The organism is Parvimonas sp. C2 (genome assembly GCF_035282405.1).
Lineage (GTDB): Bacteria > Bacillota > Clostridia > Tissierellales > Peptoniphilaceae > Parvimonas.
The window spans coordinates 115343-166060 of record NZ_JAYKBP010000003.1; the positions used below are offsets into that span (position 1 = coordinate 115343).

Here is a 50718-nt window from a genome sequence, read left to right on the forward strand (position 1 = left end):
GTTATAAATATACTTGTAAGTGAAAATAAATTATTTGATACATTTAATGAATTACAAAAGATTTGTCAAAATAATTAAAAAATAAGAAATGATTTTAGAATTGTTGATTAATAAATTGGAGGGCTATTATGATTAAATTATTAACTTTAGAAGAAATTGAAAAGTATAAAAAGCAAATTTCAGATATATACAAAGAGGTTTTTAAGGCTGATGATTTTTCTGCTAATTTTTTAATTACCAGAATAGATGACAGTTTGAAAAATAATATAAAAATTGTTGGAGCTTTTGAAAATGAAAAGTTAATTGGATTTGTATATGGCTTTGACTTTTTAAAAGAAAATTGGTGGGCAATGCAAGTAGATTCACAGTTGCCAAGTGGAATTGATTGGTATAAAGGCACTTTTGAGCTTAATGAATTGGCAGTTATTGAAAAATATCAAGGTAGGGGATATGGAAAAAAATTGATGAAATGTCTAATTGAAAATTTTGAAGGGGATAAAATTTTATTATCCACTAAGAAATTTAATAATGATAAAATAATCAATTTTTATCATAAACTAGGATTTAAAGATTTGGTAAATCCATTTGAATACCCAAATGGAGATTATGAAACGTCAATTATATTATGTTTAAATAAATAGTTTTTTAAAATGGTTAGATTAAAGTCTAATCATTTTTTGTGTAATAAAGCAATGCAAATATAGATATTTATTATCAAATATTTGACAACGATTGCCTATAGTGGTAAAATGAAGTGGATAAGAAAAATTTATCAATACATTTTTTTGATTTTTTTCTTGTTGAAAATTTATTTTAGGAGGATTTTTTATGATTACAGATGGATTTCAATTTGTTGCTCTGTTATTTTTTGTTTCAGGTATAGTAATTTACTTGGAAAAGAAGTTTAAAAATGGAATATTTTTTAAATATGTTCCAGCATTGGTTATAATCTATTTTGGTGCTATGATTTTATCAACACTAGGTGTTTGGGATATGAGTGTTGAAGGTGTATCAAAAGCTAGAAGCGTTTTAAAAGATGCGATATTACCATCAATGATATTTTTAATGTTGTTAAGAGCGGACCTTAGAGATATAGCAAAATTAGGTCCTAGAATGATAATTTCATTCTTTACTGCAACATTTACTATAATGATTGGTTTTGTTGTGGCATTTCTTATCTTCAAAGGAAATCTTGCATCTAATGCACCTTTAACTTTTGGAGCTTTAGCAGGAAGTTGGGTTGGCGGAACACAAAATATGGTTGCGGTACAACAAGCAGTAGGACTTGAAGGTTCAGGAATGGGTTATACATTATTGATTGACTCAATAGATTATTCAATATGGATAATGTTCTTATTATTCTTAGTTCCATTTGCAAATAAATTTAATAAGTGGACAAAGGCTGATACTTCAAAAATTGATAATATAAACGAACATCTAACTGCAAAATTTTCAACAATAAGTAAAGAGATAACTTTCCAAGATATATTTTTCTTATTGAGTGTTGCACTTGGAGTTACAGCAGTTACAACAATAATAGGAAATGAAATGGTAAAAGTTCCTGCACTTGCATTTATGGGAGCAACAGGTTGGACTATAATCATAACAACAATCCTAGGAGTTATTTTTGCAATGACACCACTTGCAAGAATTCCAGGATCTCCTGAAGTTTCAAATGTACTATTATATATGCTAATAGGATTAATTGCATCAAATGCAAATTTCTTGGAACTTACTCAAGCTCCGGCATATATTTTAGCAGGTTTTGTAATTCTTGCAATTCATGGAATTTTAATGGCTATAATTGGAAAAGTATTCAAACTTGATTTATTCACTTGTGGTATAGCTTCTCTTTCAAATATAGGTGGAGTAGCTTCTTCACCTGTACTTGCAGCGGCGTATTCACAATCATTGGTACCAATAGCTGTACTAATGGCATTAATCGGAGTTATTACTGGAACATTTTTCGGAATTGGAGTTGCAAAATTCTTAACGATGTTAGCTTAAAAATTTTTTTAATGGAATGGTCTATTTTGTAGACCATTCTTTTTTATGAAAATATACAAATATAAAACTTGTAAAAAAAGTTCTTTTGGTATATACTATTTTGGGAATGTTTTAAAAGGAGTTTTATATATGAAAAAAGCAATACAAATGTCCGAATCCATTGAAGTTGCATTATTTTTAGCGTTAAGTGGTGGACTTATGGATGCATATTCGTACCTTTTAAGAGGACAAGTTTTTGCAAATGCACAAACTGGAAATATGTTGTTATTGGGTGTTCATGCTTCTCAAGGAAATTGGGCAATGTGCTTAAAATATGCTTTTCCAATATCGTTTTTTACTCTTGGAATTTTTTTAGCTGATTTATTTAGAAAAAAAGGGAATTATAAATTACATTGGCGACAAAATGCCGTTATTTTTGAGATATTTTTACTTATTTGTGTGGCTTTTATTCCGGAAAATATGAACGAAACAGCAAATGCAATGACATCTTTTGCCTGTGGGATACAAGTTCAAAGTTTTAAAAAAGTATGTGGAATAGATTTTTCTACAACAATGTGTATTGGAAATTTAAGAGGTGGAACTCACAATCTAGCTGAGTATTTTTATACTAAAAATAAAAAGTTTTTAGAATATAGTTTAATGTATTTTGGAGTTATACTATGTTTTATTATTGGAGCGATTATAGGTAGTAAATTTAGTAATTTTTTAGGAATAAAGACAATTTTAATAAGTGCTATTTCACTTGTTATTTGTGTTTTTATTATGTTTATAGATAGAGAAAAATAAAGGAGGAGATTTTGTTTAATATAGTTTTATTAGAACCCGAGATTCCTTTTAATACGGGAGCTATTGGTAGAACATGTGTCGCAACCGACACTAGATTACATTTGATAAAACCTTTAGGTTTTTCACTTGATGATAAAATGGTAAAGAGATCAGGTCTTGACTATTGGGATAAGTTAAAACTTTTTGTCTATGAAAATATTGAAGATTTTTACGAAAAAAATCCGAATGCAAATATCTATTTTTCAACTACAAAGGCAAAAAGAACCTACGATAAGGTAGAGTATTCTCCAAATGATTACATAATGTTCGGAAAAGAGAGTAAGGGAATACCTGAAGAAATTCTAGTTAAAAATGAAGAACATTGTGTAAGAATACCGATGTGGGGAGAAATTCGTTCTCTTAATCTTTCAAATTCGGTATCAATAGTATTATATGAAGCACTAAGACAACAAGATTTTTCAGAACTTGAAAAGTTTGGGAATTTACATAGATTACATTGGAGTGAATAATGGACGAAGAATTATATGAATTATTAAAACAAAAAAGAAAAATAGAAGCTGTAAAGTACGTTAGAAACAAATACGATATAGATTTTAAAAGAGCAAAAGAAACAGTTGATAATTTAACTGAAAAAGTGGAATATTTTGAAGGAAAAAATCTTGGCTTATTTGAAGAAGATTTTTCTGACAATAAAAATTTAGATACTTCTGAAATATCTGATGACAATTTATATGCTTTGATAAAAGAAAATAGAAAAATTGAGGCTGTAAAATATGTAAAGGATAAGTATAATTTTGATTTAAAAACATCTAAGAAAATAGTTGATAGTTTAGATATAAATAATCTAATGGCATTTACAGAAAAAAATATTGTTTCTGCATCAAAAACTGATTTTTCTAAATATGGAAGTGGTTATAGTAACGAAAGTTATTCCTATGAAATGATTGATGGAAAACAACATTACTATGCATATAGTAAAGACGGAGAAAAAAGAGAAGTCAATAGGTTCTCCATTCCTAGTGAAATATTGAAATATTTTGATAAAGCTGCAGAAAAAAAGGCAGATGAAAATGAAGATAAAGAATATAGGAAAAAAAATATCTTTTGGGGAATTTTGTTGGTAGCATTAATAGTTGGAATTTATTTCTACTTTAATTAAAATTTGACATTTTAAAGAAATCGAATTTTTTACTGTTGGGATAAATTAAAACTGTTTGTCTATGAAAATATAGAAGATTTTTCAAAACTAGAAAAATTGAAATCTACATATTATATTGGAGTGAACAATGGACGAAGAATTGTATGATTTATTAAAACAGAAAAGAAAAGAAGAAGCTATAAAATATATCAGAAATAAATATGATATGGATTTTAAAAGTGCAAAAGAAACAATTGATAAGATGACAAAAACCTTGGAATTTTTTGACGGTAAAAATCATGGTTTATCAAAAACTGATTTTTCCGATATGTTTAAAAATTCAATAATATCCAGGATATATGATAATGATTTATATGCACTGATAAGAGAAAATAGAAAAATAGAAGCTGTAAAATATGTAAAAGACAAATATAATTTTGATTTAGAAAAGGCAAAAGCTATGGTTGATACTTTAGAGCCGGAGATGTTTACAGAAAAAAGCATTATTTCCACATCAAATTCTAATTCATCTAATTTTGAAAGTGGTTATAGTATTGGAAACTATTCCTATAAAATGATTGATGGAGAACAACTTTACTATACTTATAAAGACGGAGAAAAAAAAGAAGTAAATAGGGTTTCAATTCCAAAAGATATACTTAAAGATTTTGAAGAATCTGCAGATGAATACGAAGATAAAAGAATAAAAAGAAAAAATATTCTTTTAGGAATACTTTTAGTGATTATAATAACTGGAATACTTATTTACTTTAATTAAAATTTGACACTTTAATTTGTTTGTGTTAAAATTTAAATGATGTAGAGATATATCAAAAATTAATAAAAAATTCAGGAGGAAGGAATGTTAATTAGATAACTATTATGAAACAGAAATTTAATAGCTTTTTAGAGCTTAGTTTTTTGTTGCCATTTTAGTTATGCATTCCTTTTTGTGTTCTTTTTAGAACTCCTTTTTGAGTTGCAAAATGAATGTTGAAATGGCAATAAGTGAATTGCCATTTTTTTGTGGCTTAATTTAGGAGGATATATGCTTAGTATAAAAAATTTAACGATATATTTAGTGAATGATTTAAGAACTGTAATTGAAAATTTTAGTTTTTCTTTAGAAAACAAAATGAAAGTTTGTATAATTGGAGAAGAGGGAAACGGAAAATCCAGCATTTTAAAGGCTATAGTTGATGATGAGGGCATAAAAAAATATGCTGAAATAAGTGGAGAGATAAATAAGAAAAATGAAGTTATAGGCTATTTACCGCAGATTTTGGAAGCAAAGATTTTAAATTTTTCAACAAAGGAATATTTTGAAAATAAAATTAAAGAGGAATTTTTTGACTACAATTTATTTTACAAATTATTAAAAGAGTTAAATTTTGATGAAAATTTAATAAATGAAAAGCAAAGGATAAGTGAATTATCAGGTGGAGAAAGAATCAAATTTATTTTACTTTGTGAACTAATGAAAGAGCCGACTTGTCTTTTATTGGATGAGCCTAGTAATGATTTGGATATAAATTCTATTGAATGGCTTAAGAATTTTATAAAGAATATTGATATTCCAATAATATTTATTTCTCACGATGAGGATTTAATTGAAAATTGTGCAAATGTAATTATTCATATTGAACAGCTTATGAGAAAACAAAAGCCAAAGATTTCAATTGAAAAGTTGGATTATGAAAATTATGTTGAGAATAGAGGAAATACTATTGAAAGACAGGAAAGAATTGCAAAAAAACAAAGAGAAGAATTTGATAGGAAGGTAAAGAGATATCAAAAAGTTTATGAGAGAGTACAACATGAGATAAGGAGTACTAAAGACGATTTAATAGGAAGAAATCTTAAAGATAAAATGCATACTGTAAAGTCTATCGGGAGAAGACTTGAAAAAGAAAAGGAGAATTTACTTGATTTTCCCGATTATGAAGAATCTATTTTTGTAAAATTTGATGAAGCTGTTAATTATTCTTCAAAAAAGGAAATTTTAGATTTGAATTTGCAAAAACTTGTCATCGGCTCTAAAATTTTGAGTGAAAATATAGAATTAAAGGTATTTGGTACTGATAAAATCTGTATAATCGGAGAAAATGGAATAGGAAAGACAACTCTTTTAAAGATAATTTTGGAAAATATAAAGAAAAATGTAAAGATTGCTTATATGCCACAGAATTATGATGATAAGATGAATGTTGATATGAGTATTATAGATTATTTGAGTAAGACTTACAAAAAGGAAGAGACTACAAAGATTAGAACATTTTTAGGGTCAATGAAGTTTACTGCAGATGAGATGTTTCATAATTTAAAATCACTTTCCGGAGGACAAAAGGCGAAAATTTACTTTTTAAAAATGATTTTAGAAAATCCCGAAGTTTTAATTTTAGATGAGCCTACTAGAAATTTATCTCCTTTTTCGTCAGTTGAAATTAGAAAATTATTAAAATCATATAAAGGAGCAATAATTTCAGTTTCTCACGATAAAAAATATATTTATGAAGTTTGTGATAAAGTATATATACTTAATAAAAATGGACTTGAACTTGTAATTTAAAAGGGAGAAGGCATATAAGCAAAATTTTTAATATAAATCACACAAAAGAATTACGTAGATAAAGATAATAAAAAAACTATTTGACAAAAAAAAATATTTACGGTATACTAAAACTGTGATTAGAAATATTTAATATTTATATTATTTTAGGAGCGTGTTATGGTAGAAAAGAAGTATGTCATTGACAAATATACAGAGTTTAGATTTGTTAATAAAGATACTACGATAATAAAAACCTGTAAAGGAAGGTTTATTTTAAAGGGAGAAAATATTTCTTATGGGGTTCAGGATATATCAGAGTCATTCAATTCTCCAAAAAGCTTGACAGATATTTTAAAATTGAAGAATAAAAAATATTCAGAAGATTCGCTGAAAGATTTATTGGAATACTTTGTAGATAAGAGAGTGGTAATAGACTGTGAATATTTACATGAAGTCACAAGTTATGATAGAGATTTCTATGAAAAGGTAAGATATTATGAATTGTATGGAAGAAATTTTAAAGAAATAGTTGACATTGTTAATTCTAAAAAAATTGGAATAATAGGAAATAAGGAATTTGTTGATTGCCTATTAAATGAATTTATTCAGGCACAATTATTTATAAATTTTAATATCTTACATACAGATTCAAATGAGGTAATAAAAAAAGAAAATTTGAATATAGAAAATTATGTGAATACTTTAGAAAACGATTTAGAAAAATTTATAAAATGTAGCGATTTTGTTGTAGTTTCAAGCGACTACAATGACCATTATTTATTTAATGAAGTTAATAGTGCATGCATTAACTTTGAGAGAGAATGGATTAGAGTGATGATTGATGAGGATTATGCCGAAATTGGACCTTTATTTATACCAAATAAAACTTGTTGTTACGGTTGCTTGAATTATAGGGCTGAATCTAATATGACTGAAAAAGAATATATATTTAATAGTTTTTATAAGGAAAAACATAATGGTAAAAGACCTAAAGGACTGTATTATTCTTATTTTCTGAATAATTTTATTTCTTCAATTACGAATATGGAAATTCTAAGATATTTACTTGCAAATGATAGTAGTATAATAAATGGAGTTTTTAGAATAGATGCTATAAACTATAAAGTTGAAAGAGAACAAGTATTCAAGTTTTCTAAATGTAGTAGTTGTTCAAATAGAGAGGTTTGATTTATGAAAATGTCAAATAGTGAATTAGAAAGTGTTTTAAAGTCTATGAAAAAGATATTTGGAGGGAAATATGGATTAGCCAACAAAGAATATACAAGCAAAAAAATAGAATATCAAATTTATTCAGACGATAACAACAGTTACTGTATTGGAAATACAATACCTGTATATTATTCCAGTGTGTCAAGTAATGATAAAAGGCAATATTCTGGGTCTGGATGTTCATTAGATTATAGAAGAAGTTTGGTTAAAGCTTATGGTGAGTTTATTGAAAGGTATTCAGCTACCAATTTAGATAATATCAATGATAAAAACGTTATTTTTGATTCTTTTAATAACTTAAGTAAGAATTATAATTGCTTAAGTTTAAAAAAATTAATTCATTTTGATGAAAAAATATATGATAATTTAGAAACACTTTATAAAAAATATTCTGATGATAATCTTGTTACATGGGTTAAAGGAAAAGACATTGTCAAAAATGAAAACATATTGTTACCAGCACAAAAGGTGTTTTTAGGAATGTCTTTAAGAAAAGAAGAATTTCCTTATATTCAGTGGTTATCTACTGGACTTGCTTGTGGTTCCAGTAAGGAAAGTGCAATTTTGGGAGCTGTTTATGAAGTGATTGAAAGAGATTCTTTTGTATTGACTTGGAAGTTAAAATTGCCTGGCAAAAAGATTATTATGGATAAAATAAAAAATAAAGATTTGATTAAATTGTATAACCATATCGTTAAGAATTTAACTGGGGAAGATAACTTATATATATATGATATAAGCAGAACAGAAGGAGTTTATACAGTGCTAACTTTTATTAAAAATTGCAATAAAAGTTCATTTGGACTTGTTACTGCTGCAGCATCAAGTATCGATATTGAGAAAGCACTACTAAAATCACTTGAAGAACTATGTTTGACATATAAATTTTGTTATAGATTATTGTTTGAAAATATGGATTATAAAAAACTGAAAAAAGAGGAGGTGGATGATTTAGATAAACATTTATTGTATTATTCAACAGGAGACAGAAGTAATAGATTCGATTTCATTTTTAGTTCAAATGAAGAGATAAAGTTAAGTGAAATGAATAACTTCAATAATAGTTTATTTGAAAGCGATTTAGAGTATATAATTTCTTTGTTTAAGGAAAATGAAAAATCAATATATATTGCTGATACAACTAAATCTGAAATAAAAGAAATAGGTCTTAGTGTTTTTAGAGTTATTATACCTGACTACAATGACTTAGAAGTTAATCATATGTATAAGTTGAATAATAATCCGAGATTATTGGATTACAAGAATATTTACAATAGGGAAATAAATGATGAACCACATCCATTTCCTTAAGATAGGAGTAGTATGAACGGTTATAAAGATAAAAAAGATTTAGCATTTGAATATCATATAAATTCACAGAAAATTGGAGATATTCTTCCTTATGATAAAAGAATGCAGTATAAAATCTATCCAAGTGCTAAAAAGATAATGTTGGATAAATTTTGTAAAAAAAACAAATTTGAAAAAAGTGAATTTATAAAGATATTACTGTCAAGAAAAAGTATCAGAACTTGGGAAAATACAGGAATTAATTTAGAAAAATTATCAAAACTTTTAAGATATAGTTTTGGGAATAGAGATAATGAATTTGAGGATATACAATTTAGGACTTATGCTAGTGCTGGAGCAAGATATCCAATAGAAGTTTATGTTTTAATTTTAAATTCTGAAAATTTAGTAAATGGAATTTTTCATTATAATGTATATGATAATTCTTTGGAGCTTATAAAAAAGGGAAATTTTAAAAAAGAAGTAGATGATTTATATAAAAATCAACCATTTGAAGTTAATTGTCCTTGTGTAATATTCTTTTCTATGATTTTCGAAAGGACTATGGAGAAATATGGAGATAGAGGTTATAGGTTTATACTTTTAGATGCAGGACATATGAGTCAGAATTTATATCTTGTATCAGAATTTCTTGGCTTGGGAGTGGTAGAACTTGGTGCGAGTTCAGTAAATGATGAAGTTATAGATAATTTAATAGGTCTTAATAGTGAAGAGGAGAATACGTTTTTGGCATTTTTTGTTGGGAATGTAGATTAAATTGTTTTTTTGTTAAGGCTTGTTTATTATGATAGTTTTAGTAAGGAGGTGAAAAAAATGAAAAACAAGGAACTTATCAATTTAAATTGGACTTCAGAAAAAGATTTATCTTCTAAAGCTGCTACTGCAATGTTTGGTAAGGATAAATCAAAGGATAGAGATCATCCTGGATGTTATGCTTGTTGTTGCTGTTGTTGTTGGAGTTCAAATAAAAAAAAGTAGTTAAATATAGACAAAAATAAGCTATATTTAGAAAGAGAAGATTAAATTTTAGTAATACAGTTTTTCATTTTGTAGAAAAAAATTTAATTTGTTAAAAATATTGAAATAAGGTGATACTATATGTTATCACCTTATTTCCAATGTTATTTTTATAAAAAAAGGATTATTATGGATATATTATTTTTATTATTAAAGGGATTAATTATGCTACCGGTTGTTTGGTTATTAATGTTTATTACTATATTCTTTCATGAGATGGGACATGTGGTTATGTATGTTTTATTCTATAGAGAAAATAATTGGACTGTCGATTTAGGAATAGGAAACTTTAAACTCATAAGAATTGGAAGATTTACTATTTATCTAAATATGCTTTGTGGTTATGCTCGTTGTAATATTACAAAAGGATACAATAAACTAAGTTCTATAATGCTATGTAGTGGTGGATTTTTTGTGAATTTATTTTTTGTAATATTACTTTGGATATGTTTACAAAATATTGATTTTGGAACAAATAATTTTCTTCGATGGTGTGTTAATTTCTTGTTTTATTCTAACTTATTTCAATTTTTAGGAACAATTATACCGATGACAATTGGAAATTATTCAAGTGATGGGATGTGGGTTCTTCGTAATTTAAGAGGAGAATTTGATGAAGATTAAAAGTTTTGATGATTTGTATTTTTTATTTATTATATAATTATAGAAATTATTAGGAGAAGATATGAGAATATTTAAGTTTTGTAAAAAATATATAGTATCTGACAAGTACAGAGTTACTTTATATATATTTTTAGCTTTATTAGCAGTATCTATAAAAATTTTATCTCCATATATTTTAGGGAATTTTGTGGATTATTTAATAAAAGGTGCGAACTTAGGAATTATATTTAAATTTTGTATTATTTTTGGAAGTTTAAATTTAATAAGAATGTTGAGAGATTATATTTCTTCAATGATATATGTAAAGATGCAAACAAAAATGGGATATCATTTAAATATTAATATAATTAAACATATTCAGAGACTATCGTTATCATTTATTAATCATAAAAATGGAATATATCTTAATCAAAGAGTTAATGAAGATTCTTCTGCTGTTATTTCTTTTTGTTTGGATACTATTGAAGGATTTGTTACAAACTTAATAATGTTGATACTTCCTTTTATTTTGTTGTTAAGGATGAATGCTTTGATTACTTATATGATGTTAGGATTCATATTAGCTTACATCATAATTTATTTTAAAATAAAAGATTATCTTTACAAAGCTGGATATGCTTTTAGGGAGAGTCAAGCTAATTTTTTTAATAATTTATACGAACAATTAAAGTATATTAAACTCATTAAATTAGATTCTGTTCAAAGGGAGATAAATAATAGAGCTGATGATAGTTTTTTTGATTATAGAAAAGTAGCTATTAATAGTCAAAGAGCTAATTATATATATAATAGTTTGGATAGTATTGTTTCTACGTTTGCTCAAATTACATTATTTGTAGTAGGGGGGATTCAAGTTATTGACGGGAAGTTTACTGTAGGAATGTTTACTATTTTTAGTAGTTATTTTAACATGATATTAGACTCTAGTGGTTATTTTTTTTCTTTAGGAGCAGGATATCAATATGTACTTAGCTCATACAATAGAATAAATAATATTTTACAATTTGATGAAGAAAGAAATGGAAATATGAAACTTGACGATATCTATAGTATAGATATTAAAGATTTGTCCTTTAGTTATGATAATTATAAATGCAAAAATGCAAAACTGCTTGAAGAATTCGTAGATATAGAAAAGAACATATCTGAATATATATTTACTAATTTTAATTATAAATTTGAAAAGGGAAATATATATTCTATAATTGGAGAAAACGGTTCAGGAAAATCTACTATCATTAATTTGATTATTGGACTTTTTACAGATGAGTATAAAGGCAAAATATATTATAATGAGATAGACATAAGTGAAATTGATATGATTGATGTAAGAAGAAATTTAATTGGTATTGCAGAACAAGAACCTTTGTTATTAAATAATAGTATTTTATATAATATTACATTTAATGAAAATATGAGTGTTGATAATAAATCTTTGTATAAGTATTTACAGGTGTTAAATATGTATAAATTTATTGAAGAAAATACATTATCTTTTATTATAGATGAGAAGAATACTAATTTATCAGGAGGAGAAAAACAAAAGATAGCAATTTTAAAAGTTCTTTATAAAAATCCTAAAGTTATGGTGTTTGACGAACCAACATCTGCACTAGATTTTAAAACAAGAAAGAAATTCATTGAATATTTGAATGAAATTAAAGAAGATAAAATAATAATAATTATAACTCATGATAGCGTTATTTCAGATAATACAGATAAAGTTTTAGATTTATCAAATAAATTAAGATAAATTTAGACTTTAGGAGAGTAATCGTTTAGCAATAATAGGTTGAGAAGAGATAATCTTCTCAATTTTTTTATATAATAATTGTATCTTTTAAATTATGATAGATGAGTTTTAGAAAATTTTTGACTACTTTTTGTATTTATGGTAAAATAAAAACTAGTTAATTAGGATTTTAACATAAAAAGCGGAGGATATATGGATAAAATTTTTGATATTTTAGAGGGTATTTTTTCGGTTGAAACCTTTGGAAATTTAAAGCTATATGATTTAATGGCAATTATTTTTAAATATATTTTTGTAATTATTATCTATTATTTTATATATAATATAATAAAAATGATATATTTTGATATTAGCACAACAAGTGAAATGAGTGAAATTTCTAATACCTATTTAAAACTTATAAACAGAAAGGAAAGTCTGCCTTTTAAAGTTCACGAACATTATTATATAAATAATGAGACAACTTTGGGTCGTGGAGATTCTAATGATATTGTAATAAATGATAAATTTATTTCTAAAAAACATATGAGAATTATTAAAGAAGATGGAATTTATTATATTGAAGATTTAGGTTCTGCAAATGGAACTTTGCTTAATGGGGAAGCAATTACAGAGGCCATTGAACTTAAAGATAAGGATTTGATTGATGTTGGTCGAATTGAGTTCTTATTTGTAGATGAGGAAGTTGATGATGATTAGTAAAAAATTAATGTCAAGATTTAGAACTTTAACTGTAAATTCCCATGTAAGCACAAAGAGTATTCAAGGACTTTTGTTATTCTTTCAAATTTTAGGATTATTTCTAATCATGGCTAGGGATTTTGCAAATTTTGACAAAACTAAGTTGTATTTTATGATTGCTTTGATTGGTTTTGTATATATTTCAGGGAAATTGGTACAAAAGTTTACTAGGGGCGATTATTATATAATGCTTATTGCAAATATGCTTTTTTCTATTGGAATTTTAGAAATTTACAGGCTGAATAATAAATTGGCATATAGACAAATTATTTGGTTTTGTATTGGAATTGTAGCCTTTTGGGTTATATATTTAATTTTAAAATATATAAGAATCTGGAGCAAAATGTATTATTTTTATGCTGGAATTTCATATCTTTTATTTATTGCAACATTCCTGTTGGGCAGTAGAATTAATGGGGCAAAAAACTGGATAAGATTGGGGAAAAATTTTGCTTTCCAACCATCTGAGCTTATAAAGATTGCTTTTGTTTTCCTTATTGCTGCTTTTTATAAAAATAGAGAAAAGTTTGAAAGAGATGTTTTTAAAAAATATAGTTTACATTTCTTTTTCTACACATTTTTAGGCTTTCTATTTTTACAAAAAGACTTAGGTACAGTACTTGTGTTTTCAGGAGTTTTTATCTTTGCACAATATATGTACGAACCTCATAGAAAATATATTTTAATTAATCTTTTAGTTCTTTCTTTTGGAGCTATTTTGGGATATATTTTGTTTAAGCATGTTAAGGTCAGAGTAAAAATTTGGCTTGATCCTTTTAAATATGCAGATGGAATGGGCTATCAAATAATTCAAGGTTTCTATGCAATTGCAAGTGGTGGATTTTTCGGTAGAGGTCTCGGACTTGGAAGACCGGATTATATTCCTTTTGCAGAAAGTGATTATATATTTGCAAGTATTTGTGAAGAAATGGGAATTTTAATGGGAATGGGAGTAGTTATGTTGTTCTTAATCTTAACATACAGAGGCTTAAAAACATCTATGGCACAACATAATAAATTCTACAAATATGTAGCTTTTTGTCTTTCATTAATTTTCGCTTTTCAGTCATTGATAATGTTCGGAGGAATTTTAAAACTTATTCCACTAACAGGAATTACAATTCCTTTTGTCAGTTATGGAGGTTCTTCAATTCTTTCAAGTTTTATTGCTTTGGGAATTTTACAGTATGCCTCTGAAGAAAATATATAGGAGGATAATATGATTGAAACAAAAAGATATAAAAGAGTTTTAACATTTATAAGTTTATTGTTTATTTTAATTCTTGGATATATGACTTATTTTCAAGTTGCAAAAGCGGATAAACTTAAAAACTCTGAAGATAATAAAAGAAATTGGGTTGATGATAATAAATTAAAAAGAGGAAATATTTTAGATTCTGAAGGAAATATTTTAGCGGAAACTAAAACCGATGAAAAGGGAGATAAATTTAGATATTTTCCTTATGGGGAAGCCTATGCTCATATTGTCGGATATAATAGTAAAAAATACGGAAAGACTGGAATTGAGAAGAAATTTAATACAACCCTTTTAAATAAACAGGATAAAACTCCTATTGCAGAGTTAAAGAAAATCTTAGTTGACCAAAAAGAGGGAAATTCAGTAAAATTGACTACAAATACTGAATTACAAAAATATGCACTTTCTCTTTTAGAAGGACATAAGGGGTCAATGATTTTGATGAATCCACAAACTGGTTCAATAATAGCAATGGCTGATAGACCAACTTTTGATCCAAATACAATAGAATCCAATTGGTCAAATATTATTGCAGATGAAGAAAATGCACCACTTTTAGCGAGAAGTACATCCGGACTTTTCACACCCGGGTCTGTTTATAAATTAATAACAGGAACAGCATTACTTGAAAAACTCAGTGGAAAAGATTTGAATTACAATGATAAGGGGTCAACAACTATTGACCATTACAAAATAAATAACTATGCTAAGGAAGCTAATGGAAATATAGATTTGAGAAAAGCTTTGGTAAAATCATCAAACACTTATTTTGCTGATCAAGTACAAAAAATTGGTGTTGATTCAATGATTGATATAAGTAAAAGATTTATGTTTGGTCAAGAAATTCCTTTTGAGTTAAAAACTGCCATTTCTCCAATTCCATATAATGAAAAAACTACTGCTTTGGAACTTGGAACTGCAGCATTTGGACAAGGTAAAGACTTGGTTACTCCATTGCATGTCGCAATGTATACAAGTGCAATTGCTAATGGTGGAAATATGATGAAACCTCATATTGTAAGTGAAATTTTAGATCCTAATGGGAAAGTAATCGAAAAGACTACACCTGAAGTTTTATCAAAAGTTGCTGATAAAAAAATAATGGATGCTATGAAAGATTATTTGAAATCCTCAGGAGATAAGAATTTCGTTGGATTTGTAAAAGGAAAAAAAGTTGCTGGTAAGACAGGAACTGCCGAAAAAACAAAGGATAAAATTCACTCTTGGGTAACAGTTTTTTATCCAGCAGATAATCCTAAAATTGTTTGTACAGCATTTTTTGAAGAGGAAAATAAATTAGCACTTGAAATGATTCCTCTTGTAAAAAAACTTGTAAATAAAGCAATAGAACTTGGATATTAGGAGTAGGTATGAATTATAAAGTACTATTTAGAATTGAAAGATTAAAACTTATAGATAAATTAAAAGCAAAAATTATAAATTACAGAAAATATTGTGAAGAAATGGGTGATACTTGCGAAATAGAAATTGTTTGTGCAGGTAATGTTGTTACACATTTTTTAGAAGAAGATGAGTTTTTTAAAGACGAAAGTTTACAAGTTAAACTCTGTAAAAATGCTCTAAACGGATTAAAACCAAATTATGCGCAAAAAAATATTCAAATAGTGTCAGCAGGAATTGGAGAAGTAATTAAGAGGAAATCTGAGGGTTGGATTGAATATACAATAGAATAAAATTTATTTGAAAAAGAATGTGCAAACATTCTTTTTTTATAATAATATTGATAAAAAGTGAAAAAAATGGTAAAATTAATGTGTGAAATTTTAATTTTTTTATTTGGAGGGCATGATGGGAAAATATAATTGGTCTTTGGAAAAGATTTACAAGAATTCTGATGAAGCTAGAGCAGAGATAAAACTTTGTGATGAATTTATTGAAAAACTTGTAAAAGAAGAAAAATCTATTAAAAACTTAAAAAATATTATGGATTTATCTGAAAATGCAAATAGACTTTTGGAAAAATTATTTACTTATTCATATATGAAAAGGGATGAGGACAGTAGGGTTCCCGAATCTCAAAAACTAGCTTTGGAAGTAAATTCTTTGGGAACAAGAGCAGGTTCTGCTATGGCATTTTTCGATCCTTTCTTAATGAATTTATCCGATGAAGAATTAGAAAACTTTTACAAAGAGGAAGATAACGAAAAATATAGAGTACATTTTGAAAATATTTTAAGACTAAAACCTCACACTTTAAGTGCAGATGAAGAAAAACTTCTTGCAAATTGTAGTGAAATGATGGGAACAGGTCAAAATTCATTTTATATGTTAAGTTTTGCTGATATGGATTATGGTAAAATTGAGAGCAAAGATGAGGAAAAATTGACTCCTGCAAATTTCAATACTTTTCTTTTAGATGAAAATGAAGAAGTAAGAAAAGAAGCATTTGATAAAATGTATGGAACTATTTCAAAGTTTAAAAATACTTATGCTACAACTTTATATAGTGCGATTAAGAACTTAACAATACTTGCTAAGGTTAAGAATTATCCTTCAGCTAGATATATGGAATTATTCCAAGATTGTGTACCTGAAACAGTTTATGACTCATTGATAGAAAGTATAGAAGAATATTTGCCGTCTCTTCATAAATATTATGGATTGAGAAAGAAAGCGTTAAAGAAAGATAAACAATATATGTGGGATGTTTCTATCAATTTAGAAAAAGAATTTAATCAAAAATATCCTTATGAAAAAGCTAGAGAATTAATAACTGAAGGTCTTAAACCTTTGGGAGAAGATTATATTGAAGTTTTAAATAGAGGTTTTGATGATTGTTGGGTTGACGTTTATCCAAGAGAGGGAAAAGCTGGTGGAGCATATTCATGGGGAAGTTATGATACAGACCCATATATCTTGATGAATTATACTGATACTTTAGACAGTATGTTTACATTAGCTCATGAATTTGGACATTCAATGCATAGTTATTATTCAAAATCAGATAACGACTATTTATATGCACAATATAAGATTTTTGTTGCAGAAGTTGCATCAACTTTTAATGAATTAACTCTATTAGACTATATGTTGAAAAATGTTAAAGATAAACAAGAAAAGATTTATATTTTAAACTATTATATCAATATGTTTATCGGAACGGTATTTAGACAAACTATGTTTGCTGAATTTGAAAAGAATACACATTTAGAAGTTGAAGCTGGGAACGCTTTAACTGCCGATGATTTCACAAGTATTATGAGCAAATTAAATGACAAATATTACGGAGAAAATGTTGAAAAGAGTGATTTAGCTAGTTATTTATGGGCAAGAATTCCTCATTTCTACACTAATTTCTACGTATATAAATATGCAACAAGTTTCTGTGCTGCAAGTTTCTTATCAAGCAGAGTTATTAAAGGAGATAAGGAAGCATTAAAGAGCTATAGAAACTTTTTGAAGGACGGATGTAGGCATCAACCGATAGAACAATTAAGATCAGCAGGAATAGATATGGAAGATAAAAATTCTATAAATAAAGCTCTTGATGTTTTCAAAGGCTTGGTTGATGAACTTGAAAAAGAATTAGAAGCGTAGAAAGATTTAAGGAGGGTTTTTTTCGTGTCTAAGAAAAAGAAAAAAAAGAATAAAATTGAAAAAAATTCTTCAAATTTTTCAGAGGGAGGATTTGATAAGTCTATTTTATCCGACTATTCTCAATGGAGAGAAGATTATTCCGAAAAAGAAATTTCTGAAGAAGTTGTTCTCGAATCCACTAAAGAAAAAGAGGCTGATAAAATTCAAGAAGCCGATAAAGTTGAAGACTTAGATTTCAAATCAAATCTTATCAATTCAGAAGTGGAAGACCATACTTTTTCAACTGATGAAGAAAAATCAAAAACAAATTCAGAGGCTGAAAAAGAAAAAGAGAATAAAGAAGAAAATAACGAAGAAAATAAAGACAAAGACAAAGAACAAAATAAAGACGATGACGAAGAAGATGAAATTTTAACTGAAACACAAAGACTTCAACTTATTTATGGAAATGTTGTTCCTCTACATGAAAGACGTCGTAGAGGAAGCAAATCCTCTAAACATAAAAATAAGGGGAAAAATAAAGAAAAAAAACTAGAAGTTTTAGAAAATACTGAGAGTGAAGAGAAAGAAATTCCAGAAAAAGAAATTTCTCAAAATTCAGTAGAAAGTACTGAACAAAAAGAAGCCAAAAAGCCAAAAGAAACTGAGAAGGCTGACGAAACCTTAAAATCAAAGGAAGACTCTAAGCCCAAGGAAAATCCTAAAACTAAGGAAAGTTCAAAACCAAAAGAAAATAAAGATAAAAAAGAAGTAAATAAATATGATATGCCAAAAGTTCCAAAGATTTTAAAGATACTTTTTACATTTACAATGCTTTTGGCAATGTCAGTAGTTGGTTTCTTTGGACTTAAAGCATATCACTCTCTTGGAGTTAAACTTCCAAGTATTCTATCAGGAGTTGAGTCTAAAAAAATCGGATTTTATACTTCAAACTTTGTTTTCAACGGAAAAGTTATAGATAAAGAACAGGCAGAATATCTTATATCTATGTTTGAAGAAGACGAAACAAAGTTAGCTACAATTAAAAAGTGGCTTAAAGAAGATGCTGAAAATTTGAAAAAGGATGAAAACTATAAGAGCGATAGACCTGTTAGACTTCAAAAAAGTGGAAAAGTTTTAGGGCTTTTTGATGATTATAAAATTCATTTAGATCCGATAAAGTTGAAAGTAGAAAAAAATGAAGAGGTACAAACTTCTATTTTGTTAAATGGTAAAGAAGAGGCCGTTTCAGATAAAGAATATGAGCTATTTCCAGGAAAGTATACAGTTTTTTATTATGATAACAATGTAAAATTAAAAGAAGAATTTTCTCTTTTCTATGATGAAAAGTCAACTGTTAAAACTGTTTCTTATGGAGCTGGAACTGACTACCAATTAGCCAACGAAGTTGAAAAACTTGATACGAATTCAAAAGAAAGTTCATTTAAAATTGTAACAAGAGATGAAAATAGTATTTTGTTTGTAAATGATAAAAATACAGAATTAACTGTAAAAGAATTTAACAAATTATCAGGAACAAATATAAAGAAAGGGGACATTTTAAAAGTTGTAACTAAAATGCCTTGGGGATATACAATTTCTGAAGGAGTTACTTATCAGGGAGAAAGAAAAATAAATGTAAGTACACCTCTTGCAGATAAAAGACTTTTGAATGTTGCAATCGCCAGAACTATTGAATTATTAAGAGAAGATGTTCAATCAAGAGGGAAAAAAGATGCAAGTTTATTAACTACAATGATAGATCCATCTTTACAAGTTGAAAAAAGAAGAGTGGAATCATTGATAAATAGTGGAAGAGAATATGTTGGAGGTTATCCTTCAATGGAATTTGATCTTAATTCTTTCGATATAAGAGAATATGGGGATACTTATGAAATGTATATAGGTGGACATTTATTAGTTCAAGAAACAACTTATCCTAAAAACGGTAAACCACCACAACTGTCATCAATAACTCCTGTAGAATCTAGAGTAGGATTCCATTTTATCTATGATAAACAAAAGAAAAATTGGTACAGTAACATTTGGGGTTTTACCACAAGAACAATTACGAGAAATAATATAAAAAGTGTTGATATATCAAAAGATATGATTGCAAGATAAAAATACAAATCAAGTTGATACAATTTCAGAAGTAAGCAAAAAGCTCATCTAAGTAAAATTAGATGAGCTTTAATTTATTAATTGTCTGTGATTTTTATTTAATTAATTCTCAATTGGAATTTAAATCTTGTTTATCAGATTCTTTATATTCAAGATTGTTTTTTGTATCTTTTATTATTTTGTCATTTATTATTTCCAAATCCATATCCAAATTATCAGCTGTAATAAATTCTTTTTCATCTTTTTTAGATATTTTTGCATTTTCATATATCATATAACCAGCACCAGAGTTTATTTTCTCATACATAACTAAGTGATATTTTTTTGAATCTGATGAACTTTCACCATCCTTAGTTTTTTCAATGGTAAATGCCTTTTCTTTTGAGACGAAAGATTTACCGCTTAGCTGTTCTATTTTTACTCCTTTTGCTGAACAAGAGCAAAAAATTAAAGTAACTAAAGTAATAATAAAACATCTTTTTAAAAATTTTTTCATGTTATTGAACACCTTCAATATTATATTTAGTGCTTTTGTACTATAAACTAATTATATCATAAAAAATAATAAATAAAAGACTAATAATTTTTGTGAAAATATGATATAATTATAAGATAATAGTATATTAGTTTAATAATGAAAAGAGAATTTTTTAGTAGAATATATAGTTAAATTAGTAAAACTCAGTTAGGAGAATTATATGAATATTGATATGGGAATAATTTATCAAAATTTAGAATTTTTGATAAAAATGATTCTTGCAACCTCTATGGGAGCAATAATCGGTTTTGAAAGAAAGAGTAGAAATAAAGAAGCGGGTATTAGAACTCATGCAATAGTTGCATTGGCATCTGCACTTATGATTATAGTTTCTAAATATGGATTTTTTGATGTAGATGAATACGATGCGGCTCGTGTTGCAGCTCAAGTTGTCTCTGGGATTGGATTTTTAGGAGCAGGACTTATTTTTATAAAAAATAATGCTGTAAATGGACTTACGACTGCTGCAGGAGTTTGGGCTACTGCCGGAATTGGACTTGCCATGGGAGCAGGACTTTATGCAGTTGCGGTTTTTGGAACTCTTTTAATTGTAATTGTTCAAATTTTAATGCATAAAGATACTTTTCTAAATAAGGATCATTTGACTATAACATTTGAGATAGGTTTAGAAGATAGTTTTAATACCATTAGAGAAATTAGAAATTGTTTAGAAAGATTTAAACTTGAAATTCAAAATGTAGAAATCCTAAAGAAAAGTAAATCTGTGATAGTTAAATTTCATACTGTTGTTCCTTTAGATTTTGAAAGAGAACATTTAGAAGATTTAATTTTTGATGATGAGAGAGTTAAGAAGATAGAAATGTAGTTGACTTTTTTGACTATTTTTTATATAATTATTTCAATATTTAATACTGGGCGTTGATTGTGCTTACAACACAGGAGCTCAAAAGTAATTGTGCTTAAACAATATGAGGCCTATGCGAAGAAAGGTGGTACCACGATAAGTCGTCCTTTCACAGTTTTAGGTCTTTTTTTATAGGAGGTTTTATGGAATACAAGAATATTTTTGAAGAGCTTGTCGATAGAGGATATTTTGAACAAGCTACTTATGAAGAAGAATTAAAAGAGTTATTGTCTAAGGAAAGAGTAAAGTTTTATGTAGGTTTTGATGCAACAGCAGATAGCTTGACAATCGGACATTTTATTCAAATTATGGTTATGAAGAGAATGCAAAACTATGGTCATATTCCAATTGCACTTTTGGGTGGTGGAACTACAATGATAGGAGACCCTTCAGGAAGAAGTGATATGAGAATGGTAATGACTGAAGAACAAATTAATTATAACGCACAAAGATTTTTTGAACAACTTTCAAGATTTGTAGATTTTTCAGATGGTAATGCTATAATAGAAAACAATAAGGATTGGCTTTTAGACTTAAATTTTATAAAATTTATGAAAGAAGTTGGAGTGCATTTTAGTGTAAATAAAATGTTAACTTGTGATGCTTATAAAAATAGAATGGAAAAGGGTCTTACATTCTTTGAATTTTCATATATGTTAATGCAAAGTTATGATTTCTTGTACCTTTACAGAAAACATGGTTGTAAATTACAATTAGGTGGTTCTGATCAATGGAGTAATATTCTCGGTGGATATGACCTTGTTAGAAAACTTGAACAAGATAAAGTTTATGCGATGACTTTTAAACTTTTAACAACTGCTGATGGTGTTAAAATGGGCAAATCCCAAAAGGGAGCTGTTTGGTTAGATGAAGAAAAAACTTCTCCTTATGAACTTTTCCAATATATGAGAAATGTTGATGATAGAGATGTTGAAAAATTCTTACTAATGCTAACTTTCTTACCAACTGAAAAATGTAGAGAATTAGGGAAATATAAGGATGAAAAAATTAATGAAGCTAAAGAAATTTTAGCTTTTGAAGTAACTAAGATTATTCACGGAGAAGAAAAGGCACAAAAAGCATTGGAAACAGCTAGAGCATTATTTAGTGGAGAACTTTTAGATGAAAATATGCCTTCAACTGAAATAAAAAAATCAGATTTTGAAAATGAAGAAATAGGAATTTTAGATTTAATCAGAACTTGTAAACTTTCAAAGTCTAATGGAGAAGCTAGAAGACTTATAGAACAAGGCGGAATTTCTTTAAATGGAGAAAAAATTACAGATACAAATACAAAAGTTTCTCTTAATTTAGAAGAAATTGTTATTAAAAAAGGTAAAAAAATATATCATAGAGTAATTGCTTTATAGGAGTTTTTGATGAAAAAAGAAGATATTTATGTTGTAGGGATTGCAGGAGGCTCTGCCTCTGGCAAGACCACTATTGTTGAAAAGTTGAAAGAACAATTTAAAGACGAAATAGTTATGATTAGCCATGATTTTTATTATTGGGCAAATGATGACAAGACTTTAGAAGAAAGGGCAAAGTTAAACTATGACCATCCGAAGTCTTTTGAAACTTCTAAACTTATTGAGGATATAAAGATTTTAAAATCTGGTAAAGCTGTAGATTTACCGATTTATGATTATACAATGCATACTAGAAGCAAAGAAACTTTAAGAGTATATCCAAAGCCTGTAATAATAATTGAAGGTATTTTAATTTTGGAAGATCCAAAACTTAGAGAGCTTATGGACTTAAAGGTTTATGTAGATGCCGATGCCGATGAAAGACTTATTAGAAGAATTTTAAGAGATACAAAAAAGAGAGGAAGAAGTCTTGAAAGTATTTTAACTCAATATCAAAATACGGTTAAACCAATGCATGAAGAATTTATTGAGCCGAGCAAAAAACATGCTGATATAATTATTCCTCGTGGGGGAGAAAATACTCCAGCAATACAGATGTTGGTTCAACATTTAAAGACTTTTTTGGATAAAAATGAAAAAAAATAGTAAGACAAATGTATGTAGAATTTTAGATAGTAAAAAAATAAAATATGAATTTGTAGTTAGAGAAGAAGACAAAGAATTTGAAGAAATTGGAATTGACAGAAATATTTGTTTTAAAACACTTGTTCTAGAAGGAAGCGATAAAAATCATTATGTCTGTGTTATTCCGATTGATGCTCATTTGGATTTAAAAAAGGCAAGTAAATTTTTAAAACTAAAGAGTATTAGAATGATTTTACAAAAAGACTTAGAGCCTTTAACGGGTTATGTTCATGGTGGATGTAGTCCTGTTGGCATGAAGACAAAATTTAAAACTGTTTTTGATGAAACTGCAAAGAATATGGAAAAATTTCTTGTAAGTGCAGGTAAGGTTAGAAATTCAATTATAGTAAATCCTGTTGAATTTGCAAACTTTTGTGATGTGGATTTTACTGATTTGGTGGCAGAACAATGATAAATTGTATTATACTTGCAGGTGGAAATTCCACAAGAATGACTTTTCCTAAAGAATATATAGATATAGAAGAAAAATATTTAATTCACAATTCAATAGAAGTCCTGAAAAATATTTTTGATGATATAGTTGTCATTTCAAATAATAAAGAGCATTACAAAGATTTAAAAGTTAGAGTTGTTAGGGATATTTTTTACAAGAAAGGTCCAATGGCTGGACTTCATAGTGGACTTTGTTATTCTAATAGTGAATTTTCTTTTTTGACAGCATGTGATATGCCTAATATGGATGAAAAATTCATTAAATTTTTGATTTCAAAATTGGATGTAAATTTTGACGGATTAGTTTGTCTTTCGGAAGAAGGAAAAATATTACCAATGAATGGAATTTACAAAAATTCTTTAAAAGAAAATTTAAGAGAAGAATTGATAAAAGATAATAGAAAATTTGTAAGATTTATTGAAGATAGTAATTTTAAATTTTTAAAATATGAAAATTGGAAAATTTTTGATAAGAAAAATATATTTGAAAACTTAAATACTATAAAGGAATTGGAAGAATTTAAAAAGAAATTATTGGTCATAAAAAAAGATTAATGACGGTTTATGCCGTCATTTTTTGATTTAATGAAAATATATTATTAAAATTAATACATTTTTAATACAATTTGTTAAATTGACAAAATACTAAAAAAGTTGTAAAATATTAATTGTGAGAAATCACTTTTAATTTTAAGGAATAATAATTTGATAATTGTAACTTGAAAATTTAATAAAAGGAGGTGTGAAACTAATGCCAATGGAATTTTTATTAATGCCTGTTTTTTTAATCGTAGGAGTGGTTGTTGGATATGTTTTTAGAAGATTTACTTCTGAAAAACTTATAAATGGTGCCGAAAATCATGCTAAAAAAATTGTTGAAGATGCTATTAAAGAGGCTGAAACTAAGAAAAAAGAAAAATTAGTTGAAGCTAAAGAAGAAGCTCATAGAATTAAGCAAGAAAGCGATAAGGAAAACAGAGAGAGAAGAAATGAAATTCAAAAATTGGAACGTCGTTTGATTACTAAAGAAGAAAATTTAGATAAGAAAAATGAGAATTTAGATAAGAAAAATGAACGTTTAAATAAAGAATTAAAGGCTTTAGAAGTTAAAGAAACTGAAATTGAAAAATTAGTTGAAAAGCAAAAAGAAGAACTTGAAAGAGTTGCCAATATATCATCTGAAGAAGCTAAAGAAATTATACTTGAAGAAGTTAGACAGGAAAGTATAAAAGATGCTGCAAATATCATAAGAGAAATAGAACAGAATGCGAAAGATAATGCAGAAAAAAATGCCAGATATATTATTGGAACAGCTATTCAAAGATACGCAGCAGATCATGTTGCAGAATCTACAGTTAGTGTTGTAACTTTACCTAATGATGAAATGAAGGGTAGAATTATAGGTAGAGAAGGAAGAAATATAAGAACATTTGAAAGTTTGACAGGAGTAGATTTAATTATTGACGATACTCCGGAAGCTGTTGTTTTATCTTCTTTTGATCCGGTTAGAAGAGAGATTGCAAGACTTTCTCTTGAAAAATTGATTAACGACGGAAGAATTCATCCAACAAGAATTGAAGAAATGATTGAAAAATCAAGACAGGAAGTTGAAAATAGTATTAGAATTGCAGGAGAAGATGCTTGTGATCAAACTAATATTCATGGATTACATCCTGAACTTGTAAAACTTTTAGGAAGATTAAAGTACAGAACTTCTTATGGACAAAATGTTTTAAAACATTCAATAGAAGTTGCACATATGGCAGGGATGATAGCTGCTGATATTGGAGCTGATGTTAAGATTGCCAAAAGAGGTGGTCTATTACATGATATAGGTAAGGCTATAGATCACGAAATGGAAGGAAATCACGTTGAGTTAGGCGTTCAAATGGCTAAAAAATATAAAGAAAAACGTGAAGTTATCCATTGTATTGAAGCACATCACAATGATGTTGAACCTTCAACTGTTGAAGCACTTTTGGTTCAAGCAGGAGATGCTATTTCAGCTGCAAAACCTGGTGCAAGACGCGAATCTGTTGAAAATTATATTAAGCGTTTGGAAAATCTGGAAGCAATTGCAAATTCATTTGACGGAATTGAAAAATCTTTTGCAATTCAAGCAGGACGTGAAATAAGAGTATTGGTTAAACCGGAAGTTATTGACGAAGATAAAATGTTATTAACTTCAAAAGAAATTATTAAGAAAATACAAGAAGAACTTGAGTATCCTGGAACAATTAAAGTTAATTTAATTAGGGAAACAAGAATTGTTGACTACGCTAAATAGTTTTTAAATTTGAAAACAAGAATGTTTATAGAAATATAGGCATTCTTTTTTTATGCAAAAAAATTGAAAGTTTTTACATTTATTTATGTATCTACGATACATTTAGTTATTAATTTAATATTGATATAGTTTTGCAATTGTGATATATTTATATTGATTTATAATCAATTTTTAGTTTTCATAAATAATATAATCAAGGAGTTAATTATGATAAAAGAAAATATAAATATTGAGTATGTAAGTGAAGATAATTCACGATTTTTAAAAAATATTTTAAGAGATGATATTAGTGAAGATTTTGTAGATTCGTTAGATGTAATTTTGGAAATAACGAAATATGGAATAGAACATAATTGTATAGGTCATACTTATGCAATTAAATATAATGAAAAATATATAGGTATTATATTGTTATGGGAAGCTATTGAATGGAGTACAGACCCTGAAATAATGAAAAAAGAGCCTTTCTATAGACTTATGGGATTTATTATCGATAAAAGATATAGAGGTCGTGGGATAGGTTCCTATATTTTAGAAAAAGTCATTTCTAAATGTTATGAAGAATATGGAATAAGACCTATTGCATTAGGGGTTCATAAAGATAATTACAGAGCTGAAAAGTTTTATGTTAATAGAAGTTTTATAAAAACTGATTTTATGGAAGGAAATGATTACTATTATTTTAGATTTCCTAAATTTTAAGGAGTAAATTATGAAAAGAGAAAAGTTATCAGTTTTAGGAATTGGACCAATATATGTGGGTATTATACTGATTGTAACAAGTATTTTAATATTTTTACAAAATAAGGGTTATTTTAAAAATGGAGAAATTTCTTTTTTAAAAACTCCTTTTATAATTATAGGTATTTTATGTATAATTATAGGTATTGGACTGTGGGTTTCTGCAGTTATTAATTCAAGAATTTCTACGAATATAAAGGAACTAAAATTGGTAACTACGGGAGTTTTTTCGGTTGTAAGAAATCCGATTTATTCAGCTTTTATGTTTCTTTGTTGGGGAATTTGTTTTCTTTTCAATAATTTATATTTTTTAATTACAATTCCACTTTATTGGATTCTTTTAACTTTTTTAGTGAAAAAGACAGAAGAAAGATGGCTTAAAGATATTTTTGGAGAGGAGTATCTTGAATATTGTAAAAGGACAAATAGATGTATCCCATGGTTTTCTAGGAAATCTTAATTAACTTATCATATAAATTTAGGGGGTAGTATGAGTAATTATTTTGATGAGGTTGCTAAAGTTTGGAATACGAAAGAGAGAAAAAATAGAACTTTTACCATATACGAAAAAATGTTTAAGTATTTGGGAGAAAATCTAAAAGAGAAAAAAGCTCTTGAAATTGGTTCAGGAGATGGACTTCTTGCAACTTTGCTTTCAAAGGATTTAAAACATATTGATTGTATAGATTCATCTCTAAGGATGAGAGAAGAGTCTTTGAAGAGAATAAATGAGATGAAAATAGAAAATATCAGTATAAATGATGAAAAATTTTTAGAAAATTCAAATGAAAAATACGATATAATTTACAGTTTAACTGCTTTTCATCATATTGTAGATGTGGATGCAGAGCTTAAATTGTTAAGAGAGCATTTGAAAGAGAATGGGAAAATAATTATAATGGATTTAGATACTGTTTCTCCTGACTTCCATAAAGATTTTCCAAATTTCGACGGGCATGATGGTTTTTCAAGAGAAGAAATGGAAAATCATTTTATTAGAGCTGGATTCATTCCGAAAAATTATGAGATTTTATGGAATGGAAGAAGCAAGGAAATTGATTTTAGAATTTTCTTAATGGAAGGAATATGTGAAAAATAAAGTAAGCATAAAAAAGTCGAGTTGTATTTGCAACTCGGCTTTTTGGATTTAAAAGGAGTTGTTGTAAAATAGTTAATGTACCACTCCAAAATCTTTAATAGGTTGAAAAAATATTTCATCGTTATATATAATTTTAATAAAATTTATTTAATTTGTAAATTTTTTCATAAAAACTATTGACATACAAAAAAAGTGGTAGTATAATAAAGTTATAACAGATAGCTGTATATGACATATTTAGTCTATATTTTAAGGAGGTTGAATAGATGGATTTAAAATATAAAGTTAAAGTGTTTTTTTTGATTGTTAATGTGGTTGTTTTAATTTCAAGTATATTTTTGAAAGATATTAAAGTTAAAAATGCTGTCAGAACAGGTGTAGTAATAGCTTTGATTATGTTTTCAATATTTAGTTTGCTTAAGATTATATAGAAAATAAAATTTAATAAGTAAGGTAAAAAGATAATAAGAACCCCACCCATCCACGATGCTATGCATCGGGCGGGTGCCCGGGAACCTTGTTGCTTCGCAATAAGAACCCTATCCGTTCACAAAGCTATGCATCGGGCGGGTACCCGGGAACCTTGTTGCTTCGCAATAAGAACCCTATCCATTCACAAAGCTATGCATCGGGCGGGTACCCGGGAACCTTGTTGCTTCGCAATAAGAACCCTATCCGTTCACAAAGCTATGCATCGGGCGTGTGCCCGGGAACCTTGTTGCTTCGCAATAAGAACCCTATCCGTTCACAAAGCTATGCATAGGGAGGGTGCCTGGGAACCTTGTTGTTTCACAATTAAAAATCCAAGTTGAATTGACAACTTGGATTTTTAAATTTCATCTAATTTAGTTTTTTTCTTTAATATCATTTAAGATATTCTTAATGTCTGTTAAGATTTCTTCTTGAGTTGGACCAGCTGGAGCTTCTTCAACTACTTCTTCTTTCTTTCTGCTTAACTTATTCATAGCTTTTACCATCATAAATATACAGAATGCGATAATTAAAAAATCAATAACATTTTGAATAAATGCACCATATTTAAAAGCAACTTCTGCAATTTCTTTAGACTTATCTGCCGCTTTTAAGACAATTTTTAGATCTGAAAAATTAATTCCACCTGTTAAAATTGAAATTAATGGCATTAAAACGTCATTTACTAAGGATGTAACGATTTTTCCAAATGCTCCACCTATAATTACACCGACTGCCAAGTCCATTACATTACCTTTCATGGCAAATTCTTTAAATTCTTTTAACATAAACTTCCTCCTATAAATAAAATATGATAAAATGTGTTATAATAAAATATAAGTACATTAAAATCATTCAGTTTGTTAGTACCCAATTTTAAGTATTTTAATCATTTAGGAGATTAATATGTTACAAAAAATTATAGTTAGTAACTGCGCTAGTGCAAAATTTCTAGAACTGTTAGAAAATGAAAATATTAAATATATAAAAAGTTTAAATAATGAAAAATTTAATAGAAATTATAATGACCATGTTGATTTAAGTATTTTAAAAATCGATGATGATATTTATATAGAAAAATCTGTTTATAACTATTACAGAGAGTATTTGAGTGAATTTAATTTAAAAAAGATAGATGTATCATACTTTAAAAACGGAGAAACAGTTTTAAACATAGCAAAAAATAGTAAATATTTTTTTCATAACGAAAAATTTACCACAAAAGAAATTTTTGAAAATCTTAAATTAAAAAGAAAATATATAAAAATAAATCAAGGGTATTCAAATTGTAGTATGATTTGTTTTGAAAATCATATAATAACAAGCGATGAGGGTGTATATAAGACTTTAAAAGCTCAAAATATCAATGTTGAACTCGTTACAACTGAGGGAATTGTTTTAAATGGATATAAAAAAGGATTTATTGGAGGAACTTGTGGTTTCATTTTTGATGATATTTTATTATTTTATGGTGATGTGACAAAATATAGAGATTATGATATAATTAAACGCATAGCTGATGAAGAAAATGTGAAAATACTCTATCCTAAAGATGAAACTTTTGTTGATTTAGGTGGAATTATTTCACTCTGGAGGTAATTATGGGATTTATTAAACCGAGCAATGTTGTTGGTACAATGGAACTTTTACCAAATGAACAAATTTTGTTTGACAATGTTAAAAATATAATTGAAGATACTTTTAAAAAACGTGGTTTTTTACCAATAGATACGCCAATTTTTGAAAAGAATGAAATTCTTTTGGCTAAGGGTGGCGGAGAAACTACAAAACAAATTTTTAAAATCGACTCCGAAAGCAAGGACATTTCTTTAAGATTTGATCTTACTGTGCCTTTGGCAAGATATGTTGCTCAATATTTTAGCGACTTAAATTTTCCTTTTAGAAGATATCATATAGGTAAAGTTTATCGTGGAGAAAGAAATCAAAAGGGAAGATATAAGGAATTTTATCAATGCGATATTGACGTTATTGGGAATGGAAAACTTGATATCAAAAATGATGCAGAGCTTCCTTATATTATTTATGAAATTTTTTCAAAAATTATTAATGAAAAATTTGCGATTAATTTTAGTAATTTAAAAATTATTAATGGACTTTTTGAAAATCTGGGTATAGACAATAAAGCTGATATGCTTCGAATAATCGACAAGATTGAAAAAATCGGTTTTGAAAAAGTTGTAGAAGAACTTAAAAATACAGGACTTGATGATAATAGTTTAGAAAAAATCATTGAATTTATAAAGATTTCAGGAAGTAATGAGAAAATTATAGAAAAACTAAATTCATTAGGAATTTCTAATGAACTTTTTGAAAAGGGTGTTGAAGAACTTAAAGAAGTTTATGATTGTATGAAACTTTTTGGAATTCCAGAGGATTGTATAAAGATTAATCTGACTATTACAAGAGGTCTTGATTATTATACCGGAACTGTTTACGAAACATTTTTAGAAAATTATAGACAACTTGGAAGTGTTTGTTCAGGTGGAAGATATGACGATTTGGCAAGTAATTATACAAGTCAGATTTTACCGGGAGTTGGTATTTCTATCGGACTTACAAGATTATTTTATCAACTACTTGATAAAAATTTATTTAAAGAAATTAAGACTAATAGCATTGATGCTTTAATTATTCCAATGGAAAATTGTTATGATTATGCTATAAAACTATTGAATAAATTTGAAAATAGTGGTAAAATAATACAAATATATTTTGAAGACGCAAAGATGAAGAAAAAAATATCTTATGCGGACAAATTAAATATTCCTTATATAATCATAGTCGGTGAGGACGAAAAAGAAAATAATACTTACACTGTCAAAGATTTAAAGACTGGAGAACAATCAACTGTTGATTTTGAAGGATTGTTAAAGTTAATATAGACGTTGAAGTAACGAGTAGGACTTAAGCGCTTTAAGAGAGGATGAAACGTGGCTGGAATTTCATTTAAGAATGCTATTTACCGAAAACTATTACGGAGTCTTTTATTTAATTAAGAAGTAATTAGGGTGGAACCACGAGTCATCGTCCCTACAGTTTTGTAGGGATGAGGCTCTTTTTTTATAGGAGGATAATATAGAAATGATTAAAGTTACATTCCCTGACGGGTCTATTCATGAATTTGAAAAAGGGGTAAAGATTTTAGATGTTGCAATTAGCATTTCAGAGGGTTTTGCAAGAAATGTTTTAGGTGCTGTTGTTAATGATGATATTATAAAAGGTTTAAGCGAAACATTAAAAGAAAATTGTACAGTTAAATTTGTAAAATTTGAAGATAAAGAGGGAAAAGAAATTTTTTGGCATACATCAAGTCACGTTATGGCTCTTGCTATTCAAAGACTATTTCCGGATACAAAATTTGGAATAGGCCCTGCAATAGACAACGGATTTTATTATGACTTAGACTCAGAACACAAATTCACACCAGAAGATTTAGAGAAAATTGAAGCAGAAATGAAGAAAATAATTAAGGAAGGCTTCTCTGTTGATAGAAAAGAAGTTGATAGAGACTTTGCTTTAAAATATTTTGCTGAAAAAGGACAAGACTATAAAATTGACTTAATTGAAGGATTTGACAAAGATGCTGAACTTTCTTTCTACGAATTAGGAGATTTTACTGACCTTTGTAGAGGACCACATCTTGTTGATGTTAAAAAGATAAAAGCTGTTAAGCTTTTAAGCATTGCAGGGGCTTATTGGAGAGGTAGCGAAAAAAATAAAATGCTACAAAGAATTTATGGTATCAGTTTTGAAAAGAAAAAAGATTTGGATGAATATCTTGAATTTTTAGAAGACGCAAAGCAAAGAGATCATAGAAAAATTGGTAAAGAATTGGGAATATTTATGATTAGCCAAAATGTAGGTTCAGGTCTTCCATTCTGGTTACCGAAAGGAGCTACAATTAGACGTGTAGTTGAAAGATATATAGTTGATAAAGAAATCGAATGTGGATATGAACATGTTTACACTCCAATTCTTGCAAATGTTGACTTGTATAAAACTTCAGGCCACTGGGATCACTATCAAGATAGTATGTTTCCACCAATGGACTTAGGAAATGGAGAAATGTTGGTTTTAAGACCGATGAACTGTCCACATCATATGGAAATTTACAATAATGATGTTCATAGTTATAAAGAATTTCCTATAAGAATTGCTGAACTCGGAATGATGCACCGTTATGAAATGAGTGGAACACTTTCAGGATTACAAAGAGTTAGAGAGATGACTTTAAATGATGCTCATATCTTTGTTCGTCCGGATCAAATTAAAGATGAATTTACAAGAGTTGTAAATTTGATGAAATCAGTTTATGAAGATTTTGATATAAAGAACTATAAATTTAGATTAAGTTACAGAGATCCTGAAAATAAAGAAAAATACTTTGATGATGATGAAATGTGGAATAATGCTGAAGCAATGCTTAAGAGTGCAATGGATGACTTAGGATATGAATACTTTGAAGCAAAGGGAGAAGCTGCTTTCTATGGTCCTAAACTTGACGTTCAAGTTAAAACTGCAATCGGATTAGAAGAAACTCTTTCTACAATTCAGCTTGATTTCTTATTACCACAAAGATTTGACTTAACTTATGTTGGAGAAGATGGAAAGAACACTCATAGACCTGTTGTAATTCACAGAGGAATTGTTTCTACAATGGAAAGATTTGTAGCTTACTTGATTGAAGAATATAAAGGAGCATTCCCAACTTGGTTAGCTCCTGAACAAGTAAAGATTTTACCTATTTCGGATAAATTTAATAGCTATGCAAATGAATTACAAAAAGAATTTGCTAAAAAAGATATAAGGGCAGTTGTGGATGACAGAGCAGAAAAAATCGGATTAAAAATTAGAGAAGCACAGCTTGCAAAAATTCCATATAGTTTAATCGTTGGAGAAAATGAAGTAAACGAAAGAACTGTTTCAGTTAGAAAACGTGGAGAAGGGGACAAAGGATCAATGAAATTTGAAGCTTTCCTTGAAATGATTTTGGAAGAAGTAAATTCAAAAATTGTAAAATAATTAAAATACAATATTAAACAAAAAAGCTATTGAAGCAAAACTTCAATAGCTTTTTAATTGTGAAACAACAAGGTTCCCAGGAACCCACCCGATGCGAAACATCGTGGAAGGGTGGGGTTCTTATTTTACCAAAACATTATTATTAACGCAATTAGATTATTTAAAAAGTGTCCGAAAACACAAGGTAATAAAGATCTAGTTTTTTTGTATATTAAACAACCAATAAAGCTTGGTACTATATACAAAGGAACTAAATACAATCCGTCGTGAATTAGAGCAAATATAAATGCTGAAATAAACGATGGAATGATGACTTTCAAAAAAATTCCTTTATCTTGAAAAATTTCATGGAAAAATGTAAATATACCATATTTAAAAGCAATTTCTTCTCCAATTGGAGCTGATAATAACATATTTACTATTAATATCTTATTATATTGTAAAGATTTGAAAATACCTTGAGTATTTTCACTTCTAAAATTTAGTCCTAATAACTGATATGAATATGAAACTATGATATTCCATAAAATCATAAATATACCAAGTCCAACTCCAAATAATAGTAACTTTATTAAAGTTCTCTCAGATTTTCTTATTGAAATACTATCACTTCTATTTCTACTTAAGAAAACTCCTATTATAAATGTAATAAGTATTGCAATAGAACTCACTACACTTATAATGAAATTCTTAAATGCTTCTTCGTCTTTCAATAAATATGGATTGTCTTGAAAGAATTTTGATACTGACGGCAAATTCATCAAATTTTCAAAAATGGTCTGATTATTTAAAGCTAAAAAAAGTACCACTGAAATCAAAATTGGAGTTACAAAATAATTTAAAATTAAAAATAAAGATTTTTTATTAAATTTTTTTGTTTTAATTTCAGGACTTGATAAATTTACATTTTCTATTGAATCATCCATTATTTTCACCTATTATTCGCTATCAACACCTTTTTCTTTTGAATATTCAACTAAATTATCATAATTTTCTTTAGAAATTATAATCTTACCAGTTTTTCTTGAAATACAATTTCTATCAAGTAATTCATTTAAATATCTGTACATTGTTCTTTCATTAATCCTCAAGTAGTCTGAAATAACTTTTTTAGTCAAAGTAATTCTAACAGGGAATTCTACATCAACACATTTTGATAAGAAAAACTCAATTAAGTTTTTCTTTCTACCATAATTCTTTGTTAAATCAAATGTAGCAATTGAGTGTTTTGCAAAATCCAACAAGAAGTGATTGTAAATTTTTAAAAGTTCAATACTCTCAGCTTCTTTTTCAAATCTTTCAACAGGAATTCTAATAAGTCTTGTATCTTTAAAAAATGCAACACTCTTGTAGAAATCATGTTTGTCATCCATAAATTCGAGTAATCCAAATATGGAAGTATTAGTTATGTGATTAAAGACGATTAACTCTCCAACAGGTGTGAAGTGAACAACATTGGCACTTCCTCTAACTAACAAATATAAATAATCTAATTTGTCATTTTCTTTGATTATAACAGTTTTTTTCTTAACTTTAAGAACAGTGAATTCTGAATATAATCTTCTATCAGTTTTTAAATCAAATGTCTTATCGATTAAAACTTTTCTTAATAATGTAACTAATTTACTCTCCATTAACATTCCTCCTTAAATATTATTGTACAATAATATTATAATATAAAAATGACAAAAAATAAATAGTAAATTATAAAGTTTGTGAAAAAAATTTAGTTAATAATGGTTTAATTTGAAAGTTTTTACCATAAAAATTTTTAGAAAAACGATTGACAATCGATTGCTATTTATGCTATTATAATAGTACAGATAGAGTTTTTATGAAATTTAATTATACTGAGAACGCTATCAAAAAAGTATATTATTTTAAATGACTTTATTTTATTGAATTTTCGTTGAAATAAGGTTAAATTTTTTAGAGGAGGCTATTATGAGTAAAAAAAATCTGGTACTTCAAGTATTTATAGCTTTTATTGCAGGTTTGATACTTGGAGTTGTGTTGTGGTTAACGAAAGTTGATATTACAAAATATACAAAAATCGTTTCCCCATTTGGTCAAGTTTTGGTTGCAATGTTAAAAATGATTGTAATACCTGTAATATTTTTGTCCTTAATTGATGGAGCAGCTTCTGTTCCTACAAAGGAATTTGGGAAAATTGGGATAAAAGTAATAGTTTGGTACTTTTTAACTTCACTTTTTGCAGCAGTTTTAGGTTCAGTACTTGCGATAGGATTTAACCCTGGATCAGGAGAAGCGCAACAAGCTGCGTGGAAAACTCTTATAAATCCACAAAATACTTCTGAAATTGCTAGTAAAGCTAACAGTTCATTAACAGATGTATTTATCAGTATGTTCCAAAATCCGTTCAAAGCTTTGGCAGAAGGTAACTTCTTAGCTATTATAGTATTTTCTATAGCTTTTGGACTTGCACTAAAGATGATTTCCGAAAGAGCTGAATATTCAGGAAAAGTTAAGACTTTACTTGAAATAATCGACGTTGCAAAAGAAGCTATATTCAAAATTGTAGATTGGATTTTAGCATATTCTCCAATTGGGGTATTTGCTCTTACTTCAGTAAACTTTGCAAGTTATGGTTCATCATTATTTGGACCTTATATTAAACTTACAATTGGTGTTGTACTTGGAATTTTTGCCATGGTAGTAATAGTTTATCCTTTAATGATGGCTATCACATTAAAAGTAAATCCTTTCAAGGTTTTGGTGAAAATAAAAGAACCAATGCTAACTGCATTTGTAACAAGAAGTTCTGCTGCAGCACTTCCAGTATCTCTTAGAGTTGCAAAAGAAGATTTAAAAATAAGCGAAAATATTTCTTCATTCGCATTACCTTTAGGTTCTACAATCAACATGGATGGAGTTTGTATCCACTTACCAATGTTCGCAATTTTAGCAGCTAATATGTTTGGTGTTGAAGTTACATTTGTTTCACTATCAGTTTTAGTATTAACAACTGTACTTGCATCAGTAGGAGCGGGTGGAGTTCCAGGGGGAAGTTTAATGTTACTATTTATAATCTTACAAAATATGAAACTTTCTCCAGATCAAATAGCTATCATAGTTGGTCTTGCATTAGGAATTAACCCAATACTTGATATGTTTGAAACTATGAATAATGTTACAGGTGATATAGTTTGTACTTACAGTGTTGCAAAACTTTCAGGCTTGGTAGATGAAGATAAATAATTATATAAAAAAGTTAAAAAAGTAAGTAAATAAATAAAAAGGTCGATGTTTTTTACATTGACCTTTTTTGTGAATTAAGATATTATATTGTTGATAAGTAAATTATATCATTAGAATTAATCATTTAAAAGACTCAATTTAAGTTTGGAGGTAATTCAATGGAATATAGAATAATAAATATTAAAGACAATATAAATGTTGTAAAAATTGAAGATGAAAAAATACTAATATTCGATGAACAATCAGCTTTAGATGTGTTTATGAGTTTAGCTTATGAAACGGGAGAAAATAAATTTATAATTAGCAAAGATAATTTAATAGAAGATTTTTTTGATTTAAGAACTAAAATAGCTGGAGAAATTCTACAAAAGATAATAAATTATAAAATGAAATTGGCTATTATAGGAGATTTTTCAAAATATAAAAGTAAATCTTTAAGAGATTTTATATATGAATGTAATAGTGGAAGAGATATATTTTTCGTTGAAAATGAATTTGAAGCTTTAAATTTATTAAGTTACAATTAAAGATAAAAATATAAAAATTTGGTTAATAATTTTTTAGTATTGGGTATATATTTTGCAAATACATATTGTTTTCAATAATAGAGGAGGTGCAGTTTGAAAGAACAAGTTGGGAAAGTATTCTCCATAGCTAAAGATAATAAAGCACTAGAAGGATGTACAATATCAAAAGAGGTACATGGAGGAGAAAATTACATAGCATATTTTTCTATGGCAGAAGATACAGATATAAGTGCAGAATTATTCCCTTATTATAAGCTGTTGATTGTAGCAGAGGGAGAGCTTGAAGTATATGGATTTTCTGAAAATATTAAAAAAGTAAAAGTAGGTGAATGTATTGTAACACCAATTGAAGTTCCAGTTGGTATGAGAACTAAATCAGGAGCAATATTCACTGAAATTGCAATAAAAAAGGAGGACTTTATGAATAAGTTAGTAAAAGCGGGAGAGGTTTTTAAATTAGGTGAATTATTACAATACCAAGAAGGTAAAATCGTAAATATGGACGTAGTTCACAATGATAAAATGAAGTTTGTATTAATGGCATTTGATGCGGGAACAGGTCTATCAGAACATTCAGCACCGGGAGAAGCAATAGTATTTGCATTAGATGGCGAAGGAATAATCGGATACGAAGGAACAGACCATGTAATAAAAGCAGGAGAATGCTTCCACTTTGCAAAAGCTGGAAGACATTATGTAAAGGCTGAAAAGAATTTTAAAATGGCATTACTTTTAACTTTGGAATAAAAAGAGAAAATTTATATAAGAATTAAATATAGGATGAAACGACCATATTTTGGTCGTTTTTTTGTGAAAAAATAATCATTTTTTGAAGTTGTTTTAGGATTAACGTTAAGCTAAAAAGTAAAGGATTATCTCTAACACGTCATCTCGAGTGTAGCGTGCCCTAACTTTGTTTGTTTACTTGTAAATAAAAGTAGAATTTACAGAAATAATCACATCTTATGATACAATTCTTATTAAGATTTCATAAAGCTCTGTAACTTGAAATTTTTATAGTTTTATATAAATACTATTATTCAAAAATTAAATAGTTTATTTAGGGTATAATAAAAACATATAATTTTAAATCATTTTTGAATTAGTATAAAAAGTGGTTATATTAAATGTATCAATACCTTGGATACCTTGAAAGATGGTGCTAATATGAGTAACAAAAATATAAAAAAAGAATGTGAAGAACTATGGGCGAAAAATAAATATTATGTACTAAGCAAATCTCATAAAACATATTTAGAGATAAGAGAGTATTTGAAAGAAAAAGAAGTAGATATTTTAGTTCTAAATGAAAAAATACAAAAAGTAAGAGATATGAAAGAAAGCAAAAAAGATTTTAGAAATGCTATTCTTCATGTATGGGGATATTTTAAAGAAAAATCAAGTGAAATTGAAAAACAAGAATTATTTAATATATTAGAAGAATATATGGAAGGAAAAAATAATCAGGAATATGTAATTGAATATATCAATATTTTACTAACTAGATATCCAAATAAATATTTACAAGAATCAACTTTATTAATAGGAGAACAGTATGAGACTTTGGCATGAAAAAATTATTCATCTATTGCCTAAAAATCAGCTTCTTGGACAACATAGAGAATGTTGTGCACTTAGGGGAAATGGATGGAAAAAGAAACATAAAACTGTAGATTATGTATTTTTATATTCTCCATATCACTTATTTATGTATCATTCATTAGTTATGGATGAAATGGAAAAAAGAGGGTTTAAAGTATCTATAGAATGGAAAGATAAGAATTATAGAGGAAAGAAAGCAGAAAGTTATAATAATCTTGAAGAAAAAATTACAGATACTCCAATTTACAAAGAACATAATAATGAATATTTGATTGAGTGTTTAGAAAACTTAAGAAAAAAAGGTATAAAATTAAAACTATAAAAGATTGATTATATAATATGACCCCCTAAATCCTATGTCTTGGTTTAGGGGGTCATACAATATAAAAAACAAAAAAAATTCATGTCATAGCAACTTAAAGAAAAACCACAAACACGTCATTTTGACTAAATCGAAGCTGAGTGAAGTGAATCTTACCCTAACTTTGCTTGTTTACAAACAATAGTAGGTCTGACGAGAGCAATTGTACCTTCTGATGCAATTGCGCTGGAGATCTCACATAATTTAACTTCCTTAAATGTAAATAAATCATTATCTTAAACAATTATTTATGTTATAATAAATATATGAAAATTGTATATAAAATGAGAGGGAGAATAGATGTCATTAAATAATAAAACTATTGAAACGTTATCAGTTAGTGCTGTAAAAAATAGTATAATCACATCTGAATTGTTAGAACCATTTATTTCAGATAATGATAAAGAACCGTCTTGGGATGGAAATGTTTATATTTATAAAGATAAGTCTAAAAAGAAAGAAAGCTTACAGGGAAGAATGCCAGTTCAAGTGAAAGGAAAAGAATCAAATGTTCTATCAGAAAGTGAAATTTCATATTCAATGAAAATAGTCGATTTAAGAAATTATTTAAATGATGGAGGATGTGTGCTTTTTGTTGTATATATTGATAATAAGGGGGAAAGTACAAAGATTTATTATAATGAACTTACACCTATTAAATTAAGGAAAATCTTGAAAGAGAAGAAAAAGAAAAAAAGTAAAACCATTCACTTAAAAGAGTTTCCAAATAATAGTAATGAAAAAGCAACTATTTTCTTAAATTGTCTTCAAAATTGTAAAAAACAAGTTAGTTTTAATGAACAAGAATTATTAAATCTAGAAGATTTACAAAAGTCAGATGTACTTGAAGAAATTGTTATCCCTTTTTCAGGTGTAGGATATAATGATGCGTTAGAAGCGCTTATAAGTAATGAAAATTATATTTATGCAAAAATAAAGAATAGTTCATTTTTACATCCTATTGATATTATTCCTAAAAACTTACAAACAAGCAAAGTTATAGATATAGAAATTACGATAAATGATAAATTTTTTTATAAACAATGTAACATAATAAAAAGTTCTGAAAAAACTATACTTTGTTTTGGCGGTAGTTTTAAGATTACACTTAATGAAAATGGAGAACCCTATAAATTTAATTATAGTAATTCTGATAAAATTAGAATATTAGCAAAAGACCTTGATTTTGTGCTGAGATGTATAGATACAGGCTATTTTAAAGTTAATGGAAATAAACTTCCTTTTAATTTTGATAAAGAATATAAAAATTTTGAAAAAGAAAAACAAAAAGAAAATTTGACATTTGTAAAAAATGTTGTAGAAGTGCTTGATATGCTAAATTGTTCGGAAGATATAAGCATTAAAGATATGGAAAAGGAAGATTGGGATAACCTTAAATATTTAATGATAGCATTTTTTGAGAAAAAACCTATAACTGGACTTAAAGAGGATTTACCAAAAATTGGAGAAATAAAAGTAGGAAAACTTAGATTTATAGTTTATCTAAAACAATGTCAAGAAAAAGGAACATATGAAATCTTTGATTATTTTAATATTGATTTATCTGTGCCGTTTAAAAATTACGAACAATCAGAGGAAGTAATAGATATTTCGCAATATATCTTTCTTAATGAAAATGACTTTCTTACATTAAGTAATATAGATTTTAATAAATTGCTTCCATCATTTAAAAATAGTGAGAGTAATGAGGGAGCTTTTAGTGGTGGGAATTATTTTCTACTTGAACTTTTAAAAGCATATGATAAAGCTAAAGGAAATAGAAAAGAAAAACTTTTGGAAACTTGTAAAAATTTTAGCACATGGATTTTAGAAGCACCTGAAGAAGAAGTAGAATATCAAGTTAAGATTTTAAATTCGCTTCAAACTATAAAAAGATATAGAAAGTTTAGTAATGAAGAAATTGAAAAGTTATATTCAATTGTAGAAAATAAAGATTCAGATGAGTCTTGTGTTGTCGGGGCATACTTATTATTAGACCAACAGCTAGCAGCAGAAATACATTTTGCAAGGTTAAATGATGAAGAACAGAAAATTTTTAAAGAATATCCAATATATACATTTTGGAAAAATTTAAAAGAGTAAAATTTATAGCTAATAAAACTAAATAAACTATGAATAGGACAATAGAAATTAAAATAACTATTGTCTTTTTTATATATTTTAACTAAGGCTACACTTAATAGATGAACTAAAAATTTATGAGATTTCTTCACTACACTCAGCTTCGCTTCTTTTCGGTCGAAATGACGTGTTGGATGTAATGATTTGAAAAGAATTGTGACGTAAAGTTTTTTTACTAAATATAAATTTTAAATATCTACTTAAAAAAGACAATTTACAGTATCATTTTGGGGATTATTCATATATAATATGGGTAAATAGTAAATGACTTTTTGACATAAAATTGGAGGTATTTATGATTTCTAAAATAAAAACATTGGAAGAAGCTAGAGAATTATCAATGAATATTATTAAGGCTAAGGATTTAACTTATGAGCAAAAGACTTCTCAACTTGCAAAGCTTGCAGAGAATTTGAATGATTTTCCTGTAAGTTCAGTTAATGATAGAATTTTTGAAATTTCTGAAAATGGAGGTTTCTGCGATTTGTGGGAAGGTCATGCGCCTTATGCACCGAGATATATTTGCCCTAATTATCAAAAACTTTTGGATGAGGGTTGTAAGTTTTTACGTCTTGAGAAGGCTGAAACTTTGCTTGATGCGATTAATAATTTATTGATTTTTTATCATCATGTTCCTTCTATAACAAGATATCCGGTTTATATTGGGAAAATTGATAAGCTTTTAGATCCATTTATTACAGATAGAGAGGAAGCTAAAAAGTTAATTAAGTGGTTTTTAGTTTCTTTGGATAGAACAATTAATGACAGTTTTTGCCATGCAAATATCGGACCTGAAAAGACTGTTGCAGGAGAAATTATTTTAGAATTACTTCCAATTTTAAATAATGTTACTCCAAATATGACAATTCTTTATGATGAAGATATTACACCGGATGATTTTGGAGAAAAGGCAGTTTATGCATCTCTTTTAACTGCAAATCCTGCTTTTGCTAATGATAAATACTATAGAAAAGATTTTAATGGAGATTATGCGATAGCAAGTTGCTATAATGGACTTCCAATTTCAGGTGGGGCATTTACTTTAAGTAGATTAAGACTTGGTTCTCTTGCGAGAAGTTCAAGTTCAAAACAAGATTTCTTTGATAGAGTTTTGCCTGAAGCGATAGATTTAATGTGCAATTTTATGGAAGGAAAAATCAGATTTATAGTTGAAGAAACTCCTTTCTTTGAGGAAAACTTCTTAGTTAAAGAAGGTTTTATCGAGCTAGATAGATTTGTTGGACTTTTTGGAGTTGTAGGACTTCATGAGTGTGTTCAAAAACTTTTAGAGTTTGAAAGTAAAGATTTAGTGTATGGAAAAGACGATTATGCCAACAATTTAGGGCTAGAAGTAATGGATTTTGTAGAAAATAGAGTTAATTCATTTGAAAGTAAGTATTCAACTTTCTGGAACCATAGATTTATGCTTCATTCACAAGTTGGGGCTCAAGATGATATGGAAGATAGTGCAGGAGTTAGAATTAGAATTGGTAAGGAAATACCGATGTATGACCACATTAAACATTCAGCTTTATTCCATAAGTATTTTCCGTCAGGAATTGGCGACCATTTTCCGTTTGATGAAACTGCTGAAAAGAATCCTGCTGCTGTTTTAGATATTTTTAAGGCTGCATTTAGATTAAATATGAGATATATTTCATGTTATGGAGAAAATGGCGATTTGATTCGTGTAACAGGATATTTAGTAAAGAAATCTGATATGCAAAAATTTATTGACGGAGAAAGTATCAGCTATGATACTGTTCAATATGCAAGAGAGGCTTTTGAAAAATATCATTTATTAGAACGTAAGGTTAGAGATGTCAAATAAAGGAATTATAAATAAAATAATAGATATGTCGGTGGTAGACGGACCTGGAAACAGGACGTCTATTTTCCTACAGGGTTGTAATTTTAACTGTTTTTATTGTCATAATCCTGAAACTATTAGACATTGTATAAATTGTATGGAATGTATTCCGTCTTGTCCGACTAAGAGTTTGAAGAATGTAAATGGAAAAATAGTTTGGAATGATAAAACCTGTATAAATTGTGATGAATGTATCAGGGTTTGTAAGCATCTCTCAAGTCCAAAGATTTACAATTGGACAGTTGAAGAAACGGTCGAAAGAATAAAAAAGAATATACCTTTTATAAGGGGGATTACAGTTAGTGGTGGAGAATGTACTTTGCAACATACTTTTTTAACTTCTCTTTTTACAGAGGTTAGAAAGCTTGGTCTTACTTGTTTTGTTGATACAAATGGTGGAATACCTTTAAAGAGACTTCCTGATTTTGTTGAAGTTTCAGATGCTTTTATGCTTGATATAAAGGCTTTTGATAATGAGGAACATCTTTTTATAACTAAAAGTAAGGTTGATGTAGTTTTAGAAAATGCTGAATATCTTGCAAGTATAAATAAACTTTTTGAGATAAGGACTGTAACGATTGCTGGAATGGACAATAGAACTACAGTTGATAAAATTACAAGGATGCTTTCCAAATACATAAAAAAGGGACATAACATTAGATATAAAATTATAAAATACAGAAAATATGGAGTTAGAGAAGAATACAGCATGTTTTCAGCTCCAACGGATGATGAAATGGAAGAATTAAAACAAATAGCAATCAGAAATGGATTTGAAGATGTTATTATCGTTTAATTTGTATTAGAAAATTTTTTAAGGGACTATGTGGTGCATAGTTCTTTTTTTATAGAAAAAAATTATATATACAAACTTGTGCATAAGAAAAAATTATTATACTTATATGACATAATATGATAAAATATTAGTATATATTTATTTTTAACGGAGGATAATTATGAAAAATAAAAACATATTAGCTTTAGCGCTACTTTGTGGATTTTCTTTTTCACAAGTGAGTTTTGCTGATAGTGAAACTGTGATTTACAACAAAGAAGGAATCACAGTAAATTTAATCGCAGATGGCGAAGGAACTTTTAAGATTTCTGTTGAAAACAAGAGCTCAAAAGATATGGTAGGAGTTAAAGTAAAGACAGAAGATATAAAAGGTCTTAAAATTGTTAAAGGTAAAGAACTTGAAATCGGTGATGTAAAGGTCGGAGAAAAGAAAGTTTTAGAAAATGAAAAAATACAATTTGAAGTTGTAGAAGCTATTAAGGATGGAATTAAAAAAGGAAAACTTTCTAAAACAGGTATTGCAGGAGTTTACAAAATCAATGTAACAATTGCGGTAGCGGGAATTGTTGGAGTTATTTGTGTTTTAGTTTCTAAAAAGAGAAATGCAAAAAAACTTTTATCTGTTGCAGTTGGTACAGGAATTTTGATGTCTTCAGTTTTGGCTTATAACTCAAATGCAGAAGGTACTTATAAAAATTCTGCCAATTTATCCGGAAATATAGAAATAAAAGGCAAAACTTACGACTATGTCGGAGTTTTGATGTGGAATGATGCAAATTCAAAAGTAGATGAAAACAAACCTGACGAAAACAAGCCAGATGATAATAAGCCTGATGAAGAAAAAGATAAGGTTGTAGAGTTTGAAGATAAAAATTTGAAAAAGTTCATTTTGGATAAGTTACATGCCTATGAAGGCAAAGATAGCTTTGAAGCAGAAATGAATGAATACAATTTTAAACTTAATGATAAATCATATAGAAAAGATAAGAATTCCAATGAAATTTATAAGAGCGATTTGGAAAAAATTGAATCTATTGGAATCAGAGGAATGGATGCTGCTGAAGAAAATCTTATAGAAGTTAGCAGTATCAAAGGGCTTGAATATTGTAAAAATTTAAAAACTCTTACAATTTCTTCCGGAGAAATTCCTGATGATAATGAAGAAATAAGATATTCAGAGGGAGCTATTAAGGATTTAACACCTCTTGCAGGTCTTAAAAATCTTGAATTATTAAGACTTTCTCATAATGAAATATCTGATGTTTCTCCACTAAAAGATTTAACACAATTGAAATTTTTATATATTTCACATAATAATATTTCTGATATTAGCTCATTAAAAAATCTTTCAAATTTAGAAAATTTTGATTTTGCAGTGAATAAAGTTTTTGATATGAGCATTGTTAAAAACTTTAAAAAATTAACTCTTTTAGATATCTATTCAAATAAAATTTCTGATATAAGTTATGTTAAAGAGCTTGAAAAATTGACTTATTTTAGAGCGGATAACAATAATATTGAGAATATTAGTGTTTTAAAAAATTTGAAATTATTGGAAAATCTAGATTTAGGAAATAATAAAATAAAAGATATTTCTGTAATAAATGGTTTGACAAAGCTAAATAAATTGAGTTTAAAGGGAAATAATCTTGACAGTTTTAAATTAAATAAACTTACAAAACTTGAAGATTTGAATCTCGAAAATAACAAAATTTCAGATGTTACTTCCTTGAAAAATCTGAATAAACTTACAAGCTTAAATTTGAATAAAAATAATGTAGAAAATATTGATGCTGTGGGCAATTTAAAAGATTTAATTTACTTGTATTTAGACAAGAATAATGTAGAAAATATAAGTGTTTTAAAATCTTTAAATAAACTTTCAAATTTAATTTTATCTAATAATAATGTTTCTGACATTTCTGCACTTAAAGATTTGAATGAGCTTTCAAGTCTTAAACTTGATGGAAATAAAATAAAAGATTTTTCACCAATAAATGATAAGAAGGGAATATTCGAAAAAGTTATTCACAATCAAAATGTTGATTTAGAAAATGTGGAAGTTAGCGAAAAAACTTTTGAGATTGAAAATCCTTTTGTTGGACTTGAAAAGATTGCCAAAGGTGGAAATATTAAAGTTAGCACTGATAATGAAAATATATCAGTAACTTTGGAAAACGGAAAGCTAAAATTCAATTTAACATCTGACATTTTCAACAATATTACAGATAGCGGTTTAGAAGTAAAAGTTAAATATGAATGTGAAAACGAAATGGACTATGCGAACAATCCTACTGTACTGAATTTGAAAGTAAAATTAGTTAAATCAGCTAAAAAATATGTTGAAATTGAAGATGCAAAACTTTTAAAGGTAATAAATAAGAATTTAGATAAAAATAGAGCTGATAATCAAAAAGTTACAGTCGAAGAAATGGAAAGTTTAACAGAATTATCAATCTTTTTAAAAGAAGATGGAAGTGCTGATTTTAGTGAAAATGCAAAATATTCAATTCTTGGAGTTCCTCAAAGTTTAGCTGGAACAAAAGATTTTAAATTTGCTGTTACTAGGGGTATGAAGAGTATTAAAGGTTTGGAATATGCAAAAAATTTGAAGAAATTGAAATTAAATGAAAATGAGATTTCAGATATTTCTCCTCTTAAAAATTTAACTAAATTGGAATACTTAGAAATTCAAAGAAATAGAATTGTTGATTTAAAACCACTTTCAAATTTAACAAAGCTTACTTTCTTGAAATTATATAACAATTTAATTGAAGATATAACACCCCTTTCTAATCTTACAAATCTTAAAGGATTGGATTTGCATTATAATGTAACTGTTGAGGGAGATGAACTTCACAAGAAAATTTCTAAGGGAATTACAGACATTTCTCCTTTAAAAAACTTGAAAAAGCTTACGTTTTTAGATATTTCAGCTAATAGAATAGAAGATGTTTCAATTATTAAGGGTTTAGATAAAATTGAAGATTTAGATTTTTCAGGAAATAGAGTTAAAAATTATGAAGGATTAGGAGATTATATTGCTGAAAGATTGGAAAAAGCATTAAATGAAGGAATTGGAAGCATGCAATTTTCTGGTCAAGGAGTAGATTTTGGAAAAACTGTTGAAGTAAAAGGGAAGGAAGTTTCTTTTACAACGCCTTTTAAAGGAACTAAAGAACTTGGAAATTCATTGGCACAAGTTTTCGGAGCGGAGGAAGCTTTGAATCCATTTGGTGAAATAAGTACCGGAGTCGAAGGAATAGAAGCCAGTTATGATTTAAATACAAACAAGATAAAGCTAACTTTTTCAGATGAAGTTATCGCTAAATATAAAGAAAAAGAGTTAGACCTAAATTTAAAAATGTCATTAGAAGAATATACTTGGACATTGAAGAATGTAAAACTTAAATTTACAGAATAATTTATATAGTGAAAAAGGAGGTTGGATTAATCTCCTTTTTCTGCTTTTACTGTTATAAAAATATTTTTTGTGATATAATAATTATAGATTTATGCCTTATGATAAAGCTGTAATTATTTTATCATAATAACCAAAATTTAATTGTCAAAAAGAAATTATGATATAATAAAATGTAATTTATATTTAGAATTTAGGAGGGGAAATTTGTTAGAGATTATTTTAAATTCTTTAGAAGAATGTGATAATTTTTCTAAAAGATTTTCGAAAACTTTAAAAAATGGTGATGTGATTTCTTTGGTTGGAGATCTTGGGGCTGGGAAAACTACTTTTACTAAATTTTTGGGAAAAAATTTAGGGATAAATGAAGATATTACCTCTCCAACTTTTAATTTAGTTAATTTATATTCTGGAAAGTTTGAGTTTAATCATATGGACTTATATAGAATTGACTCTCCGGAAGAACTTTATCAAATAGATTATGAAAATTACTTTTATCCTGATGGTATAACAGTGATAGAATGGGCGGAAAATGCCGATTATTTATTATCTAAAAATTTAATCGAGCTTGAGATTTTAAAAATTTCTGAAAATTCAAGAAAGATTGTAATTAGAGGAAATAATAAAAGAGAAATTGAAATTATAGAGGAATTACAATGAAAATTTTAGCAATAGACACTTCAACAACTCATAGTTCTTGTGCCATAATGGAAGATAATAATATTGTTGGGGATTTTAGTATTAATCAAAGTATGAGCCATAATGAAATTTTGCTTGTTATGGTTGATGAAATGCTTAAAAAATTAAATATTGATATAGAAGATATTGATTTATTTGTTGCAGTTACTGGTCCGGGCTCTTTTACGGGAATAAGAATAGGAGTTACGATTGTAAAGGCTTTGGCAATGGCTTTAAATAAGCCAATGGTTGCCGTAAACACATTGGAGGCTCTTTCTTTTGGAGTGTTTTCCGACAAAAAGAAAATTCCTTTAATTGACGCCAGAGGTGAAAGAGTTTATTATGGAGTATATGAAGGATTAAACAACGAAAATATTGTATCTCCTGCACTTTTAACTATTGATGAGCTTTTGGAAGAATTTTCAGATAAAGGAGAATTTGTTTTTGTAGGAGATTGCGTTAATTTATATAAAGATCGAATTTTAAAAAATAAAAATTTTGAGATTGCCCCTGCTTGTTTGAACAGTTGTGTTTCAAGAAATGCTTGTGTGATAGGCAAAAGAAAATTTGAAAGTGGAGATATTTCAGACTGTTTTAACTTAAGTCCAGAATATGTAAGACTTTCACAAGCACAAAGAGATATGGAAAATAAAGGAAAATAGATGATTTTATATAGATATGCGAAAAATGAGGATGTCTTTGATATTCTTTCTATGGATGAGAAATATTTTTCAAATAATTTTGATGAAAAATTCTACTTGGAATATATAAAAAATCAAAGAGTCATAGTTGCAGAAAATGAAAAACATATTGTAGGATATATCTTATTTAATCAAATTTTAGATGAAGCTGAAATCTACAAAATAGTTGTTTTGAAAGATTTTAGAAAAAAACAGATTGCTTTTAAAATTTTCGAATTTTTACTAAATGAATTAAAGAAAAATAATGTTAAAAAGATATTTTTAGAAGTTAGAAAAAGCAATATTCCTGCAATTAATCTATATATAAAATGTGGATTTATAGAAATTAGGGAGATTGTTGACTACTATAGCAATCCGAAAGAAAATGGAATTATGATGTTAAAAGAGGTAATTTGATGGATGATATTAAAATAATGGCGATAGAGAGCAGTTGTGATGAAACAAGTGTTGCTGTTGTAAAAAACGGTAGAGAAATTATTTCAAATATAATTTCTTCTCAAATAGATATGCATAAAAAGTTTGGTGGGGTAGTCCCTGAGGTTGCAAGTAGAATGCATTTGGAGGTAATCAATAATATAGTAAGAGAGGCTTTGGAAGAAGCAAAAATTACTTTAGATGATATCGATGCAATAGCTGTAACTAAAGGGCCTGGTCTTGTAGGGGCTTTGCTTGTTGGAATTTCAGAAGCAAAGGCGTTATCCTATGCTTGTAAAAAGCCACTAGTTGGAGTTAATCACATGAAAGGCCATATATGTGCAACTTTTATAACTCATAAAGAATTAGAACCTCCGTTTATCTGCCTTTTAGTTTCTGGAGGACATACTTATCTAGTTCATGTAAAAGACTATAATAATATGGAAGTAATTGGAAAGACTATTGATGATGCCTGTGGAGAGGCTTATGATAAAGTTGCAAGATGTTTAGAAATGAATTACCCTGGTGGTCCTGAAGTTGAAAGACTTGCAAAACTTGGAAATGATGAGGCGATAGATTTTCCAAGAGTAATGCTTGATAAAAATAGTTATAATTTTAGTTTTAGTGGACTTAAAACAGCTGTGCTTAATTATTTAAACAGTAAAAAGCAAAAAAACGAAGAAATATCAAAGGCAGATGTTTGTGCAAGTTTTCAAAGGGCTGTTTTTGATGTGTTGATTTATAAAACTGAAAAGCTAATGAAAGAGAAAAACTTAGATACTCTTGTCGTGTCAGGTGGGGTATCTGCAAATAATACATTAAGAGAAGAAATAAATAAAATGTGTGAAAGTAATAATTTTAAATCATATTTTCCGGATAAAGTACTTTGCACAGATAATGCAGCTATGATTGCGTCATCAGGATATTATGAGTATATTTTTGGAGTAAGAAGTGATTTAACACTAAATGTTGAGCCGAATTTGGAGCTATAAAATTATCAAAAAATTTTGTGAAAAAGTGTTGACAATGAAAAAAATAAAGTGTATAATATTCGGGTAACTGTTTGACAAGTATGTTTTAAAGAAAGATTTAATCGTATTAAAACTTTAAAAAAAGTATTGACAAATTACAAGTTATGATATATAATTATTAGGCAGTCAATTTTAGAATAAGGATTGATTGATGAGGCCCCATGGTCAAGCGGTTAAGACATCGCCCTTTCACGGCGGTAACCCGGGTTCGAATCCCGGTGGGGTCACCACTTTATTTTTAATTGGTTTGTTGGTTATATTTGGGCGCATAGCTCAGTTGGGAGAGCATCTGCCTTACAAGCAGGGGGTCATAGGTTCGAGCCCTATT

General features: G+C 27.6%; 50 protein-coding genes and 1 tRNA gene (1 of these 51 running past the window's edge). 47 read left to right on the forward strand and 4 right to left on the reverse strand.

The genetic code is table 11. The features are described from left to right. From VJI95_RS06030 to VJI95_RS06125, 20 genes are all read left to right on the forward strand, one after another. On the forward strand, window positions 1–78 hold the 3' portion of the coding sequence (locus VJI95_RS06030; RefSeq protein WP_324010627.1) for a ClC family H(+)/Cl(-) exchange transporter. Its footprint begins 1455 nt before the window's first position; the window shows 78 of its 1533 coding nt (coding positions 1456–1533); the start codon falls outside the window, past its left edge; the stop codon is at window positions 76–78. Window positions 79–128: 50 nt separating this feature from the next. Beyond that, window positions 129–641: a GNAT family N-acetyltransferase gene (locus VJI95_RS06035; RefSeq protein WP_324010629.1), complete on the forward strand. Its 513-nt coding sequence runs from the start codon at window positions 129–131 to the stop codon at window positions 639–641. A 187-nt stretch (window positions 642–828) separates the two neighbouring features. Then, a complete protein-coding gene (locus VJI95_RS06040; RefSeq protein ID WP_323999605.1) occupies window positions 829–2007 on the forward strand; it encodes a DUF819 family protein in 1179 nt (392 codons plus the stop codon). Window positions 2008–2136: 129 nt separating this feature from the next. Further along, entirely contained in the window at window positions 2137–2793 is a 657-nt protein-coding gene (locus VJI95_RS06045) for a YoaK family protein (protein ID WP_324010630.1), read from the forward strand. A gap of 11 nt (window positions 2794–2804) precedes the next feature. Then, window positions 2805–3302 carry a tRNA (uridine(34)/cytosine(34)/5-carboxymethylaminomethyluridine(34)-2'-O)-methyltransferase TrmL gene (trmL, locus tag VJI95_RS06050; protein WP_324010631.1) on the forward strand — a complete coding sequence of 166 codons (498 nt, stop codon included), beginning with the start codon at window positions 2805–2807 and terminating at the stop codon, window positions 3300–3302. After that, entirely contained in the window at window positions 3302–3952 is a 651-nt protein-coding gene (locus VJI95_RS06055; RefSeq protein WP_324010634.1) for a hypothetical protein, read from the forward strand. The genes trmL and VJI95_RS06055 overlap by 1 nt, the downstream gene beginning before the upstream one ends. 127 nt (window positions 3953–4079) lie before the next feature. After that, entirely contained in the window at window positions 4080–4709 is a 630-nt protein-coding gene (locus VJI95_RS06060; protein ID WP_324010635.1) for a hypothetical protein, read from the forward strand. A gap of 270 nt (window positions 4710–4979) precedes the next feature. Beyond that, a complete protein-coding gene (locus VJI95_RS06065) occupies window positions 4980–6500 on the forward strand; it encodes an ATP-binding cassette domain-containing protein (protein WP_324010636.1) in 1521 nt (506 codons plus the stop codon). 159 nt (window positions 6501–6659) lie between these two features. Continuing rightward, window positions 6660–7670 (forward strand): TOMM precursor leader peptide-binding protein, encoded by a 1011-nt coding sequence (locus VJI95_RS06070; RefSeq protein WP_324010638.1) that lies wholly within the window; start codon window positions 6660–6662, stop codon window positions 7668–7670. Between the two features lie 3 nt (window positions 7671–7673). Next, entirely contained in the window at window positions 7674–9023 is a 1350-nt protein-coding gene (locus VJI95_RS06075; RefSeq protein ID WP_324010640.1) for a YcaO-like family protein, read from the forward strand. Window positions 9024–9035: 12 nt separating this feature from the next. Beyond that, window positions 9036–9779 (forward strand): SagB/ThcOx family dehydrogenase, encoded by a 744-nt coding sequence (locus VJI95_RS06080; RefSeq protein ID WP_324010641.1) that lies wholly within the window; start codon window positions 9036–9038, stop codon window positions 9777–9779. 57 nt (window positions 9780–9836) lie between these two features. Beyond that, on the forward strand, window positions 9837–10001 hold the full coding sequence (locus VJI95_RS06085) for a hypothetical protein (RefSeq protein ID WP_324010642.1): 165 nt from the start codon (window positions 9837–9839) through the stop codon (window positions 9999–10001). 168 nt (window positions 10002–10169) lie between these two features. Continuing rightward, the gene (locus tag VJI95_RS06090) at window positions 10170–10664 is read left to right on the forward strand and encodes a hypothetical protein (protein WP_324010644.1); all 495 of its coding nucleotides are present in this window, start codon (window positions 10170–10172) and stop codon (window positions 10662–10664) included. A 61-nt stretch (window positions 10665–10725) separates the two neighbouring features. Continuing rightward, on the forward strand, window positions 10726–12417 hold the full coding sequence (locus tag VJI95_RS06095) for an ABC transporter ATP-binding protein (RefSeq protein ID WP_324010646.1): 1692 nt from the start codon (window positions 10726–10728) through the stop codon (window positions 12415–12417). A gap of 192 nt (window positions 12418–12609) precedes the next feature. Then, entirely contained in the window at window positions 12610–13116 is a 507-nt protein-coding gene (locus VJI95_RS06100; RefSeq protein WP_324010647.1) for an FHA domain-containing protein, read from the forward strand. Beyond that, window positions 13109–14368, forward strand: coding sequence for an FtsW/RodA/SpoVE family cell cycle protein (locus VJI95_RS06105; RefSeq protein WP_324010648.1), 1260 nt, complete (start codon window positions 13109–13111; stop codon window positions 14366–14368). The genes VJI95_RS06100 and VJI95_RS06105 overlap by 8 nt, the downstream gene beginning before the upstream one ends. A 9-nt stretch (window positions 14369–14377) precedes the next feature. Further along, complete coding sequence (locus tag VJI95_RS06110) at window positions 14378–15778, forward strand: peptidoglycan D,D-transpeptidase FtsI family protein (protein ID WP_323999621.1); 1401 nt, start codon at window positions 14378–14380, stop codon at window positions 15776–15778. 8 nt (window positions 15779–15786) lie between these two features. Next, entirely contained in the window at window positions 15787–16110 is a 324-nt protein-coding gene (locus tag VJI95_RS06115; protein ID WP_324010654.1) for a DsrE family protein, read from the forward strand. A 115-nt stretch (window positions 16111–16225) separates the two neighbouring features. After that, window positions 16226–17974: an oligoendopeptidase F gene (gene pepF / locus VJI95_RS06120; RefSeq protein WP_324010655.1), complete on the forward strand. Its 1749-nt coding sequence runs from the start codon at window positions 16226–16228 to the stop codon at window positions 17972–17974. A 24-nt stretch (window positions 17975–17998) separates the two neighbouring features. After that, on the forward strand, window positions 17999–20077 hold the full coding sequence (locus VJI95_RS06125) for a hypothetical protein (RefSeq protein ID WP_324010656.1): 2079 nt from the start codon (window positions 17999–18001) through the stop codon (window positions 20075–20077). A gap of 109 nt (window positions 20078–20186) precedes the next feature. Here the strand turns inward: VJI95_RS06125 and VJI95_RS06130 are convergent, their stop codons facing one another. Further along, a complete protein-coding gene (locus tag VJI95_RS06130) occupies window positions 20187–20573 on the reverse strand; it encodes a hypothetical protein (RefSeq protein ID WP_324010657.1) in 387 nt (128 codons plus the stop codon). 202 nt (window positions 20574–20775) lie between these two features. Here VJI95_RS06130 and VJI95_RS06135 point away from each other — a divergent pair, with 202 nt between their 5' ends. The 10 genes from VJI95_RS06135 to VJI95_RS06180 all read left to right on the forward strand — a co-directional run bounded on the left by VJI95_RS06135 (window position 20776) and on the right by VJI95_RS06180 (window position 28545). Next, window positions 20776–21441: an MgtC/SapB family protein gene (locus VJI95_RS06135; protein WP_323999630.1), complete on the forward strand. Its 666-nt coding sequence runs from the start codon at window positions 20776–20778 to the stop codon at window positions 21439–21441. Window positions 21442–21623: 182 nt separating this feature from the next. After that, window positions 21624–22850, forward strand: a complete 1227-nt coding sequence (tyrS, locus tag VJI95_RS06140) for a tyrosine--tRNA ligase (RefSeq protein WP_324010659.1) — start codon at window positions 21624–21626, stop codon at window positions 22848–22850. A gap of 9 nt (window positions 22851–22859) precedes the next feature. Beyond that, window positions 22860–23495 (forward strand): uridine kinase, encoded by a 636-nt coding sequence (gene udk / locus VJI95_RS06145; RefSeq protein WP_324010661.1) that lies wholly within the window; start codon window positions 22860–22862, stop codon window positions 23493–23495. Beyond that, complete coding sequence (locus tag VJI95_RS06150; protein ID WP_324010663.1) at window positions 23482–23946, forward strand: aminoacyl-tRNA deacylase; 465 nt, start codon at window positions 23482–23484, stop codon at window positions 23944–23946. Before udk ends, VJI95_RS06150 begins: the two co-directional genes overlap by 14 nt. Next, complete coding sequence (locus VJI95_RS06155) at window positions 23943–24542, forward strand: molybdenum cofactor guanylyltransferase (protein WP_324010665.1); 600 nt, start codon at window positions 23943–23945, stop codon at window positions 24540–24542. Before VJI95_RS06150 ends, VJI95_RS06155 begins: the two co-directional genes overlap by 4 nt. A 196-nt stretch (window positions 24543–24738) precedes the next feature. Continuing rightward, window positions 24739–26274 (forward strand): ribonuclease Y, encoded by a 1536-nt coding sequence (gene rny, locus VJI95_RS06160; protein ID WP_324010667.1) that lies wholly within the window; start codon window positions 24739–24741, stop codon window positions 26272–26274. 207 nt (window positions 26275–26481) lie between these two features. After that, window positions 26482–26976, forward strand: a complete 495-nt coding sequence (locus VJI95_RS06165) for a GNAT family N-acetyltransferase (protein ID WP_324010669.1) — start codon at window positions 26482–26484, stop codon at window positions 26974–26976. Window positions 26977–26986: 10 nt separating this feature from the next. Beyond that, complete coding sequence (locus tag VJI95_RS06170) at window positions 26987–27475, forward strand: methyltransferase family protein (RefSeq protein ID WP_324010671.1); 489 nt, start codon at window positions 26987–26989, stop codon at window positions 27473–27475. Between the two features lie 30 nt (window positions 27476–27505). Further along, window positions 27506–28114, forward strand: coding sequence for a class I SAM-dependent DNA methyltransferase (locus VJI95_RS06175; protein ID WP_324010673.1), 609 nt, complete (start codon window positions 27506–27508; stop codon window positions 28112–28114). Window positions 28115–28380: 266 nt separating this feature from the next. Next, on the forward strand, window positions 28381–28545 hold the full coding sequence (locus VJI95_RS06180) for a hypothetical protein (RefSeq protein WP_324010675.1): 165 nt from the start codon (window positions 28381–28383) through the stop codon (window positions 28543–28545). Window positions 28546–28959: 414 nt separating this feature from the next. Here VJI95_RS06180 and mscL read toward each other — a convergent pair whose 3' ends face one another. Then, a complete protein-coding gene (gene mscL / locus VJI95_RS06185) occupies window positions 28960–29373 on the reverse strand; it encodes a large-conductance mechanosensitive channel protein MscL (RefSeq protein ID WP_324010677.1) in 414 nt (137 codons plus the stop codon). Window positions 29374–29491: 118 nt separating this feature from the next. Here mscL and VJI95_RS06190 point away from each other — a divergent pair, with 118 nt between their 5' ends. From VJI95_RS06190 to thrS, 3 genes are all read left to right on the forward strand, one after another. After that, the gene (locus tag VJI95_RS06190; protein WP_324010678.1) at window positions 29492–30184 is read left to right on the forward strand and encodes a DUF6873 family GME fold protein; all 693 of its coding nucleotides are present in this window, start codon (window positions 29492–29494) and stop codon (window positions 30182–30184) included. A 2-nt stretch (window positions 30185–30186) separates the two neighbouring features. Further along, window positions 30187–31488 carry a histidine--tRNA ligase gene (hisS, locus tag VJI95_RS06195; protein WP_324010680.1) on the forward strand — a complete coding sequence of 434 codons (1302 nt, stop codon included), beginning with the start codon at window positions 30187–30189 and terminating at the stop codon, window positions 31486–31488. Between the two features lie 193 nt (window positions 31489–31681). Further along, on the forward strand, window positions 31682–33628 hold the full coding sequence (gene thrS / locus VJI95_RS06200; RefSeq protein WP_324010692.1) for a threonine--tRNA ligase: 1947 nt from the start codon (window positions 31682–31684) through the stop codon (window positions 33626–33628). A 125-nt stretch (window positions 33629–33753) separates the two neighbouring features. On the opposite strand, the gene VJI95_RS06205 is transcribed toward thrS, so the two are convergent. Next, window positions 33754–34554 carry a CPBP family intramembrane glutamic endopeptidase gene (locus tag VJI95_RS06205; RefSeq protein WP_324000275.1) on the reverse strand — a complete coding sequence of 267 codons (801 nt, stop codon included), beginning with the start codon at window positions 34552–34554 and terminating at the stop codon, window positions 33754–33756. Between the two features lie 12 nt (window positions 34555–34566). Next, on the reverse strand, window positions 34567–35262 hold the full coding sequence (locus VJI95_RS06210) for a Crp/Fnr family transcriptional regulator (RefSeq protein WP_324000276.1): 696 nt from the start codon (window positions 35260–35262) through the stop codon (window positions 34567–34569). Window positions 35263–35572: 310 nt separating this feature from the next. Here VJI95_RS06210 and VJI95_RS06215 point away from each other — a divergent pair, with 310 nt between their 5' ends. The 14 genes from VJI95_RS06215 (at window position 35573) to VJI95_RS06280 (ending at window position 50620) form a co-directional block, all read left to right on the forward strand. Next, entirely contained in the window at window positions 35573–36847 is a 1275-nt protein-coding gene (locus VJI95_RS06215; RefSeq protein WP_324009220.1) for a dicarboxylate/amino acid:cation symporter, read from the forward strand. 158 nt (window positions 36848–37005) lie between these two features. Further along, window positions 37006–37374, forward strand: coding sequence for a DUF4180 domain-containing protein (locus tag VJI95_RS06220; RefSeq protein WP_324000278.1), 369 nt, complete (start codon window positions 37006–37008; stop codon window positions 37372–37374). A 93-nt stretch (window positions 37375–37467) separates the two neighbouring features. Then, window positions 37468–38121, forward strand: a complete 654-nt coding sequence (locus VJI95_RS06225) for a cupin domain-containing protein (protein ID WP_324000279.1) — start codon at window positions 37468–37470, stop codon at window positions 38119–38121. 420 nt (window positions 38122–38541) lie between these two features. Then, window positions 38542–38946, forward strand: coding sequence for a YbgA family protein (locus tag VJI95_RS06230; RefSeq protein ID WP_324000280.1), 405 nt, complete (start codon window positions 38542–38544; stop codon window positions 38944–38946). Beyond that, window positions 38930–39298 carry a TIGR02328 family protein gene (locus VJI95_RS06235; protein ID WP_324010681.1) on the forward strand — a complete coding sequence of 123 codons (369 nt, stop codon included), beginning with the start codon at window positions 38930–38932 and terminating at the stop codon, window positions 39296–39298. Before VJI95_RS06230 ends, VJI95_RS06235 begins: the two co-directional genes overlap by 17 nt. A gap of 339 nt (window positions 39299–39637) precedes the next feature. Next, window positions 39638–41440, forward strand: a complete 1803-nt coding sequence (locus tag VJI95_RS06240) for a DUF4365 domain-containing protein (RefSeq protein WP_324010682.1) — start codon at window positions 39638–39640, stop codon at window positions 41438–41440. 334 nt (window positions 41441–41774) lie between these two features. After that, entirely contained in the window at window positions 41775–43310 is a 1536-nt protein-coding gene (locus VJI95_RS06245) for a YjjI family glycine radical enzyme (RefSeq protein ID WP_324010684.1), read from the forward strand. Beyond that, window positions 43300–44145 carry a YjjW family glycine radical enzyme activase gene (locus VJI95_RS06250; RefSeq protein ID WP_324000290.1) on the forward strand — a complete coding sequence of 282 codons (846 nt, stop codon included), beginning with the start codon at window positions 43300–43302 and terminating at the stop codon, window positions 44143–44145. Before VJI95_RS06245 ends, VJI95_RS06250 begins: the two co-directional genes overlap by 11 nt. 160 nt (window positions 44146–44305) lie before the next feature. After that, window positions 44306–47569 (forward strand): leucine-rich repeat domain-containing protein, encoded by a 3264-nt coding sequence (locus VJI95_RS06255; RefSeq protein WP_324000291.1) that lies wholly within the window; start codon window positions 44306–44308, stop codon window positions 47567–47569. A 204-nt stretch (window positions 47570–47773) separates the two neighbouring features. Next, complete coding sequence (gene tsaE, locus VJI95_RS06260; protein ID WP_324010686.1) at window positions 47774–48226, forward strand: tRNA (adenosine(37)-N6)-threonylcarbamoyltransferase complex ATPase subunit type 1 TsaE; 453 nt, start codon at window positions 47774–47776, stop codon at window positions 48224–48226. Next, the gene (gene tsaB / locus VJI95_RS06265) at window positions 48223–48906 is read left to right on the forward strand and encodes a tRNA (adenosine(37)-N6)-threonylcarbamoyltransferase complex dimerization subunit type 1 TsaB (RefSeq protein WP_324010687.1); all 684 of its coding nucleotides are present in this window, start codon (window positions 48223–48225) and stop codon (window positions 48904–48906) included. The genes tsaE and tsaB overlap by 4 nt, the downstream gene beginning before the upstream one ends. Beyond that, window positions 48907–49341 carry a ribosomal protein S18-alanine N-acetyltransferase gene (rimI, locus tag VJI95_RS06270; protein WP_324010688.1) on the forward strand — a complete coding sequence of 145 codons (435 nt, stop codon included), beginning with the start codon at window positions 48907–48909 and terminating at the stop codon, window positions 49339–49341. Continuing rightward, window positions 49341–50351 (forward strand): tRNA (adenosine(37)-N6)-threonylcarbamoyltransferase complex transferase subunit TsaD, encoded by a 1011-nt coding sequence (tsaD, locus tag VJI95_RS06275; protein WP_324010690.1) that lies wholly within the window; start codon window positions 49341–49343, stop codon window positions 50349–50351. Before rimI ends, tsaD begins: the two co-directional genes overlap by 1 nt. 194 nt (window positions 50352–50545) lie before the next feature. After that, window positions 50546–50620, forward strand: a tRNA-Glu gene (locus VJI95_RS06280). Window positions 50621–50718: the final 98 nt, after the last annotated feature.

Coding starts and splice junctions, on each gene's coding strand:
- VJI95_RS06150 (WP_324010663.1), top strand. CDS start 23,482: ATGAAAAAAAATAGTAAGACAAATGTATGTAGAATTTTAGATAGTAAA.
- VJI95_RS06210 (WP_324000276.1), bottom strand. CDS start 35,262: ATGGAGAGTAAATTAGTTACATTATTAAGAAAAGTTTTAATCGATAAG.
- pepF (WP_324010655.1), top strand. CDS start 16,226: ATGGGAAAATATAATTGGTCTTTGGAAAAGATTTACAAGAATTCTGAT.
- VJI95_RS06220 (WP_324000278.1), top strand. CDS start 37,006: ATGGAATATAGAATAATAAATATTAAAGACAATATAAATGTTGTAAAA.
- udk (WP_324010661.1), top strand. CDS start 22,860: ATGAAAAAAGAAGATATTTATGTTGTAGGGATTGCAGGAGGCTCTGCC.
- VJI95_RS06130 (WP_324010657.1), bottom strand. CDS start 20,573: ATGAAAAAATTTTTAAAAAGATGTTTTATTATTACTTTAGTTACTTTA.
- VJI95_RS06170 (WP_324010671.1), top strand. CDS start 26,987: ATGAAAAGAGAAAAGTTATCAGTTTTAGGAATTGGACCAATATATGTG.
- VJI95_RS06215 (WP_324009220.1), top strand. CDS start 35,573: ATGAGTAAAAAAAATCTGGTACTTCAAGTATTTATAGCTTTTATTGCA.
- VJI95_RS06060 (WP_324010635.1), top strand. CDS start 4,080: ATGGACGAAGAATTGTATGATTTATTAAAACAGAAAAGAAAAGAAGAA.
- VJI95_RS06255 (WP_324000291.1), top strand. CDS start 44,306: ATGAAAAATAAAAACATATTAGCTTTAGCGCTACTTTGTGGATTTTCT.
- VJI95_RS06035 (WP_324010629.1), top strand. CDS start 129: ATGATTAAATTATTAACTTTAGAAGAAATTGAAAAGTATAAAAAGCAA.
- rimI (WP_324010688.1), top strand. CDS start 48,907: ATGATTTTATATAGATATGCGAAAAATGAGGATGTCTTTGATATTCTT.
- tyrS (WP_324010659.1), top strand. CDS start 21,624: ATGGAATACAAGAATATTTTTGAAGAGCTTGTCGATAGAGGATATTTT.
- VJI95_RS06135 (WP_323999630.1), top strand. CDS start 20,776: ATGAATATTGATATGGGAATAATTTATCAAAATTTAGAATTTTTGATA.
- VJI95_RS06245 (WP_324010684.1), top strand. CDS start 41,775: ATGATTTCTAAAATAAAAACATTGGAAGAAGCTAGAGAATTATCAATG.
- VJI95_RS06155 (WP_324010665.1), top strand. CDS start 23,943: ATGATAAATTGTATTATACTTGCAGGTGGAAATTCCACAAGAATGACT.
- VJI95_RS06075 (WP_324010640.1), top strand. CDS start 7,674: ATGAAAATGTCAAATAGTGAATTAGAAAGTGTTTTAAAGTCTATGAAA.
- hisS (WP_324010680.1), top strand. CDS start 30,187: ATGGGATTTATTAAACCGAGCAATGTTGTTGGTACAATGGAACTTTTA.
- VJI95_RS06105 (WP_324010648.1), top strand. CDS start 13,109: ATGATTAGTAAAAAATTAATGTCAAGATTTAGAACTTTAACTGTAAAT.
- VJI95_RS06090 (WP_324010644.1), top strand. CDS start 10,170: ATGGATATATTATTTTTATTATTAAAGGGATTAATTATGCTACCGGTT.
- VJI95_RS06190 (WP_324010678.1), top strand. CDS start 29,492: ATGTTACAAAAAATTATAGTTAGTAACTGCGCTAGTGCAAAATTTCTA.
- VJI95_RS06115 (WP_324010654.1), top strand. CDS start 15,787: ATGAATTATAAAGTACTATTTAGAATTGAAAGATTAAAACTTATAGAT.
- VJI95_RS06085 (WP_324010642.1), top strand. CDS start 9,837: ATGAAAAACAAGGAACTTATCAATTTAAATTGGACTTCAGAAAAAGAT.
- VJI95_RS06045 (WP_324010630.1), top strand. CDS start 2,137: ATGAAAAAAGCAATACAAATGTCCGAATCCATTGAAGTTGCATTATTT.
- VJI95_RS06100 (WP_324010647.1), top strand. CDS start 12,610: ATGGATAAAATTTTTGATATTTTAGAGGGTATTTTTTCGGTTGAAACC.
- mscL (WP_324010677.1), bottom strand. CDS start 29,373: ATGTTAAAAGAATTTAAAGAATTTGCCATGAAAGGTAATGTAATGGAC.
- VJI95_RS06080 (WP_324010641.1), top strand. CDS start 9,036: ATGAACGGTTATAAAGATAAAAAAGATTTAGCATTTGAATATCATATA.
- VJI95_RS06230 (WP_324000280.1), top strand. CDS start 38,542: ATGAGTAACAAAAATATAAAAAAAGAATGTGAAGAACTATGGGCGAAA.
- VJI95_RS06235 (WP_324010681.1), top strand. CDS start 38,930: ATGAGACTTTGGCATGAAAAAATTATTCATCTATTGCCTAAAAATCAG.
- VJI95_RS06205 (WP_324000275.1), bottom strand. CDS start 34,554: ATGGATGATTCAATAGAAAATGTAAATTTATCAAGTCCTGAAATTAAA.
- VJI95_RS06040 (WP_323999605.1), top strand. CDS start 829: ATGATTACAGATGGATTTCAATTTGTTGCTCTGTTATTTTTTGTTTCA.
- VJI95_RS06095 (WP_324010646.1), top strand. CDS start 10,726: ATGAGAATATTTAAGTTTTGTAAAAAATATATAGTATCTGACAAGTAC.
- VJI95_RS06110 (WP_323999621.1), top strand. CDS start 14,378: ATGATTGAAACAAAAAGATATAAAAGAGTTTTAACATTTATAAGTTTA.
- VJI95_RS06070 (WP_324010638.1), top strand. CDS start 6,660: ATGGTAGAAAAGAAGTATGTCATTGACAAATATACAGAGTTTAGATTT.
- tsaD (WP_324010690.1), top strand. CDS start 49,341: ATGGATGATATTAAAATAATGGCGATAGAGAGCAGTTGTGATGAAACA.
- VJI95_RS06065 (WP_324010636.1), top strand. CDS start 4,980: ATGCTTAGTATAAAAAATTTAACGATATATTTAGTGAATGATTTAAGA.
- VJI95_RS06165 (WP_324010669.1), top strand. CDS start 26,482: ATGATAAAAGAAAATATAAATATTGAGTATGTAAGTGAAGATAATTCA.
- rny (WP_324010667.1), top strand. CDS start 24,739: ATGCCAATGGAATTTTTATTAATGCCTGTTTTTTTAATCGTAGGAGTG.
- VJI95_RS06180 (WP_324010675.1), top strand. CDS start 28,381: ATGGATTTAAAATATAAAGTTAAAGTGTTTTTTTTGATTGTTAATGTG.
- tsaB (WP_324010687.1), top strand. CDS start 48,223: ATGAAAATTTTAGCAATAGACACTTCAACAACTCATAGTTCTTGTGCC.
- VJI95_RS06240 (WP_324010682.1), top strand. CDS start 39,638: ATGTCATTAAATAATAAAACTATTGAAACGTTATCAGTTAGTGCTGTA.
- VJI95_RS06055 (WP_324010634.1), top strand. CDS start 3,302: ATGGACGAAGAATTATATGAATTATTAAAACAAAAAAGAAAAATAGAA.
- VJI95_RS06175 (WP_324010673.1), top strand. CDS start 27,506: ATGAGTAATTATTTTGATGAGGTTGCTAAAGTTTGGAATACGAAAGAG.
- VJI95_RS06250 (WP_324000290.1), top strand. CDS start 43,300: ATGTCAAATAAAGGAATTATAAATAAAATAATAGATATGTCGGTGGTA.